The sequence below is a fragment of the Spirillospora sp. NPDC000708 genome (genome assembly GCF_040299565.1).
GTDB lineage: Bacteria > Actinomycetota > Actinomycetes > Streptosporangiales > Streptosporangiaceae > Spirillospora.
Genome location: NZ_JBEPCJ010000094.1, coordinates 1 through 42,381, shown reverse-complemented (window position 1 = coordinate 42,381; position 42,381 = coordinate 1). Strand labels below are relative to the sequence as shown.

Annotated in this window: 36 protein-coding genes; 14 read left to right on the top strand and 22 right to left on the bottom strand. The window is 69.6% G+C overall.

Going from position 1 to position 42,381, the window contains the following annotated elements; translation table 11 throughout:
- Nucleotides 1-197 precede the first annotated feature (197 nt).
- The 4 genes from clpX to tig form a co-directional block, all read right to left on the bottom strand.
- Nucleotides 198-1,472 carry an ATP-dependent Clp protease ATP-binding subunit ClpX gene (gene clpX, locus ABT299_RS42650; RefSeq protein WP_151545781.1) on the bottom strand — a complete coding sequence of 425 codons (1,275 nt, stop codon included), beginning with the start codon at nt 1,470-1,472 and terminating at the stop codon, nt 198-200.
- A 170-nt stretch (nt 1,473-1,642) separates the two neighbouring features.
- Entirely contained in the window at nt 1,643-2,305 is a 663-nt protein-coding gene (locus ABT299_RS42645) for an ATP-dependent Clp protease proteolytic subunit (protein WP_190868313.1), read from the bottom strand.
- 61 nt (nt 2,306-2,366) lie between these two features.
- Nucleotides 2,367-2,999, bottom strand: coding sequence for a ClpP family protease (locus ABT299_RS42640; RefSeq protein ID WP_241756548.1), 633 nt, complete (start codon nt 2,997-2,999; stop codon nt 2,367-2,369).
- Nucleotides 3,000-3,218: 219 nt separating this feature from the next.
- Nucleotides 3,219-4,703, bottom strand: coding sequence for a trigger factor (tig, locus tag ABT299_RS42635; protein ID WP_500254247.1), 1,485 nt, complete (start codon nt 4,701-4,703; stop codon nt 3,219-3,221).
- A gap of 305 nt (nt 4,704-5,008) precedes the next feature.
- Here tig and ABT299_RS42630 point away from each other — a divergent pair, with 305 nt between their 5' ends.
- Nucleotides 5,009-6,187: a DMT family transporter gene (locus ABT299_RS42630; RefSeq protein WP_500254246.1), complete on the top strand. Its 1,179-nt coding sequence runs from the start codon at nt 5,009-5,011 to the stop codon at nt 6,185-6,187.
- 134 nt (nt 6,188-6,321) lie between these two features.
- Here ABT299_RS42630 and ABT299_RS42625 read toward each other — a convergent pair whose 3' ends face one another.
- Nucleotides 6,322-8,865, bottom strand: a complete 2,544-nt coding sequence (locus ABT299_RS42625; protein WP_500254248.1) for a Tex family protein — start codon at nt 8,863-8,865, stop codon at nt 6,322-6,324.
- 257 nt (nt 8,866-9,122) lie between these two features.
- Between ABT299_RS42625 and ABT299_RS42620 the strand changes: the two genes are divergently transcribed.
- Nucleotides 9,123-10,448 carry a sensor histidine kinase gene (locus tag ABT299_RS42620; RefSeq protein ID WP_500254245.1) on the top strand — a complete coding sequence of 442 codons (1,326 nt, stop codon included), beginning with the start codon at nt 9,123-9,125 and terminating at the stop codon, nt 10,446-10,448.
- Nucleotides 10,412-11,056 (top strand): LuxR C-terminal-related transcriptional regulator, encoded by a 645-nt coding sequence (locus ABT299_RS42615; RefSeq protein WP_151546181.1) that lies wholly within the window; start codon nt 10,412-10,414, stop codon nt 11,054-11,056. Before ABT299_RS42620 ends, ABT299_RS42615 begins: the two co-directional genes overlap by 37 nt.
- 79 nt (nt 11,057-11,135) lie before the next feature.
- On the opposite strand, the gene ABT299_RS42610 is transcribed toward ABT299_RS42615, so the two are convergent.
- Nucleotides 11,136-11,552, bottom strand: coding sequence for a cupin domain-containing protein (locus tag ABT299_RS42610; protein ID WP_190868849.1), 417 nt, complete (start codon nt 11,550-11,552; stop codon nt 11,136-11,138).
- A 61-nt stretch (nt 11,553-11,613) separates the two neighbouring features.
- On the opposite strand from ABT299_RS42610, the gene ABT299_RS42605 reads away from it, so the two are divergent.
- Together ABT299_RS42605 and ABT299_RS42600 are read left to right on the top strand one after the other, a co-directional pair.
- The gene (locus ABT299_RS42605) at nt 11,614-12,093 is read left to right on the top strand and encodes a MarR family winged helix-turn-helix transcriptional regulator (protein WP_500254244.1); all 480 of its coding nucleotides are present in this window, start codon (nt 11,614-11,616) and stop codon (nt 12,091-12,093) included.
- Between the two features lie 205 nt (nt 12,094-12,298).
- Nucleotides 12,299-14,131 (top strand): glycosyl hydrolase family 18 protein, encoded by a 1,833-nt coding sequence (locus tag ABT299_RS42600; RefSeq protein ID WP_387031021.1) that lies wholly within the window; start codon nt 12,299-12,301, stop codon nt 14,129-14,131.
- A 149-nt stretch (nt 14,132-14,280) separates the two neighbouring features.
- On the opposite strand, the gene ABT299_RS42595 is transcribed toward ABT299_RS42600, so the two are convergent.
- From ABT299_RS42595 to ABT299_RS42585, 3 genes are all read right to left on the bottom strand, one after another.
- Nucleotides 14,281-15,168 carry a nucleotidyl transferase AbiEii/AbiGii toxin family protein gene (locus tag ABT299_RS42595; protein WP_500254243.1) on the bottom strand — a complete coding sequence of 296 codons (888 nt, stop codon included), beginning with the start codon at nt 15,166-15,168 and terminating at the stop codon, nt 14,281-14,283.
- Nucleotides 15,165-15,830 (bottom strand): hypothetical protein, encoded by a 666-nt coding sequence (locus ABT299_RS42590; RefSeq protein ID WP_500254242.1) that lies wholly within the window; start codon nt 15,828-15,830, stop codon nt 15,165-15,167. The genes ABT299_RS42595 and ABT299_RS42590 overlap by 4 nt, the downstream gene beginning before the upstream one ends.
- A gap of 88 nt (nt 15,831-15,918) precedes the next feature.
- Nucleotides 15,919-16,710, bottom strand: a complete 792-nt coding sequence (locus tag ABT299_RS42585; RefSeq protein WP_500254241.1) for an SDR family NAD(P)-dependent oxidoreductase — start codon at nt 16,708-16,710, stop codon at nt 15,919-15,921.
- An 85-nt stretch (nt 16,711-16,795) separates the two neighbouring features.
- On the opposite strand from ABT299_RS42585, the gene ABT299_RS42580 reads away from it, so the two are divergent.
- The gene (locus tag ABT299_RS42580) at nt 16,796-17,395 is read left to right on the top strand and encodes a TetR/AcrR family transcriptional regulator (RefSeq protein ID WP_500254240.1); all 600 of its coding nucleotides are present in this window, start codon (nt 16,796-16,798) and stop codon (nt 17,393-17,395) included.
- Nucleotides 17,392-18,111, top strand: coding sequence for an HAD family hydrolase (locus ABT299_RS42575; protein WP_500254239.1), 720 nt, complete (start codon nt 17,392-17,394; stop codon nt 18,109-18,111). Before ABT299_RS42580 ends, ABT299_RS42575 begins: the two co-directional genes overlap by 4 nt.
- On the opposite strand, the gene ABT299_RS42570 is transcribed toward ABT299_RS42575, so the two are convergent.
- From ABT299_RS42570 to ABT299_RS42555, 4 genes are all read right to left on the bottom strand, one after another.
- A complete protein-coding gene (locus ABT299_RS42570; protein ID WP_387031029.1) occupies nt 18,101-18,385 on the bottom strand; it encodes a YciI family protein in 285 nt (94 codons plus the stop codon). The two genes, ABT299_RS42575 and ABT299_RS42570, sit on opposite strands and share 11 nt — an antisense overlap.
- Nucleotides 18,386-18,453: 68 nt before the next feature.
- Nucleotides 18,454-19,311: a LysR family transcriptional regulator gene (locus tag ABT299_RS42565; protein WP_500254238.1), complete on the bottom strand. Its 858-nt coding sequence runs from the start codon at nt 19,309-19,311 to the stop codon at nt 18,454-18,456.
- Nucleotides 19,312-19,336: 25 nt separating this feature from the next.
- A complete protein-coding gene (locus ABT299_RS42560; RefSeq protein WP_500254237.1) occupies nt 19,337-21,994 on the bottom strand; it encodes an ATP-binding protein in 2,658 nt (885 codons plus the stop codon).
- 139 nt (nt 21,995-22,133) lie between these two features.
- The gene (locus ABT299_RS42555) at nt 22,134-22,712 is read right to left on the bottom strand and encodes a YceI family protein (RefSeq protein ID WP_190865151.1); all 579 of its coding nucleotides are present in this window, start codon (nt 22,710-22,712) and stop codon (nt 22,134-22,136) included.
- 121 nt (nt 22,713-22,833) lie between these two features.
- On the opposite strand from ABT299_RS42555, the gene ABT299_RS42550 reads away from it, so the two are divergent.
- The gene (locus ABT299_RS42550) at nt 22,834-23,220 is read left to right on the top strand and encodes a winged helix-turn-helix transcriptional regulator (protein WP_387031036.1); all 387 of its coding nucleotides are present in this window, start codon (nt 22,834-22,836) and stop codon (nt 23,218-23,220) included.
- Here the strand turns inward: ABT299_RS42550 and ABT299_RS42545 are convergent.
- Nucleotides 23,207-23,680, bottom strand: coding sequence for a hypothetical protein (locus tag ABT299_RS42545; protein WP_500254236.1), 474 nt, complete (start codon nt 23,678-23,680; stop codon nt 23,207-23,209). The genes ABT299_RS42550 and ABT299_RS42545 overlap by 14 nt on opposite strands.
- A 227-nt stretch (nt 23,681-23,907) precedes the next feature.
- Here ABT299_RS42545 and alaS point away from each other — a divergent pair, with 227 nt between their 5' ends.
- Entirely contained in the window at nt 23,908-26,526 is a 2,619-nt protein-coding gene (alaS, locus tag ABT299_RS42540; protein ID WP_500254235.1) for an alanine--tRNA ligase, read from the top strand.
- A 226-nt stretch (nt 26,527-26,752) separates the two neighbouring features.
- Here the strand turns inward: alaS and ABT299_RS42535 are convergent, their stop codons facing one another.
- The 3 genes from ABT299_RS42535 to ABT299_RS42525 all read right to left on the bottom strand — a co-directional run bounded on the left by ABT299_RS42535 (nt 26,753) and on the right by ABT299_RS42525 (nt 29,359).
- Nucleotides 26,753-27,451 carry a type 1 glutamine amidotransferase domain-containing protein gene (locus ABT299_RS42535; RefSeq protein WP_500254234.1) on the bottom strand — a complete coding sequence of 233 codons (699 nt, stop codon included), beginning with the start codon at nt 27,449-27,451 and terminating at the stop codon, nt 26,753-26,755.
- Between the two features lie 110 nt (nt 27,452-27,561).
- On the bottom strand, nt 27,562-28,485 hold the full coding sequence (locus tag ABT299_RS42530) for a LysR family transcriptional regulator (RefSeq protein ID WP_500254233.1): 924 nt from the start codon (nt 28,483-28,485) through the stop codon (nt 27,562-27,564).
- Nucleotides 28,486-29,074: 589 nt separating this feature from the next.
- The gene (locus ABT299_RS42525; protein ID WP_500254232.1) at nt 29,075-29,359 is read right to left on the bottom strand and encodes a hypothetical protein; all 285 of its coding nucleotides are present in this window, start codon (nt 29,357-29,359) and stop codon (nt 29,075-29,077) included.
- Between the two features lie 533 nt (nt 29,360-29,892).
- On the opposite strand from ABT299_RS42525, the gene ABT299_RS42520 reads away from it, so the two are divergent.
- Entirely contained in the window at nt 29,893-30,471 is a 579-nt protein-coding gene (locus ABT299_RS42520; RefSeq protein ID WP_500254231.1) for a hypothetical protein, read from the top strand.
- A gap of 64 nt (nt 30,472-30,535) precedes the next feature.
- On the opposite strand, the gene ABT299_RS42515 is transcribed toward ABT299_RS42520, so the two are convergent.
- Together ABT299_RS42515 and ABT299_RS42510 are read right to left on the bottom strand one after the other, a co-directional pair.
- Entirely contained in the window at nt 30,536-31,090 is a 555-nt protein-coding gene (locus ABT299_RS42515) for a flavoprotein (RefSeq protein ID WP_500254230.1), read from the bottom strand.
- Complete coding sequence (locus ABT299_RS42510) at nt 31,087-32,568, bottom strand: helix-turn-helix domain-containing protein (RefSeq protein WP_500254229.1); 1,482 nt, start codon at nt 32,566-32,568, stop codon at nt 31,087-31,089. The genes ABT299_RS42515 and ABT299_RS42510 overlap by 4 nt, the downstream gene beginning before the upstream one ends.
- A gap of 420 nt (nt 32,569-32,988) precedes the next feature.
- Here ABT299_RS42510 and ABT299_RS42505 point away from each other — a divergent pair, with 420 nt between their 5' ends.
- From ABT299_RS42505 to ABT299_RS42490, 4 genes are all read left to right on the top strand, one after another.
- Nucleotides 32,989-33,366 (top strand): hypothetical protein, encoded by a 378-nt coding sequence (locus ABT299_RS42505; protein WP_500254228.1) that lies wholly within the window; start codon nt 32,989-32,991, stop codon nt 33,364-33,366.
- A complete protein-coding gene (locus tag ABT299_RS42500) occupies nt 33,366-33,590 on the top strand; it encodes a hypothetical protein (protein WP_500254227.1) in 225 nt (74 codons plus the stop codon). Before ABT299_RS42505 ends, ABT299_RS42500 begins: the two co-directional genes overlap by 1 nt.
- A 32-nt stretch (nt 33,591-33,622) precedes the next feature.
- A complete protein-coding gene (locus ABT299_RS42495) occupies nt 33,623-33,988 on the top strand; it encodes a tyrosine-type recombinase/integrase (RefSeq protein WP_500254226.1) in 366 nt (121 codons plus the stop codon).
- A 243-nt stretch (nt 33,989-34,231) separates the two neighbouring features.
- Nucleotides 34,232-35,686: a tyrosine-type recombinase/integrase gene (locus ABT299_RS42490; RefSeq protein WP_500254225.1), complete on the top strand. Its 1,455-nt coding sequence runs from the start codon at nt 34,232-34,234 to the stop codon at nt 35,684-35,686.
- 1,311 nt (nt 35,687-36,997) lie between these two features.
- Here the strand turns inward: ABT299_RS42490 and ABT299_RS42485 are convergent.
- The 3 genes from ABT299_RS42485 to ABT299_RS42475 form a co-directional block, all read right to left on the bottom strand.
- Complete coding sequence (locus ABT299_RS42485; protein WP_500254224.1) at nt 36,998-40,636, bottom strand: hypothetical protein; 3,639 nt, start codon at nt 40,634-40,636, stop codon at nt 36,998-37,000.
- Nucleotides 40,637-40,837: 201 nt separating this feature from the next.
- Nucleotides 40,838-41,167 (bottom strand): hypothetical protein, encoded by a 330-nt coding sequence (locus ABT299_RS42480; RefSeq protein WP_500254223.1) that lies wholly within the window; start codon nt 41,165-41,167, stop codon nt 40,838-40,840.
- Nucleotides 41,168-42,057: 890 nt separating this feature from the next.
- On the bottom strand, nt 42,058-42,381 hold a 324-nt coding region (locus tag ABT299_RS42475; protein ID WP_500254222.1), incomplete at its 5' end, for an NUDIX domain-containing protein.

The window sequence follows — 42,381 nt, the reverse complement described above, 5'->3', positions numbered from 1 at the left end:
TGACCGTGCTTGGGCGAGCGCGAACTCGCTTCGCGAGCTTCCCGGTGGGGCTCGCCTTCGGCTTCGCCCCACCGGTCAGATAGCGCGCTCGCGTGACGGCTCAGGTCGCTGCGATGCGGCTGCTGCGGGCGGTTGTGAAAGACCTATGGAACGCGTGAACGCCCCTGGCCTGGTGGCCAGGGGCGTTCGCGGACGTGCTAGGCGCTCTTCTCCCTCGGCTCGCGCTTCGGGCGGTCGCGCGGGACGAGGGTCGGGTTGACGTGCTCCAGGACCGCCTCGCGGGTGATCACGACGCGCGCGACGTCCTGGCGGCTCGGGACCTCGTACATCACGGAGAGGAGGACCTCCTCCATGATGGCGCGCAGGCCGCGGGCGCCGGTGCCGCGCAGGATGGCCTGGTCGGCGATCGCCTCGAGGGCGTCGTCGGTGAACTCCAGGTCGACCCCGTCCAGCTCGAAGAGGCGGTGGTACTGGCGGACCAGCGCGTTCTTCGGCTCGGTCAGGATGTTGATCAGCGCTTCCCGGTCCAGGTTGTGCACCGAGGTGATCACCGGCAGGCGGCCGACGAACTCCGGGATCATGCCGAACTTCAGCAGGTCCTCCGGCATGACGTCGCCGAGCACCGCCGAGGACTCCTCGAAGTCCGACTTGGAGCGGATCTGGGCGCCGAAGCCCATCCCCTGCTTGCCCACCCGGGACTCGACGATCTTCTCCAGGCCGGCGAACGCGCCGCCGCAGATGAACAGCACGTTCGTGGTGTCGATCTGGATGAACTCCTGGTGGGGGTGCTTGCGGCCGCCCTGCGGCGGGACGCTCGCGGTGGTGCCCTCCAGGATCTTCAGCAGCGCCTGCTGGACGCCCTCGCCCGAGACGTCCCTGGTGATCGACGGGTTCTCGCTCTTGCGGGCGATCTTGTCGACCTCGTCGATGTAGATGATCCCGGTCTCGGCCTTCTTGACGTCGTAGTCGGCCGCCTGGATCAGTTTCAGGAGGATGTTCTCGACATCCTCGCCGACATATCCGGCCTCCGTCAGCGCCGTGGCGTCCGCGATGGCGAACGGGACGTTGAGGAGTTTGGCGAGCGTCTGCGCGAGCAGCGTCTTGCCGGATCCGGTCGGGCCGAGCAGCAGGATGTTGGACTTGCCCAGTTCCACCTGGTCGTCCCGGCCCACGTCACCCGACTGGATCCGCTTGTAGTGGTTGTAGACGGCGACGGAGAGCGCCTTCTTCGCCGTCTCCTGCCCGATGACGTAGGAGTCCAGGAACTCGTAGATCTCCCGCGGCTTGGGCAGGTTGTCCCACTTCAGGTCGGAGGTCTCGGAGAGCTCCTCCTCGATGATCTCGTTGCAGAGATCGATGCACTCGTCGCAGATGTACACGCCCGGACCCGCGATGAGCTTCTTGACCTGCTTCTGGCTCTTCCCGCAGAACGAGCACTTGAGCAGATCACCACCGTCGCCGATGCGTGCCACCCAACTGTCTCCTTTTCGTGGGGCCGCCCGTCTGAGAGGGTGCGGCGCGGCCGGCTGGCGTCCCGAGGGCTCTCGACGTTGGACTCGACGTTACCGCCTCCAACGGACTTGGTAAGCCCCTCGCCCGGAAGTATGACCACCGGGCTCGGGACCTCCCGCGTCCTACGTCCTCAGGACGACACTACCTCCGCCTTGCGCTTCCTGCTGGCGAAGACATCGTCGATGAGACCGTACTCCTTGGCCTCGTCGGCGGTGAGGATCTTGTCGCGCTCGATGTCGCGGCGGACCTCGTCGATCGGCTTGCCGCTGTGCTCGGCCAGGATCGTCTCGAGCAGCTCGCGGATCCGCATGATCTCGCGGGCCTGGATCTCGATGTCGCTGGACTGGCCGTAGGTGCCCTCGGTCGCGGGCTGGTGGATCAGGATCCGCGAGTTGGGCAGCGCCGCCCGCTTGCCGGGCGTGCCGGCGCCGAGCAGCACCGCGGCGGCCGAGGCGGCCTGGCCGATGCAGACCGTCTGGATGTCGGGCTTGACGAACTGCATCGTGTCGTAGATCGCCGTCATGGCGGTGAACGAGCCGCCGGGCGAGTTGATGTAGATGCTGATGTCGCGGTCGGGGTCGATCGACTCCAGCGTGATCAGCTGGGCCATCACGTCGTTGGCGGACGCGTCGTCGATCTGCACGCCGAGGAAGATGATGCGCTCCTCGAAGAGCTTGTTGTACGGGTTCATCTCCTTGACCCCGTACGTGGTGCGCTCGACGAAGGAGGGGATGATGTACCGGCTGTCGACCGGCGCCGGGGACCCGCCCGCCTGGACGCCGGGCCGGACCAGGTCGCTGAAGCCGGGTCGGATGAAGTCGCTCACTGTGTGCCTCCGATAGTGATTCAGGTCGTCAGGAGACCGTGCCCTCGGAGGGCACCTGGTTGGCGCTGAGGACCACGTGGTCGACGAACCCGTAGTCCTTGGCCTCGTCGGCGGTGAACCAGCGGTCCCGGTCGGAGTCGCGCTCGATCTGGTCGAGCGGCTGGCCGGTGTGCTGGGCGATCTTCTCGGCGAGCGTCTTCTTGACGTACAGCATCTGCTCGGCCTGGATCTTGATGTCGGAGGCGGTGCCGCCGATGCCGCCGGACGGCTGGTGCATCATGATCCGGGCGTGCGGCAGGGCGTAGCGCTTGCCCGTGGTGCCCGCGCACAGCAGGAACTGGCCCATCGAGGCGGCCAGCCCCATCCCGACCGTCACGATGTCGTTCGGGACGTACTGCATGATGTCGTAGATCGCCATGCCGGCGGTGACGGAGCCGCCTGGCGAGTTGATGTAGATCGTGATGTCGCGGCGGCCGTCCTCGGCCGACAGCAGCAGGAGCTCGGCGCAGATGCGGTTGGCGATGTCGTCGTCGACCTGCTGGCCGAGGAAGACGATGCGCTCGCGCAGCAGCCGCTGGAACAGCTGGTCGCCCAGGGGCAGCAGGGGCGCCTCGGCCACCCGCGCCTGGATCCGCGACGACTCGTCGAAAGTCGGAGGCATGCTCACCGGGTGTTCCTCCGGTCCTTTTAATCGGTTCGGATGATTGGACAGTAACGCGCTCACGACCCCGTTTACGCCCGGGGGGCCGCCTTTTCGCCAGGGGCGTACCCACGCCTCCGCGAGGTATGGACGATCTCCGCGAACGCGACACGCCCCGCACCCGGAGCGCGGGTGCGGGGCGTGTCGGGAACGCTCAGGGCGTCCTGGACGCGACGGGCCTTACTTCGCGTCTTCGTCCTTGGCCTCGGCGGCGGGGGCCTCCTCAGCGGCGGCCTCAGCCGTCTCCGCGGGGGTCTCCTCGGCGGCCTCGGCCTCGTCGGCGGCCGGCTCCCCGGCCGACTCGGCGGTCTCGCCCTCGGCCTCCGCCTCGGCGGTCTCGCCGTTCAGCTCGCGCTGCACGGCCTCCACGTCGATCACGTTGCCGGACTCGTCCTTGATCGTGACGTGCTCGACCACGAGGTTCAGCGCCTTGCTGCGCAGCACCTCCGACACGATCGCCGGGAGCTGGTTGTTCTGGGTGAGGTACTCGGCGAGCTGCTGCGGCGCCACGCCCATCTGCATGGCCTGCGTGACGACGTACTCGCTGAGCTCCTCGTTCTCGACGCCGAGCTCCTCCTGGACGGCGAGCTGGTCGAGGACGAAGCCGCCCTTGACGGCGAGCCGGGCCGCGTCGGCGACCTCGGTGTCGAACTCCTCCTCGGACTTCTCCTCGTCCTTGAGGTAGTCCTCCTTGGACATCCCCGCCATCTGGAGCTGCTGCTCCAGCTGCTGGTTGCGGCGGCCGATCTCCTCCTCCACCACCTTCTCGGGCAGCGGGATGTCGATCTTCTCCAGCAGCGCCTCGAGGGCCTTGTCACGGGCCTCGGACAACTGCTGCAGCCTGACCTGCCGGCCCAGCCGGGTCCGGACGTCCTCGCGCAGCTCCTCGATGGTGTCGAACTCGCTGGCGAGCTGGGCGAACTCGTCGTCCAGCTCGGGCAGGTTCTTCACCTTGACGCTCTGCACCGTGACGGTGATCTCGGCCTCCTCGCCGGCGTGCTCGCCGCCGACCAGGGTGCCGGTGAAGGTCTTGTCCTCGCCGGCGGACAGGCCGACGAGGGCCTCGTCCAGGCCCTCGATGGCGGACTTGCTGCCGACCTCGTAGGAGTAGCCGGTGGTGGAGGCGTCCTCCACCTCCTCGCCGTCGATCTTGGCGACCAGGTCGACGGTGGCGAAGTCGCCCTCCTCGACGGCGCGCTCGGCGGTGGTCAGAGACGCGAACCGCTCGCGCAGGTTGCCGACGGTCTCGTCGACCTGCTCGTCGGTCACCTCGGCGTCGTCGACGACGACCTCGATGCCGTCGTAGTCCGGCACCTCGAACTTCGGCCGGATGTCGACCTCGGCGGTGAAGGCGAACTGGGAGCCGTCGTCCAGCTCCGTCACCTCGACCTCCGGCTGGCCGAGAACGAAGATCTCGGTCTCCTCGACGGCGCGGCCGTACAGCTCGGGAAGCGCGTCGTTGACCGCCTCCTGCAGGACCGCACCCCGGCCGACGTACTTGTCGATCAGCGGGGCGGGGACCTTGCCGGGCCGGAAGCCCTTGATCCGCACCTGCTGCGAGATCTCCTTGTACGCCTTGTCGAGGTTCGGCTTGAGCTCGTCGAACGGAACCTCGACGGTGAGCTTGACCCGGGTGGGGGTCAGCTCCTCGACATCGGTCTTCACTGGGGTAGGTCTCCTTGATCGGGCGCTGTCTCGGCCGCGGCGTTCGACGCGTGCTCTTTCCTGCCTGCGAGCGCCCGGCCTCGGCGCACACGGCCGCGATGCCGCTGCCCGTCTGCGTCTTCTCAGCCGGTCGGTCTTCGCGGGCGCGGGCATGCCGAGATGCGGCTCCGCGCCCTCGCGCGCCAAGTCTATGGGGTCGCGGCGGCGTCTGCGGACATCGCGGGGGCGGTGGACCGGCGAATCGCTGTCAACAATCCCGTACAGGCAGTGACATTTGGCACCCGCACCCCCCATACTCGTCCGGGATGAACGGGATAGCCGCGGCCTTCAGCGCGACCGGTCTGTACTACCTGGGGTTCGCCGTCTTCAAGCTGGCGGCGGACCGGATGGCCCCTGTACGGGGCAACCGCATCCTGCACATGATCTGGACGATCGTGAGCAACTGGATCTTCCTCATCGCCCTCGCGATCGTGCTCGGCGGCCTCGGCCTGCAGATCGTCGCGCTCGGGAAGCTGCCGCTGTCCACCGCGGTGCCGATCTTCATGTCCGGGGTCGTCCCGCTGCTGCTCATCGCGATGGTGTTCTTCGGCGAGCGGCTCACCGCCCGCGAGTGGCTCAGCCTGCTGCTGATCGCCGCCGCGATCCTGCTGCTCACCGCGTCGATCAGCGGCCACGAGCCGATCCGGTCGGCCGCCGTGCCGCTGTGGAAGATCGCGGTGGTGGTGGCCCCGGCGGTGCTGGTGCCGGTGCTGATCCTCGTCCTCGGCGACCACCGGCCGGACGGCCGGCACGCCCGCCCCGTCACCGGCATCGCCTACGGGCTGAGCTCCGGGTTCCCGGTCGGCACCGCCGAGCTGGCCATCAAGGGCTGGAGCGACGACGCGCACGCCACCAGCCTGCGGATCGCCACGACGCCCTGGCCGTACCTGACGGTGCTGGCGGCGGCGATCGGCTTCGGGATCATGGTGATGGCGTTCCAGCGCTGCCGGGTGTCGATCGTGGCGACCGTCATGACGGTGAGCGCCAAGTCGTACCTGCTGACCATGGGCACCTTCATGTACGCGGAGGCGTGGCCGAAGGACATGGGGCACTCGGCGATGCGGTTCGGGGCGCTGCTGCTCGGCGCGGTCGCCGTCCTGCAGTTCCCCCGGCACCGGCCGGTTCAGGAGGACGAGCGCCCGCGCGAGGACGTCTCCGCCGCGCAGGACCCGTTCGGAGTTCCTTCGGTGGGCGGGCCCGTGCTCGGCGGGCCGCAGCTCGGGCAGCAGCCGGCCCCCGAGGCGGAGCCGGGGCGGTATTCGGTGCCGCCGCAGCGCAGCCCCTATGCGCAGGATCCGCTGGGCACGGGTCCGTACAACCTGCCGAACACGCCGCCACGAGGCGGGTCGCCGCGCAGGCCCGCGCAGGATCCGCGCCGCTCCCCCGCGCCCGAGCCCCACACCGAGACGGGCTCGGACGGACGCTGGCGCGGCACCGGCCGCTGACCGGAACGGGCCACCCCACCGCCGGGCGCCGCCTTGCCGCGGCGTAGCGCTTCCGAACCGCGAACGGCCGCCGTCACCGGACTTCCGATGACGGCGGCCATTCGCGTGTGAACGCTCGCCGGAGGCGGGTCGGCTCAGCGGGACTTGCGGTCGCCGCCCGGCAGACCCTTGTCGAGGCCGGCGCGGCGGAGCGCGTCCGCCATGGCGCCGCCGCCGGAGAAACCGCCCTGCCCGGAGCGGCCGCGCCCGCCGCCCTGGCCCTGCCCCTGGCCTTGCCGCTGGCCCTGTCGCTGGCCCTGGCCCTGGCCCTGTCGCTGGCCCTGGTTGCGCCCGGCCTGGCCGCGTCCGCCCTGGTTGCGTCCGCCGCCCTGGCCGCCGCGGCCTCCGCCCTGGCCCGCCTGGCCGCCCTGGCCGCCCTGGCCGCCCTGGCCGGCGCCGCGTCCGGGCCGGCGCTGGTCGCGGTCGCGCGGCTCGCCGCCGCGGCCGCCCCGCTGGTCGCGGCCCGGCTCGTCGTCCAGCCGCAAGGTCAGCGAGATCCGCTTGCGCTGCAGGTCGACGTCCAGCACCTTCACCCGGACGATGTCGCCGGGCTTGACGACCTCGCGCGGGTCCTCGACGTACCTGTCCGACATCGCGGAGATGTGGACGAGCCCGTCCTGGTGGACGCCGACGTCGACGAACGCGCCGAACGCGGCGACGTTGGTGACGACGCCCTCCAGGAGCATCCCGGGTTCGAGGTCGGAGATCTTGTCGACGCCCTCCTTGAACGTCGCCGTCCTGAACGCCGGGCGCGGGTCGCGGCCGGGCTTCTCCAGCTCGGCGAGGATGTCGGTGACGGTCGGCAGGCCGAAGGTGTCGTCGACGAACTCGGCGGGCTTCAGCGAGCGCAGCACGGCGGTGTTGCCGATGAGGCCCTTGATGTCGCTGCCGGCGGCCTCCAGGATGCGGCGGACGACCGGGTACGACTCGGGGTGCACGCTGGACGCGTCCAGCGGGTCGTCGCCGCCGGGGATCCGCAGGAAGCCCGCGCACTGCTCGAACGCCTTCGGGCCGAGCCGCGGGACGTCCTTGAGCCCGGAGCGGCTGCGGAACGGGCCGTTGGCGTCGCGGTGGGCGACGATGTTGTCCGCGAGGCCCTCGCCGATGCCGGACACGCGGGTGAGCAGCGGCGCGGACGCGGTGTTGACGTCCACGCCGACCGCGTTCACGCAGTCCTCGACGACGGCGTCGAGGGAGCGGGACAGCTTCACCTCGGACACGTCGTGCTGGTACTGCCCGACGCCGATCGACTTCGGGTCGATCTTGACGAGTTCGGCGAGCGGGTCCTGGAGGCGGCGGGCGATGGACACCGCGCCGCGCAGCGAGACGTCCATGCCGGGCAGCTCGCGGCCCGCGTACTCCGACGCCGAGTACACCGACGCGCCCGCCTCCGACACCATGATCTTGGTGAGCCCGAGGTCGGGGTACCGGGCGATCAGGTCGGCGGCGAGCTTGTCGGTCTCGCGGGACGCGGTGCCGTTGCCGATGGAGACCAGGTCCACCTTGTGCTCGCGGGCCAGCTTCGCCAGGGTCTCGATCGACTCGTCCCACTTCCGCCGCGGCTCGTGCGGGTAGATCGTGTCGGTGGCGACGACCTTCCCGGTGGCGTCGACGACCGCGACCTTCACGCCGGTGCGCAGGCCCGGGTCCAGGCCCATGGTGGCGCGGGTCCCGGCGGGCGCGGCGAGCAGCAGGTCGCGCAGGTTCGCGGCGAACACCCGGACCGCCTCGTCCTCGGCCTCCTGCCGCAGCCGGGTGCGCAGGTCGATGCCGAGGTGCACGAGGATGCGGGTGCGCCACGCCCAGCGGACGGCGTCGGCCAGCCACCGGTCGGCCGGGCGGCCCTGGTCGGCGATGCCGAAGCGGCGCGCGATCTCCGCCTCGTAGGAGCTGCGGGCGGACGGGTCCTCGGGTTCCTCCTCCGGCTCCAGGTCGAGGTCGAGGACCTCCTCCTTCTCGCCGCGGAACAGCGCGAGGACGCGGTGGGAGGGCAGCTTGGCGAACGGCTCGGCGAACTCGAAGTAGTCCGCGAACTTCGCGCCGGCCTCCTGCTTGCCGTCGCGGACCCGGGACACCATCCGGCCCCGGCTCCACATGCGCTCGCGCAGGGCGCCGATGAGGTCGGCGTCCTCGGCGAACCGCTCGACGAGGATGGCGCGCGCGCCCTCCAGCGCGGCGGCGGTGTCGGCGACGCCCTTCTCGCCGTCCACGTAGGCGGCGGCCTCGGCCTGCGGGTCGCGGGACGGGTCGTCCAGCAGCAGTTCGGCGAGCGGTTCGAGGCCGGCCTCGCGGGCGATCTGCGCCTTGGTGCGCCGCTTCGGCTTGTACGGGAGGTAGATGTCCTCCAGGCGGGCCTTGGAGTCGGCCGCCATGATCTGCGCGCGCAGCTCGCCGGTGAGCTTGCCCTGCGACTCGATCGACTCCAGGATCGCGGCGCGGCGCTCGTCCAGCTCGCGCAGGTAGCGCAGCCGCTCCTCCAGCGCGCGCAGCTGCGCGTCGTCGAGCGCGCCGGTCGCCTCCTTGCGGTAGCGGGCGATGAACGGGACGGTCGCCCCGCCGTCGAGCAGGTCCACCGCGACCCGCACCTGGCCCTCGCGGACGCCGATCTCCTCGGCGATGCGCTCGGTGATGGGCCGGATCGAGGGCTCGGCGCCCTCGTGGCCGGCGGACGTCTGGCTGATGGTCGCTGTCACAGCTTGGATTCGCTTTCTCCCCTGGGTGTCGCCTGTGCATTGTCCAGGGATCGGGGCCGCTTGTCTTGTCACCGCTCGTATGACGGTAGGCCCAGCACCACCCGACCGGCCGGGGAAGAGTGGGTCTAGCACCACCGAGCCCTGGACCGCGCTCGACCACAATGGTGGAGATCCACCGCTATGGCGATTCCTTGGAGGACCCGGTGAGCGAGCTACTGCGCGAGTACGGACGCCGGGCCCGGACCCGCCTGCTCCCCGGCCTGTTCCGGGCGGTCGTCCAGATCGTGGTGGCGTTCACGGTGAACCTGCCGCTGTTCATCCTGGCGGTGCTGTCGATCGCGTTCATCCCGCTGGGCGTCGGCGTCGTCCTGGCGCCGACGGTGTTCCAGGCGATCCGGGCGGTCGCCGACCAGCAGCGGACGTGGGCGGCCGAGTGGTCCGGGGTGCGGATCCCCGTCCCGTACCGGCCGGAGCCGGCGGGTCCGGTCGGGCCGTGGCGGCGGTTGAGGTGGCTGCTGGGCGATCCCGCGTCCTGGCGCGACCTGTTGTGGACGATCCTCAACGTGCCGGTCGCGCTCGTCCTCGGGGTGCTCGCGGGCGGCCTGGCGGTGTACGGGCTGGAGGGCGTGTTCCTCGCGCCGTGGTTCGCGATGGTCGGCGGCTACGGGTGGGGCCCGTTCTGGCCGCTGGACGACTGGGGCGCGGCCGGGATCGCCGGGTCGGTCGTGCTGGGCGCGGTGCTGTTCGCGGTGTCCTGGCCGGTGGGGCCTTTCTTCCTGAAGGCGCACGCGCTGTTCTCCCAGTCGCTGCTGGCGCCGACGCGCAACGCGCTGGCGGCCCGGGTCGAGCAGCTCGCCGAGACGCGGTCGGAGGCGGTGGACGCCTCCGCCGCGGAGCTGCGCCGCATCGAGCGTGACCTGCACGACGGCGCGCAGGCCCGGCTGGTGGCGCTGAGCATGAACATCGGGCTGGCCGAGGAGATGCTGAAGCACGATCCGGAGATGGCGCAGAAGCTGCTCGCCGAGGCGCGCGAGTCGAGCGGGACGGCGCTGACGGAGCTGCGCGACCTGGTCCGCGGGATCCACCCGCCGGTGCTGGCCGAACGCGGACTCGACGGCGCGGTGCGGGCGCTCGCGCTGACCCTGCCGCTGCCCGTGGACGTGCACATCGACCTGTCCGGGCGCCCGGGAGGCGGGCCAGGGGCGGCCGGTCCGGGAAGGCTCGAGGCGCCGGTGGAGTCGGCGGCGTACTTCGCGGTCGCGGAGATGCTGGCCAACGTGGTCAAGCACTCCGGGGCGCGGCGGGCGTGGCTCCAGATCGAGCACACCGGCGACCGGCTGATTATGATCATCGGGGACGACGGGACGGGCGGCGCGGACCCCGCGGCGGGGAGCGGCATGCGCGGGATCGAGCGCAGGCTCGCGGCCTTCGATGGGACGATGGCCGTGACGAGCCCGCCCGGCGGGCCGACCGTCGTGACCCTGGAGCTGCCGTGCGCGTTGTCATCGCCGAGGACCTCGCCCTCCTGAGAGACGGCCTGATCAGGCTGCTCGGGGCGTTCGGATTCGAGGTCGTGGAGGCGGTGGACAACGGGCCGTCGCTGCTGCGGGCGCTGACCGCGCACCGGCCGGACGTCGCGGTGGTGGACGTCCGGCTGCCGCCGACGTTCACCGACGAGGGGCTGCGGGCGGCGCTGGAGGCGCGCAAGCAGGTGCCGGGGCTGCCGGTGCTGGTGCTGTCGCAGCACGTGGAGCAGCTGTACGCGCGGGAGCTGCTGTCGGACAGCTCGGGCGGCATCGGCTACCTGCTGAAGGACCGGGTGTCGGACGTCAAGCAGTTCGTGGAGGCGGTGCGGCGGGTCGCGGACGGCGGCACCGCGCTCGATCCGGACGTGGTGGCGCAGCTGCTGACCCGGCACGCCCGCGAGGAGCCGCTGCAGCAGCTGACCCCCCGCGAGCGCGAGGTGCTCGGGCTGATGGCCGAGGGCCGCTCGAACGCGGCGATCGCCGCGAAGCTGTTCGTGACCGAGAAGGCGATCAGCAAGCACACGAACAACATCTTCGGCAAGCTCGGGCTGCCGCCGTCGGAGGACGACAACCGCCGCGTGCTCGCGGTCCTGGCCTATCTCGGCGGCTGAGCGTTCCTCGGCGGCGGAGTGCTCGCCGGCGGCGGAGCGTTCCTCGGCGGCGGAGCGTTCCTCGGCGGCCGGGCGCTCCTCACCGGGCCCACGGCGGGACGATCCGCTCGTCGCCCTGCGGCGCGAGCTCGCACTTGGCGTCGTCCACGACGGCGTCCGGGTCGTAGGCCAGGCAGCCTGCGTGCGCGGCGACGACGGCGGTGAAGCCCCCGGCGGACGCGGTCACCTGGCGGGGCAGGTCGGCGGGCAGGACGACGGTGTCGCCAGGGCCGACCTCCAGCTTGCGGCCGTCGAGGTCGACGGTGGCGGCGCCGTCGAGGAACGTCCACACCTGCTCGGTGTCGAAGGCGTGCAGCGGGCCGGTCCTGCCGGGCGTGGCGTCGACGCGCCAGACGGCGATGCCCTCGGTGCCGCCCTGGGTGGGCGTCGCGAAGGTGGTCATCACGCCGTTCGGCGTCTCGGTGCGGCGGTTGTCGGCGTCGCGAAGCAGTGTCATGGTCCCTCATCCCGTACATTGGTCAACGTGGTTGTCCATATAGTCAACGAGGTTGTCTTTTATGTCAAGCGCTCCCCCGGACCCGCCCGGCTTCGAGCTGCCGCTCCGGCTGTTCCTCGCGTTCCGCGTGATCATCGATGAGCTGCACGCCGAGCTGGCCCGCGAGGGCCATCCCGAGATGCGGCCGATGCACGGCTTCGTCTTCCAGGCGATCGGTCCGGACGGCACCACCGCCGTCGAGCTCGGCCGCCGGCTCGGCGTGTCCAAGCAGGCCGCGGGCAAGATGGTCGAGTCACTGGAGCGGATCGGGTACGTCGAGCGCACCGCCGATCCGGCCGACGCGCGGCGCAAGATCGTACGGCTGACCCGGTACGGCGTCGACGCGCTGGCCCGGTCCGCACAGATCTTCGACCGGATCCGCGACGACTGGGTGCGGCGGCTCGGCGTCGGCCAGGTGCGGGCTCTGGAGGGCACCCTCCGCGCGATGACGCCGGACGACCTGTGGCGCCTGGACATGCCGGGCTGGTTCGGGACGGCCTGAATCCTCGTTCCGGTCTTTCTCCGCGCGGCCGTCCCGTACGTCCCCAGGCAGGCGCCCAGACCAGCGCCGCCCGGCCGCCCCGGCCGCCCGGAAGGGCTTGAACGGCCCTGTCGGCGTGGTTACCATCGCCTCAATTTCTTAGGAAACTTTCCTAAGAGAAGAGCGGGGATTCCTGTTGGTTCGGGGGACGGACGAACGGAGAATCATGTCCAGACCGGGCGGAAGGCGAACCGTCGCGCTCGCCACCGCGGCCACCCTCGCACTCGCGACGGCCCTGCTCACGGCGCCACCCGCGCCGGCCGCCGGGACCGTCACCGCGACGTGCGCCAAGACCTCGGACTGGGGCACCGGCTTCGAGGGCAACTGCACGATCACCAACGGGACGGGCGCCGCGATCAGCGGCTGGAAGGTCGAGGGCGACCTGCCGTCCGGCACGTCCATCACCACGGTGTGGAACGCGACGAAGACCGTCTCCGGCAGCCACTACACGTTCACCAACGCCGGCTGGAACGGGACGGTCGCCGCCGGCGCGAGCACGAGCTTCGGCTTCGACGGCACCGGCGGCGGCTGGCTCACCGGCTGCACCGTCAACGGCGCCGCCTGCGACGGCTCGGGCACCCCGCAGCAGGACACGCAGGCTCCCACCGCTCCCGCGAACCTGCGCTCGACGTCCAAGACTGCCACGAGCGTCTCGCTGGCCTGGAACGCGTCGACCGACAACGTCGGCGTCACCGGCTACGACGTCTACAACGGCAGCGCCAAGGCGGCCACGGTCACCGGCACGAGCGCGACCGTCTCCGGCCTGTCCCCCAAGACCGCCTACAGCTTCACCGTCAAGGCGCGCGACGCCGCCGGCAACGTGTCCGCCGCGTCCGCCGCCGTGTCGGTCACCACCGACGACGGCGGGGGCGGCAACCCCGGCGGCGGGAACAAGGTCGTCGGCTACTTCACCGACTGGGGCGTCTACCAGCGCGCCTACTACGTGAAGAACATCGACACCAGCGGGTCCGCCGCCAAGCTCACCCACCTCAACTACGCGTTCGGCAACGTCACCAACGGCCAGTGCGCCATCGGCGACGCCTACGCCGACTACCAGCAGACCTACACTGCCGCCAACAGCGTCGACGGCGTCGCCGACACCTGGGACCAGCCCGTCGCCGGCAGCTTCAACCAGCTGCGCAAGCTGAAGAAGAAGTACCCGAACCTGAAGATCCTCTGGTCGTTCGGCGGCTGGACCTGGTCCGGCGGCTTCGGGCAGGCCGCCGCGAACCCCGCCGCGTTCGCCGACTCCTGCTACAACCTGGTGAAGGACCCGCGCTGGGCGGACGTCTTCGACGGCATCGACATCGACTGGGAGTACCCGAACGCCTGCGGGCTCTCGTGCGACACCAGCGGCCCGGACGCGTTCAAGAAGCTGATGGGCGCGCTGCGCGCGAAGTTCGGGTCGAGCAGCCTCGTCACGGCCGCGATCACCGCCGACGCCAGCGACGGCGGCAAGATGGACGTCACCGACTACGCGGGCGCCGCCCAGTACGTCGACTGGTTCAACCCGATGACCTACGACTACTTCGGCGCGTGGGACGCGCAAGGACCGACGGCGCCGCACTCCCCGCTGACGTCCTACCCCGGCATCCCGCACGCGGGCTTCAACACCAGCGACACCATCGCCAAGCTCAAGGCCAAGGGAGTGCCGGCGGGCAAGCTGCTGATCGGCATCGGCTTCTACGGGCGTGGCTGGACGGGCGTCACCCAGTCCGAACCGGGCGGCACCGCGACCGGCGCCGCGCCCGGCACCTACGAGGCGGGCATCGAGGACTACAAGGTCCTCAAGGGCAAGTGCCCCGCGACCGGCACCGTCGCCGGGACCGCCTACGCCAAGTGCGGCAGCGAATGGTGGAGCTACGACACCCCGTCCACCATCGGCGGGAAGATGGCCTACGCCAAGGGGCAGGGCCTCGGCGGCGCCTTCTTCTGGGAGCTGAGCGGCGACACGACGGGCGGCGAGCTGATCGCCGCCATCAAGAACGGCCTCGGCTGACGCGGCTCCCCGGGGCGCGCCCTCCCAGCGCCCCCTGAAGCGCGGCCGAGCCCGACGGGCCCCTGACCGAAACCGGACGCCGGTCAGGGGCCCTTCCATGCGCCCGGTGCCTCGCGCCGGGCGCACGCCCTCGCGCCGGGCGCACGCCGTCACGCCGGGCGTGCGGGCGGGGCCGGCGCCTCCCGGTCGAACAGGGGCCGCACCAGGTCGTCCTTCACGGCCTTCAGGTAGTCCCGCGCCGTACCGCGGACCATCGGGTGCTCGGCGCGGAACCCCTTCCAGTCGAGCCCGTCCCAGCGGGCGAGCTCGGCGTGGAGCCAGCGGGTGCCGATGATGGACGCCGCGTCGTCCAGCCCGGTCGTCCTGTCCAGCAGCGACGGCGAAGGCCGGACGTTCCTGAGCAGCCACACGTCGTACAGGTCCTTGGACAGCGGGCGCGAGTCGAGCCACAGCCAGTGCAGCTTCCAGCACAGCGACTGCTCAGGCGTGGCGGCCTTGAGGAGCAGCGGCGCGTCCCCCGACGGGCGGGGCACGGCGGTCCGGCACGGCGGGACGTGCAGCTTCTCGTCGAACGCGAAGTCGACCTGCACCTGCCCGCTCACGCCGCCGCAGTGCCAGGGCAGCGTGAGCCGGAAGCCCCAGCGGTCGTCGGGCCGGTCGCGGACCATGGTCTCCCGCGCGCCGTAGGCGTGGATCGACGACCGCTCGACGCGGCTCGGGACGAAGCGCAGGCCGTCCATCAGGTCGGTCCGGGGCGCGTATTCGACGTCGAGGAAGAGGTCCTCGAAGATCTCGTCGGTCTGGAACTCGTCGTCCCTCCACACCTCGGAGTCGACGATGAAGTCGAGGTCGTGCGGCATGCGGGCGTCCCGCCCGTACCAGGCGCGCATCAGCGCGCTGCCGCGCAGGACGAGATGCTCGCCCCACCTCGACCGGGAGATCGCGTCGAGGACGTGGTCCAGCGCGCCCTCGTGCGCGATCTCCTCCAGGGTGGGCTCGTGCGGCCCCATGCCCAGGAGCGGCGGGTCCTCCGTCATCGCGTCTCCTCCTCGACCCGCGCAAGCCCCTCTGACCGCTCGAACCGCGCGGGCTCCTCGATCCAGCCGTCGTCCAGCGACGCGTCACCGTCGTGGACGACGAACTCGCGCTCCACCGAGACGATCTCGTGGCCGCGCGCCCGCAGCGCGCCGACCAGCGCGTCCAGGCGGCGGGCCGCCGTGCGGGAGCCCACGCACCGGCAGCGCTGCGTGACGAACCGCTCCTGCCGCCCGTCGGCGCGGACGCGCCGGGCGTTGCGGGACAGGTGCGCGGCGTGCGGGCGCGCGGCGCCGGCCAGCGCGCCCGCGTCGAATCCGGGCTCCAGCAACAGCTTGAGATGGTGCTCGAAGTAGTACGCGGGGCCGAGCGCGTCGGCGTCGTCGGCGGGGACGCCCGCGTTCCACGGCGCCGCCTCGACCTTCACGCGCGCCACCTCGAACCTGTCCGCCCGCAGGTCGGCGGCGGTCCGGGCGGCGTCGGCGAGGGCGTCGTCCAGCGTGCCGCGGGTGCGCAGCGTCAGCATCGGCTGCGACGCCACCCGGCCGCGCTCCAGGACGATGTGGACGAACTTCAGGCCGCGCGCGACCGCCCACCCCGCGACCGCCCCGGCGGCCGCGGGGCGGACGGTCACGTGCGTCTCGAAGTCTCCGGCGAAGTCCACCCCCGGATGGTCGCAAACCGGCCATCGCGGGGCCCACCGGTTTTCCGGATCGCCGGTCTCCCGGCTCGCCGTGACGTTGGCGCCGGTCCTAGAGGTCCTGGCCGCCGTCGATCGTGAGGATCTCCCCCGTCATGTACGGGTTCGCCATGAGGAACAGCACGGCGGCCGCGGCCTCGTCCGCCGTCCCGAGGCGGCCGAGCGGGGTCTGCCGGCCCGCCTCCGTGACGACGTCGTCCCCGGCCCCGCCGGCGCCGGCGCCCATCACGCCGCGCGCCAGCGGGGTGTCGAACATCCCGTAGCGGACGGTGTTCGCGCGGAGCCGGCGCGGTGCCAGCTCCACGGCCAGGGCGCGGGTGAGCGTCTCGACGCCGCCGACGGCCGAGAGCAGCGTCATGCCGGGCCGCGGCCGGACCACCAGGCCGCCGGACGTCAGCGTGATCGACCCGCCCGGGTTCATCCTCGGCACCGCCGCCCGCGCGGCGGCGAGCGCGGTCCACAGCCGCCCCTCGAACGCCTGGCGGGCGCCGTCCCGGGTGACCTCGGTGATCGGCACGGGGCCGGCGATGCTGCCGGCGGTCAGCAGGACGTGGTCCACGGTGCCGGCGCGTTCGAAGGTCTCCTCGACCGCGGCGTCGTCGGCGGCGTCGCCGGCCACGCCCAGGACCTCGGCGTCCGGGCCCGCCGCGCGGGCGTGCTCGACGGCCGCGTCCAGCCGCGCCTTGTCGCGGCCCGTCAGCACGACCCGCGCGCCGAGCGAGGCCAGCATCGCGCCGGCGGCCAGGCCGATGCCGGAGCTGCCGCCGATGATGACGGCCGTCTGCCCGGCGAGGGCCTGCGGCAGCGGCGAGCGGACCGGGATCGGCGCCTCGCTGGTGGTCATCATGTTCTCCTCAAATAAAACATCTGGTTGGTTTACCCTGGCCCAGCCGAACCGCCGAAGTCAACCGGATGGTTTAATTCAGGGCATGACGTACGACGCGGAGGCCACCCGGCGGCGGATCTTCGACGCCGCCACGGCCGAGTTCGCCGCGCACGGGCTGGCGGGAGCCCGGATCGAGCGCATCGCGCTCAAGGCCCGCGCCAACAAGCAGGCCATCTACCTCTACTTCGGCGGCAAGGAGAAGCTGTTCGGCGAGGTCGTCCGGTGCAAGGTGGACGAGGTCTGCCACGGCGCCGACCTCCGCCCCGACGACTTCGCCGAAGGGATCGGCCGGCTGTTCGACTGGTACGGGCAGAACCCCGAGCTGGTCCGGCTGCTGCTGTGGGAGGCCCTGGAGGGCGGCGACGACGTCCAGGGCGAGCCGGAGCGCCGCGAGGACTACCGCGCCCGGCTCTGCGAGTTCCAGGCCGCCGGAGTCGTGCGGGCACCGGCCGGCGCGGAGGGCACGCGCGTCACGCAGGACCGGATCTTCACCATCATCGGTCTCGTCGTGTGGAACTTCGCCGTGCCGCAGCTGCGGCGGCTCATCCTGGACGAGGACGACGACGAGGCCGCGCTCGCGCGCCGGCGCGCGTCCGTCGTGGAGACCGCGCGCGCCCTCGCCGAAGCCGGGATCTTCGCATGACCGGCGGCCCGGCGCCGCGAGCGGTCCCGCCGTCGCCCCGGGCGGTCCTGTTCGATCTCGACGGGACGCTGCTCGACCACGCCGGCGCGGCGGCCGAGGCGATCACCGCGTCGTTCCCGGACGAGGACCCCGAGCGGCTCGTCCGGCGCTGGCTGGAGCTGGTCGACGCCTCGGTCGACCGGTACCTGGCGGGCGAGCTGACGTTCCCCGAGCAGCGGCGCATCCGGATCACCACGCTGGCCCGCGAGCTGGGGCGCGGCGACTGGGACGAAGCGCGCGCCGACGCGTGGATCCGCGGCTACGCGGCACGGTACGCCGCCGCGTGGCGCCCGTTCCCCGACGCGCCCGGTCCCGTGGCGGCGCTGGCGGAACGCGGCCTGCGGCTCGGCGTGATCACCAACGGGGACGCCGGGCAGCAGCGCGCGAAGATCGAGCGGATCGGGCTGGCGGAGCGGCTGGCGTACCTGGTGACCTCCGCCGAGACCGGCGCGGCCAAGCCGCATCCGGAGATCTTCCGCGTCGCCTGCGCCGGGCTCGGCCTGCCCGCCCGCGACGTCGTCTACGTCGGCGACCGGCTGGACGTGGACGCGCGGGGCGCGGCGTCCGCCGGGCTGGCGGGCGTCTGGCTCGACCGCTCCGCCGGGCCCGTCCCGGACGGCCTGGACGTCCCCCGCATCACGTCCCTGGAGGAGCTGCCCGGCCTGCTCACACCGTGATGCCGGCGAGCGCCGAGCGCGTCGGCTCGATCGCGATGACCTCGTAGTGAACGCGTCCGGTGCGCAGGAACGGATCCTCCGCGGTGATCTCCTCGATGCGGGCGCGGTCCGTGCCGGCCGCGAGGATCACCCCGCCGACGCGCGGGTCCCGGCGGGCGGTGAGCAGGAACGTCCCGGCCCTCATGTGCCGGTCGACGTACGCGTAGTGCTCGGGGATCAGCGCGTCCAGCTCGTCGAGGACACCGTCGTCGTAGTGCAGCAGCAACAGGAACATGCCGGCAGTGAACGCGGCGCGGCGCCGTCCCGTCCACGAGGCGCCGCCTAGGGCGGGTGAGGCCCCGCCTAACGCCGCAGACGGCGGGCGATCGCCTCGGCGTACGCGTGACCCGCGTCACGGCGCCAGGCGAGCGCGAACCTCAGGCGCGGCGCGTCCCCGGCGAGCGGCCGCCACACGAGCCCCGGTTCCGCCGCCCACGCGGGACGCAGCGCGACGACCGGCTCCCCCGACGTCAGCTCGGCGCGGGCCACCGCGCGCCGCGCCGTGGAGACGCGGACCTCCGGGTCCCAGCCCGCGGCGCGGCATGCGCCGAGCACCGCGTCGTGGTAGCCGGACGCGAGCCCGCGGTCGAACCACAGCAGCCGCTCCCCCTCCAGGTCGCGCCACGCGACCGCCTCCCGCGCGGCGAGCCGGTGGCCGTCCCCCATCAGGACGCCGAGCGGCTCGTCGTGGACGGTCTCGGACGCCAGCCCGGCGAGGTCGGCGGGCAGCGTCGCCACGGCGAGGTCCAGCTCGCGGCGGCGGAGCGCGGCGAGCTGGCGGTCGGTCGCGGCGTCCTCGTACACCGGCCGGACCCGGGCGTCCCGCGCCGCCGCGCCGAGCCGTCCGGGCAGGTCGGGCGGGACACCGGGCGGCACGCCGACGACCAGGGTCCGGGTGCCGGACGACGCGGCCGCCACGGCCCGCGCGCCCCGCTCGGCGGCGGCCAGCGCCGCCCGCGCCTCCGGCAGCAGCGCCGCCCCGGCCGGGGTGAGGTCCATCCCGGCGGCCGTCCGGTCGAACAGCGCGGCGCCGAGCTCCCGTTCGAGGCCGCGGATCTGCTGGCTGAGCGACGGCGAGCGCAGCCCGAGCCGTTCGGCGGCGCGGGTGAGGTTCGCCTCCTCCGCGACCGCGACGAAGTACCTGAGCCGCCGCAGTTCCACGGTCCCAGTCTCCCGGACGCCGGCGCTAGTCCCCCGGCGGCTCGCTCCGGGCGGGTCCCGGCTCCGCCGGCGCGGGCCCCGGCGGCCCGGCCCGCGGCGGTTCCGGCTCGTCCGGCGCGCGGCGCGGCGGCTCGGCCGTCCGGGGCTCCGGCGGCCCGGTGCGGGCGAGGACGGCGCGGGCCCGCTCCTCCCCCGCCGCGTTCCCCAGGCTGCGGTACAGGTCGAGGGCCTCGCGGGCGGGCCGCCGCGCCGCCGCGCGGTCGCCCGCGTCCAGCAGGATCTCGGCGAGCGTCCGTCTCCCGCGCGCCTGCCACCACCGGTCGCCCAGCCCGTCGAACTCCGCGACGGCCCGCCGGACCGTGTCGGCGGCCTCCCCGTACCGGTCGAGCCGGGCCAGCGCGCCGGCCTCCGACACGCGGGTGCGCGCGACGCCCCAGGTGTCGCCCAGGTCGGCGAGCACCCGTTCCGCGGTCCGCACGAACGCCAGCTCGCGCAGCCCGTTGCGCGGATCGCCGACCTCGCCCGCGGCGCGCAGGCAGCGCGCCTCCTCCCACTGCTCGCCGCGCAGCCGGAACGCCTCGGCCGCGCGCTCCAGCGCGGGCGCGGCCAGGCTGTACTTGACCTCGGCCGCCGCGTCGTCACCCGACCCGCGCAGGGCGCGGGCCTCGGACGCCAGCACCTCCCCGAGCGCGCGCAGCGTCTGCGCCTCCGAGTACCGGTTGCCGCTCCGCTGGAACACCGCGAGCGCGCTCTCCAGCAGCTCGCGGGCCTCCTCGTAGCGGCGCTGCGCGAGCCGCAGCTCGGCGAGGTTGCGGCGCGTCCGCGCCTGCCACCACGCGTCGCCTTCCGCCTCGAACGCGTCGATGGCCTCGGTGAGGTAACGCTGCCCCTCGTCGAGGTTGCCCGCGTCCCGCAGACACATGCCCGTGGACCTCAGCGCGCGCGCCCGCCACCACATCTCCCGGTTGCCGGTGAAGATGCGGAGCGCCTCGGCCGCGTCCTCCTGCGCCAGGTCGATCTGCCCCTGGTTGCCGCGCACCGACGACCGCTCCAGCAGCGCGATGCCGAGCGAACGGTCGTCCAGATGCCCGGCGGCCGTGCAGGTCAGATCGGCCGCCGCCTTCCACTCCGGCCAGAACACCCGCAGCGAATGGAACAGCGAGCACGCCGCCCGCCCCAGCCGCCACACCAGCGTCCACATCTCGCGCTCCGCACCCTGCCCGAGCAGCGCCAGCACCGCCGGACGCTCGCTCGTCAGCCAGTCGACCGCCGAGAACCCCAGATCGGGGACCTGCCCGAACCCCCGGTGCCAGTCCTGCGGCCACCGGCTCGCCGCGACCCGCTCCGCCCGCTCCCGGTACCCGTCCAGCAGCCGCTCGACCGCCGCGTCCCGCTCGTCCTCGGCGTCCTCCCGCTCGGCCCGCTCCAGCGCGTACAGCCGGACGAGGTCGTGCAGCCGGTACCGCATCCGGCCCGTCGCGTCCGTCCCCGAGCACTCCGCGAGCTGGGCGTCCACGAGGGCCTCCAGCAGGTCCTCGCCCTCCAGATCCGACACCCCGAGCAGCGCGCCCGCCGCCCACGCCTGCACGTCCGGAGCCGCCTGGACGCCGAGCGTGCGCAGCAGCCGCCGCTGCGTCGGGCTGCAGTCGTCGTAGCTCAGCGCCAGGCTCGCCCGGACGCCGTTGTCGATGCCGCGCTCCAGCTCGCCGAGCCGGCGCCGCTCGTCCCGCAGCCGGTCGGCCAGCACGCGCGGCGTCCACGACTCGCGCGCCGCGAGCCGTCCGCCGCAGATCCCGATCGCCAGCGGCAGCCGCCCGCACAGCTCGGCGATCTCGGCGGCGGCCTCCGGGTCCGCGGCGACCCGGTCCCGGCCGGCGAGCCGGCCGAGCAGCTCCACCGCGTGCCCGGCGGTGAACTCGGTCAGCCGCCGGTCGAGGTCGTTGAGCAGGCCGAGCGACTGCCGCGACGTCACCAGCACCGCGCAGCCGCCGCCCGGCGGCAGCAGCGCCCGCACCTGCGCGGCGTCGTGCGCGTTGTCCAGCAGCACCAGCAGCCGGCGCCCGCGCGTCCACGTCCACCACAGCTTCTGCAGCTCGGGCAGCCCGCCCGGGTCCGTCGCCAGCCGCACCCCGAGCGCCTGCAGGAACCCGAGCAGCACCTCCTCGGGAGGCACCGGCGCCCCGCCCGCGCCGCGCAGATCGAAGTACAGGGCGCCGTCCGGGTACCCGTCGGCGATCTCGTGCGCGAACCGGGCCGCGAGCACCGACTTGCCGACGCCCGCCGGCCCGTGCAGCGACACCACCAGCGGCGACGCCGGCGACCCGGACCCGGCGGCGACGGTCCGGCGCAGCTCGGCCAGCGACGCGTCCCGCCCGGTGAAGTGCGCGATCACCGGCGGCAGCTGCGCCGGCGTCACCCCGCCCGCGGCCCGCTCCGGCGGGGCGGCCCGCTCCGCCTGCTGCGCGCCCCACGCCGCGACGCCGGCCAGCACCGCGACCCCGGCCGTGACGGCCCCCTGCACCGGGGCGGGCAGGCTGAACGCGTCCAGCGACGTCGTCACCGCCGTGATCACCGCGGTCAGCCCGCCGACGATCCACGGCGCCGCCAGCCGCCCCCGCCGCTCCACCGGGGCGGCGCCGTCCGGGGCCGGCCGCGGGCGTGCCCCGGACGTCCCGTTCGGCATCCGCGCCCTCCGTCCTGTCCCCTCCGATCATGGGGCGCCGCGCCCGCGCGGCGGCGAACCGGCGGGGAACGGACGGTTAACAGCGCGTTCGGCGGGATCGCCCCGCTGGGATCGCTTCGTGGGGCTCGTTCCGGCCGGCTCAGTCCGTCCGGAGCACCGCCTCGATCTCCAGGACGATCTCGACCTTGTCGCTCAGCCCGAGCTTGCCGCCCGGCACGGTCGCGGCGTCGCCGACGCCGAACTCCAGCCGGCTGATCTCGCCGGTCGCGGTGAACCCGGCGCGGGCGCCCTTGAACGGGTCGTCCTGCCGGAACACGTCCGGCCCGAACCCCTCGACCACCAGGTCCAGCGTGACCGGCTTCGTCACGCCGTGCAGCGACAGCTCGCCGTCCAGCAGGAAGCCGTCGCCGTCGGCGCGCACCCCGGTGGACCGGAACGTCATCTCGGGGTACTTCTCGACGTCCAGGAAGTCGGCGGACCGGACGTGCTCGTCGCGCTGCGCGTTGCCGGTGTCGATCGACGCGAGGTCGATCGTCGCGGTCACCTCCGACCGCAGCGGGTCGTCCCCGGTCACGACCGTCCCCTCGAACGCGGCGAAGCGGCCCCGAACCTTGCTCACCATCAGGTGCCGGATCGTGAAGCCGACGCCGGAGTGCAGGGGATCGATCGTCCAGGTTCCGGCGACGTAGTCCGGGATCTCGACAAGTTCCGCGGTCATCGTGTCTCCTTGGTTATGACCAGTAAGGCGGTTCCTTTCAGGAACCGCCTCCATGGTGCGGACCACCGCGCCGGCCGCACAAGAAGGCACTTTTTTCTGCCTCGGTTCCCTGGAGATAACCATGAACCTCAACGAGCACACCGCCGCCGGCTGCCGGGGCCGCGAGATCCTGGAGCGGATCGGCGACAAGTGGTCGCTCCAGGTGATCGCCGTGCTCGGCGAGCGGACCCTGCGTTTCACCGAGCTCAAGCGCGAGATCGAGGGCATCAGCCAGCGCATGCTGACCGTCACGCTGCGCGGCCTGGAGCGGGACGGCATCGTCGCCCGCACCGTCTACCCGGTCGTGCCGCCCCGCGTCGACTACACCCTCACCCCGATGGGCGCGACGCTCCTGGACGCCGCCATCACCATGGTGTCCTGGGCCGAGACCCACCTCGGCGAGATCGACGCCGCCCGCGCCGCCTACGACGCCCGCACCGCCGAGACCGAAGCCCTCAAGGCCCGCTGAGCCCGCTGAGACCGCACCCGCAGAACACGCACACGTAGTCCTCGTCCTTGACCACGTTGAGCTCCCCGCAGCCGGGGCAGTGCCGGAAGACGAACGTCGCGGTGAAGCCGTCCGGACGCGCGATCCCCGCACGGTCCAGCGCTTCGGCGACCTCCCGCCACGAAGCCGGGTCGGGGCAGTAGCCGGTCGACTGGTTGCTGACCTCGGTGACGCACCACTCGCCGTGGACGCGCTCGAAAGCGATCTCACCGGCCGCGAGCACGGGACGTCCGCCCGCACAGGCGACGTGCTCGCTGCGGCGCGGCGCGATGCGGAGCGTCCCTTCAAGGTCGACGACGTAGGTGAACGGTTCGTCATCCGGCGTCAGGCCGTCGACGTCGGCGGACGACCCGATGGGCGCGCCCATCACCCCGGGGCGCACCTGAGCGAGGAGTTCGGGCGGGCCCGCGTACACGTACACGAGGAAACCGTAGGAGAGCCGCAGGCCGCGAAGCGAAGGAATTTGTTTCGCGGAGCGGGGGTCGCCTCGGTTAGCGTTGTAGGCAGGTATCCGCGAACGGAAGCGTCCGATGGTCTTTCACGAGGTGGGGCGGCGAGCTAGCCGCGCCGAGCTGGGGAACGAGCAGTCGTGCCCGGCCCGGCTCGGCGGTGTGCGCCGTCATCCCATCGACCTCGTGAGGCCGTCCCATGCGCTCTGCTGAGATCCGTTCCACCTTCCTGGACTTCTTCCGGGAACGCGACCACCGCGTCGTCCCGTCCGGCCCCCTGATCCCGCCGGATCCGACGCTACTGCTGACGAACGCGGGCATGAACCAGTTCAAGCCGTACTTCCTCGGCGAGACCGAGCCCGCGCATCCCCGCGCGATGTCCGTGCAGAAATGCGCGCGAACGTCCGACATCGAGAACGTCGGCCGGACGACCCGGCATTCGACGTTCTTCGAGATGCTCGGCAACTTCTCGTTCGGCGACTACTTCAAGGCGGAGGCCATCGCTTGGGCGTGGGAGCTGTTCACGCGCCACTACGGCCTCGACCCGGAACGGCTCTGGGTCACCGTCTACCTCGACGACGCGGAGGCGGAGGACCTCTGGCGGCGGGTCGGCGTCCCGTCCGAGCGCATCCAGCGGCTCGGAATGGCGGACAACTACTGGTCGATGGGGACGCCGGGCCCCTGCGGGCCGTCCTCCGAACTGCACTACGACCGCGGTCCCGCGTTCGGCCGCGAGGGCGGGCCCGCGGTGGACGGCGAGCGCTACCAGGAACTCTGGAACCTCGTGTTCATGCAGAACCTGCGCGGCGAAGGGACCGGTAAGGGCGATTACCCGATCCTCGGGGAACTGCCCGCGAAGAACATCGACACGGGGCTCGGCCTCGACCGCCTCGCGGCGGTCCTGCAGGACGTGGACACCGTCTGCGAGACCGACCTGCTCGCGCCGACGCTCCGGCTCGTCCAGGAACTCGCGGGACGCCCCTACCCCGGACGCGACGGCGGCGAGGACTCCCTGTCGTTCCGCGTCGTCACCGAGCACGCGCGGGCCATCGCGTTCCTCATCGCGGACGGCGTGCTGCCCGCGCGCGACGGCCGCGGCTACGTGCTGCGCCGCCTGATGCGCCGCGCGGTCCGGCACGCGCGCCGGCTCGGCATCGACGAGCCGGTCCTGGCGCCGGTGACGGGCAGCGTCGTCGGCAACCTCGGCGGGGCGTGGCCGGAGCTGGAGCGGCAGTCGGAACTGATCGAGCGGGTCGTCGCGGCCGAGGAGGACGGGTTCGAGCGGACGCTGCGGCAGGGCACCCGGCTGCTGGAGTCCGCGATCTCCCGGGCGGACACCACCCTCTCCGGGCAGACCGCGTTCGAACTGCACGACACCTACGGTTTCCCGATCGACCTGACCCTCGACGCGGCGCGGTCCGCGGGGCTCACCGTCGACGGGGACGCGTTCGCGGAGCTGCTGGAGAAGCAGCGGCGGCAGGCGCACCGCGCAGGCCAGGACCGCAAGGGCGACGCGGTCGCGCGGCGTGACCTGTACCGGCGGGTCGTCGCCGAGCACGGCCGCACCGACTTCGTCGGCTACTCCTCCACCACCGCCGAGACCCGGGTCGTCGCGCTCCTCGACGGGACCGGCACGACCTCGATCGCGTCCGAGGGCGACGAACTCGAGGTGGTCCTCGCACGCAGCCCGTTCTACGCGGAGGGCGGCGGCCAGGTCGGCGACACCGGCACGATCCGCACGCCCGGCGCCGTCCTGGAGGTCGTGGACACCCGCCCCGGCATCGACGGCCTGCACGTGCACACCGTCCGGATCGTGGACGGCGAGGTCCGTCCGGGCGACGAGGCGGAAGCGACCGTGGACGCGGACCGGCGCGCGGCGACCGCCCGCTCGCACAGCGCCACGCACGTCCTGCACGCGATGCTCCGCCGCGTCCTCGGCGACCACGCGGCACAGCGCGGATCCCGCGTCGAACCCGGCCGCCTGCGGTTCGACTTCGCGCACTTCTCCTCCGTGCCCGAGGCCGGCACCGTCCAGACGCTCGTCAACGAGTACCTGGCGGACGACCCCGACGTGCGCGTGTGGGAGGCGTCCCGCGCCGACGCGGAGGCGGCGGGCGCGGTCGCGCTGTTCGGCGAGAAGTACGGTGACGCCGTCCGCATCGTGGACATCGGCGACGCGTCCCGCGAACTGTGCGGCGGCACCCACGTCGGGCACGGATCCCAGGCGGGGCCGGTGCACATCGTCGGCGAGTCGTCCATCGGCACCGGCCTGCGCCGCATCGAGGCGCTCACCGGACCCGACGCGCTCCGCCACTTCGACCACGAACGGGCGCTGCTGACCGAGCTCGCCGCGCTGCTGAACGTCCCGCCCGACCAGGCGCCCGACCGGCTGCGGCAGCGCCTCGACCTGCTCGCCGAGACGCAACGCGAACTCGACGCCCTCCGCCGCGCCGAACTGGACGCGCTCGCCGAGCGCCTGGCGTCCCGTGCCGAACCGGTACCGTCCGGGTGGCTCGTCGCGCAGCGGATCGACGACGCGACCGCCGCGGACCTGCGCACCCTCGCGTCCGCCATCGTCGCCTCCGGCGACGGCCGCGGCCTGGCCGTCCTCGGCACCGCGTCCGGCGGCAAGGCGCAACTGGTCGCGGCAGCCGGCCCCCGCACCGGCGTCCAGGCCCGCGACCTGCTCACCGACGCGGCACGCGAGGTCGGCGGCGGCGCCGGCGGCAAGGGCGCCCTGGCCAACGCGGGCGGCCGCCGCCCGGAGAACCTCACCAAGGCGATAGCAACAGCAGCAGCCCAAGCCCGAACCCTCTGACCCCCACTACCCCCATCTGACGCGGCGGGGACGGAAACAGCGAGGCCCGGACACGAGAACGAGAACTGTTTCGTATGCCATCTCGCGCTCGTCGATGTCGCTCGGACTTCCATGGTCCAGTGACGAACGGGCGATTCGCCCGCGCCCGCATCCACGCGGCGCTCCCCGGAAAGCTCCACGGCGCGGGGTGTCCCGGTCGGCCGCGCCGACCGGGGCGCCCCTGCGGTCAGGAGGCCAGCCTCTTGAGCATCTCGGCCGCGAGAGGGGCGGCCGAGGCGGGGTTCTGCCCGGTGACCAGGTTGCGGTCGACGACCACGTTCGGCGCCCACGGTTCACCGGCCCGGACGTCCAGCCCGGCCTCGGTCAGGCGGGTCTCCAGGAGCCACGTGGCGCGGTCGGCGAACCCGGCCTGGGTCTCCTCGGCATCGGTGAACGCGGCGACCCGGTAACCGGAGAAGGCGTTGGTGCCGTCGGGCTTCCGGGCGGCCAGCAGCGCGGCGGGCGCGTGGCAGACCACCCCGAGCGGCCTGCCCGATTCCAGTGCTCGGATCAGCAGGTCGCCGGAGGCGGCGTCGACCGCGAGGTCCTCCATCGGGCCGTGGCCGCCGGGGTACAGGACGGCGGCGTAGTCGTCGACGTCGACGTCCTCCAGCCGGATCGGGCTGCGCAGCTCGGTCATCGCGGCGAGGGCCGCGGCGATCTCGTCGGCCCCGTCCTGCCCGCCGTTGGCGTCGGCGGACAGGCTGGCCTGGTCGACGGGAGGAGCGACACCGCCGGGGGTGGCGACGACGATCTCGTGCCCGGCGTCCTTGAACGCCCGGTACGGCACGACGGCCTCCTCCGCCCAGAAGCCCGTGGGGTGCTCGGTGCCGTCGGCGAGCGTCCAGTGGTCGGCGCCGGTCAACACAAAAAGGATCTTCGACATGTTTCTCCAAGGTGACGTGCCCTTAACAGCCCGTTCAACCTAGACACTCCGCCCACAAGCTTCCAATGATGTCGTCAATGACTCCCATCAGGATCCTGATGCCAGGTTCTTCACCAGGCGCGCGCCGCCTGGAAAAGGCGATCGCGCACGAGGCGGACGTGCGGCCCGGGTCGCGCACCCGCACGCTGGACGAGAAAGCCGGTGTTGATGGGCGGGTCCTCGGGATCCAGCAGGCGGACGAGCGTGCCCTCGGCCAGCTCCCGGACGCACAGATAACCGGGGAGGACGGTGACGCCCGCGCCCGCGACGGCGGCGGCCTTGACCGCCCGCAGGTCCGGCGCGACGATCGCCGCCTCCCCGTCCAGCCTGACGCCGAAGACGTGCCGCCAGTACCGGCGCAGAATCGGCAGGTCGCCGGCGTAGGAGATCAGCGGGACACCGGCGAGGGCGGCCGGTCCGTCCCGCGCGAGGAGCCGCGAGTCCAGGCGCCGGCTCCATTCCCGGGACGCGACCAGGACGAACTCCTCGTCCGCGAGCGGTTCGGCGATGAGCGTGCGGCCTCGGGGACGGATCGCGGAGACCACCAGGTCGAACCGGCCGGCTCGCAGCCCGGTGAGCAGGTCCTCCGCCAGGCCCATGACGATACGCAGCCGCACTCCCTGCGCGACCAGCGGCGCCAGCGCCGGGACGAACATCTCTGCCAGCATCTCGGCCGGTCCGCCGAGCAGGACGGGCGGCTCCGGAACCTCCCGCTCCAGCCGCCCGCCGCCCGCGACGACCTCCAGGGCGTCCATCGGACCGGCCAGGCGGGAGGCCAGGTCATCGGCCGCGGCCGTGGGCGCGACACCGCGGGGAAGCCGCTCGAACAGCTGCCGCCCCATGCGGGTCTCCAGCGAACGGAGCTGGGCCGTCACCGTGGGCTGGGAGAGGCCGAGGAGGCGGGCCGCCGCCGTCAGCGAGCCGGCCCGGTAGACCGCCAGGAACGTCCGCAACTGCGCCAGGTCCAACGGCCCACCGGGATTCCTGTCGCTCACAGCGCCCACACTATTCGTGACCGTGCTGATCCTCGCGAAGAGCAGGCCATCGCGGTCAATGGTTGCGCCTGCTCCGGGGGCCGATCATCCATCTCCATGTTCCTGATCGGAGGTAGACGATCAGCCCGCCGCCCCGGCCCTCTCCTTTCGGCTCTCTGCCACCCGCACCCCAGCCCTGGTCCCGAGCCGCCCCGCCCGCCCGGGGGGATCACCAGTTTCACCACACCGCGGTCGCCGTACGAGATCTATCCGGAAGACCAAGCCATCATGGTTCTACACGTCGGCCGGGTCGCCTAGCTTCCGCACCGCTGGGCCGTGCGGCGTAGCCGCTGTTCTGCCCCCACCTTCCTCCCCCCGGCCCCGACGAGACCTGCACTTAGCGGCGGACGGGTTCTGTCAAGGGTGGCGAAGCCATCACGCAGTGACGCCCGAAGGGCGCCCTTGACAGGTTCCGTCCGCCGCCATCCTCGACAGCTCGGGGTCCGGGGGGAGCCCCGCACCCTTCCAGCCCAGCTTGCAACGTCCCCGCACCGGCGAAGTCTCGTGCGCGAGACGTACTGAGGCGTATTCCTCCGCCCATCGGCGATGGCTAGGGCCAGCTCACGTCCGGGATGTCTGCGTGCGAGTGGGAGTCCAGCCCGGAAGGACGGTGCTCCTCCTCATGACGCCGGAGGAGTCGCTCCCAGGTGTTGATCTCGGGATACCAGCCGGTGAGGTAGTACGGAGCAACGCCGTGTACCTGTACGAGGTGGTCGTGCAGGGCCGCGATGCTTAGTGGATCGGTGCATCGGCTGGGCGTATGGAAGGGCCACTTGGGCCGTTCGCCGATACAGCGCTTCCAGTGCGCCATGCGCGCCTCGGGGGTGGTGGGCATGGTCATACGCTACGGCGGCGGCGCGCTCCCGCTGCGACCGGTCGGGGCGGGGCCGGCGGACGCGTCGCGATGCGCGGCCCGGCGCGGCCGTCCGGTGACCGGCGCCCACGCCGCACGCTCCGGGCGGCCAGGCGCGGGGCCGCGCAGCGGCCCGAGCGCCGCCGCCCCTTGATCCCAAACAGCCCAATTCGGCAGCGAACTCGAGCATCATCAGGGCCAGAGCCCTGTTCACTACAAGTCTCGGGAGCGGCTCTACACCCGTTCTGGGATCGCCTTGCCCTCCGACCCGAAGGGGTGTTCGCTGCATGTCCGGATGGCCTGGCCAGTTGCGGCAAGGTGCGCAAACCGGACCGTCTGATATATATCAGTCACATGCACGGCGAGTCGCACGGGACGTTCTACAAGCAAGTACATCGATCGAGGATTGGATCCTCCGAAACTGAAATCCACTCAAGAGGGTTTTTTATGGGTTTGCTTCCCTGTCGCGAGAAGCGAGTTGACTTCATTCAAGCGTTCACTGGCGGTTATCGATCATGGATGATGTTAAGGCAAGCCGTATCCGACTTGGTCGCAGTTCGGGATCGGACACGAAACTGTTCATCGGAGTGGCTGGCGCTACAGGATTCGCACTACTCATAGCGGTCAGCCTGGGAATACTGATTGATGGGTCCCTTGCTGGTCTGCCGATGCTGATTCTGGCGGCCGGGCTGGAGCCTTTGTATCTGACCTATGTCGTTCGGGGTTTTAAGGGGCGTGCTGCCGCGGGGTCACCGGCCACACTGGACAGTGAAGGCTTCACCCTTGCCCTGGATGGCCAGCGATTGGACGTCCCTTGGGGAGAAGTATACAAGGTAGTAATATTTCGTCAGCAAGTCGGCTTTAGGGGAAAGCGACTTGTGGTCACATCGCTGGCGGCGATACTCTATGCTGATTCACCTTATCGGTCGGAGCCGTTGCTTGAACGCTTCGGGCAGGTTCTCGGCATGAAGAGGGGCGTTTGGCTTGGCGAAATCACCACCGCGATGTGGAGCGTTGACGTAGTACTCGCCGCTACGCGTAAGTGGCTCGGAGAGCGATTCGATGCCAAGATTAGGGAGCTCGGCTACCGTTAACCGTCACGCATCGAGCGATCATATGATTCGAGCCAGAAAAGCATAGATCATATGGACTGCATTCCTATAGAGAAGGAAGTGCGTGCTCGGCCTCGTCTAGAGCTGTCTGCCATGGGTAGGTTTCGATTTTGCTGCCGCCTGTTCCGGGAGCGTGCGGCTCGAATCCTCCGGAGCCGAGTAGGACCTTAGCGCCTTCGTTCCTTAGGTCTTTGACACTCTGCTGGAATGGGTGACGTGCTGCTAGTGCCGTGTTCACGAAGGGGAGGACTGCTACGGGGATGTCTAGGCCAGGGGCTTCGGCGAGGACGCCTAGGGCGTAGGTGTCGCTGATGCCTGCGGCCCATTTGTTGATGGTGTTGTAGGTGGCGGGGGCGACGATGATGGCGTCTGCTTTGGGTGAGCGGGATTCGCCTGGTTTGCGGTATTGGCTGCGGATGGGGCGGCCGGTTTGCTTTTCGAGGGCCTCGGCGTCGATGAAGTCCAGGGCTGAGGGTGTGGCGATGATCTGGACGTCCCAGCCTCGTTGGTGGGCGAGCGTGACGAGTTTTCCGACGTCGCCGGCGGGGCCTGCTGCGCAGACGATGATGTAGAGGACGCGGCGGCGCTCGTCGTCGGTCACAGGCGCACCCCGATTTCTGTCGTGAACTCCTTGAGTTGCCGCTTGATGCTGGGCGGGGCGGTGGCCATGAGGTCGCCGAGCATGCGGTGGACGGCGGGGCGGGCTGAGATCTCCTCGGGCGCGAACTGGTGGGCGTAGCGCAGGACCTCGTATGCCTTCTCGTGCTTGCTCCATTGGGTGAGGGCGCCGGAGGTGTCGACGAGGAGTTTTGCTTTGCGTTCGGTGAGGGGGATGCGGCCCAGGTCGACGGCGCGGGCGTGCTGGATGGCGGCTCCGGCGTCGCCGAGCTTAAGGGCGATATTGACGCGGTGGAGTTGGACGTTGGTGGGGCCGAACGCGGTCCATCGGTGGTTGTAGTCGCCTCCGAGTTCGCGGCCTGCGGCTTCGGCCTCGTCCAGGAGGGTGGCGGCGGTGTGACGGTCGGAGCGTTGGCCGGCGGCGACCGCGCCGCGTAGGAGGAGTGCGCCGTAGACGGACAGGAAGTCGGGGGTGCGCTGGTCGATGTCGTGGTCGATGCGTTCGGCGTAGGTGCTGGCGGTCTTGGTGGCGGCGCCGTGGTGGCCGTCGTTCATCAGGGCATGGGTGATGATGCGGGCGCTTGACCCGATGGTCGTGAGGTCCTGGCTGCGGCGGGCGGCCTGCATGCTGCGGTCGGCTGCGAGCCAGGCGAGCCCTTCGTGGTCGAGTTTGAGCAGGATGCTCGCGGCGACGTGGTGGGCCTCGGCCGAGAGCGCTTCGGCCCGGAGTCGGGCGTCTCCGTCGTAGATGGCGCAGGCGTTGCGCAGGTCTGCCAGCAGGGCGGGCAGGGAGTTGATGACGGTGGAGTACTTGCAGTCCTGGTAGCTGCGTTTGGCTGCGGCTACGGCGGCGTCCAGGCGGGCGATGCTGAGGGCGGCCGGGGCCGGGTCGTCGTTGCTGGCGGGGTATCCGGCCAGGGCGGCGGCGAATGCATCGACGCCTTCCAGCGTTGCGCCGTCGGACGGTAGGTCGGCGAGGATGGCGCTGAACACGCTGGCTCCGGCGAGCTTGCCGAAGGTTCTGCGGTGCACGGGGTCCCCTTCCTCGACATCGGCATCTATGTCCAGGGAACCCAGGAATGCGGGCGGAACCAAGTCCGCGGGGGCATCCCGTGATGTGATGATCGTCGCCTTCGTGGTGGTCGGCAAGGTGAACGTGGGGAGGGTGCGCGGGGCCAGGCCCAGGGTCATGCGGGCGGGGTCGGGCATCTGGAGGCCGTCGGCGATGCGCTCGAAGACCTCCAGGGTGGTGACCTGGCGGCCGCCCTTCTTCATGGTCTCGCTGACCTTGCCCTGCGACATGCCGCAGGCGATCGCGATTTGGGTTTGGCTGGCGCCTGCGTACTGGCGCAACAGGTGGAAGACGGTTCGGATGTCGCGGGTGGTCAGGGCTTCAATCATCTGCGGGCGCTGCCACAGTGAGTCCGGGATGACGATCGGGTCTGACACCCGTCCCGACATCGAGTCTCCCTCCGCGTAACCGGTCTTCGCTGAGCGTATATCCCGTCGCGGGATATCGCCCGGGAATGGGTGCCGTTCTGAATTTGGTGGACCTTGGTCGGCATGACGCAGCAGCAGGGAACCGGCAAGCCGGGGCGCCGCTCATGCGGCGGCCGTCGCTGGAAGTTCGTCTCTCCTCTCCGTGTGGGGTTCGTAGGGACGCTGGGTGACTCCGGTCCGCCGGTGCGGCGCACGCCGTGCCGCTGGTGCGCGCCGACGCGCAAGACGCGTGCGGCGTAGGTGAAGCCGCGGGGCCGGCGGGTGTTGCGGGCGACTGGTGGTGCGGTCGCTTCGCCCCCGTGGCGGCTGCGCTTGGCCGGGTGGGGTTCTGGCCGTCCGCTCGTCCGCCGGTCCCGCTTCAACCCCTGGGAGTTCTCAGTCATGGACGTGGTGAGCAGGCAGCCTCTCAAGGACACGGCGTGGCGTCCGGCGGCTCTGGCGCTGGTCGACGCATTGAAGCTGCGGGGCCTGGATGCGCAGGTGTACGGGCATGGTGCGGTGCGGGCGAGCAACCCGGCCGGTGAACCCGTCCCCGATGACCCCTGTGGGGCATTGATGCATCCGGGGATGCGGCAGGAGGTGCTGTGCCGTCGGCATGAGGGGGTGTTGTGGTGGCTGTGGGTGTGGGCCGGGCCGACCCGCCAGTCTCCGCCAGAGCTGGAGCCGTTGTGCCCGCTGCTGGAGACCGATACGGCGGCGAACCTGATCGCGCGGGTCTTGGCGGTGCCTTTCGCCAGCCCGCCGGACGGCGGGTCGTGATGGGTGCGGTTCCCGTGGTGCTGTCGGACGAGATGAGCGGGCGACCGGTCGCCGCGCAGATCGAACGCGAGTTCTCCGGGGTGTGGGCCTGGTACGGGGAGGCCACCGGTTCGTGGTGGGCGATGGTCCGGCTCGGGGATGGCGCTCGTCTCGTAGAGGCGCTCAACCCTGACGAGTTGCGGGACGCGATCGTCCACGCACGGGGCTGGCCCTGGCCTCGGTGACTGTCTGGGGTGTCGGCTAGCGGCCGAGTGCAGTGATTCAAGCTGTGCGACTGGGAGATGGGGCGTCAAGGTCATGGGTCGTCTCGTCGATTGCTGGTCCGCAATCGGCTGGCAGATGCAGCGGCTCAGGTTCTGATCTGCACTTCCACGATCTTCGGCACGTCGGCAACACCCTGGCGGCCACCACGGGCGCGAGCCTCAAGGAGCTGATGTCCCGCATGGGGCACGCGTCGTCCAGGGCGGCGCTGATCTACCAGCACGCCAGCCAGGATCGGGACAAGGCGATCGCGGCGGCGCTCGGGGAGGCGTTCAAGGTCGCTCGGGCCAGTGACAAGAGTGACAAGGGCACCCCGAAACGATCGGGCACGCAACGGGCACGGAAGCCGAAGAGAGCTTGAGGAAAAGCGAGGCCCAGGTGGGAAAACAGGGCTCCTACCTGGGCCTTCTCAGTGGGAGCGGGCGACGGGAATCGAACCCGCGTAGCCAGTTTGGAAGCGGCTGGATCACCTTCGCCGAAGATCGCCTCTGACCCACTAAACTGCAGGTCAGAGGCTGTTTCGTATGCCATCCCGTGCTCGTCGATGTCGCTCGGATTTCCATGATCCAGTGACAAATGAGTGACAAATGATCTTCGGGGGATCATGGGTTTCACACGCAAGCGCAAGGGTCCGAACGGAACCCGATACCAAGCGCTCTACGACGACGCCCGGGGCGTCCGCCAGACGGCCGGCACCTTCGCGACACGCAAGGAAGCCGACCGAGCCTGGCAACGAGCCGAGGCCCGCATCGCCGAGGGCAAGGCGGGCGACCCCCGCCGCGCCCGGCAGACCTTCCGCACCTACGTAGAGGAGCGCTGGTTCCCGAACCACCGCATCGAGGCATCGACCCGCCAGGACTACGCCTACGCGCTCGCCGCCCACGTCATGCCGTACTTCGGCGACATGAAGCTGCAGGACATCACCTCAGAGACCGTCCGCGAGTGGATCACCCACCGCAAGAAGCAGGGCGCCTCGGCCTACAGCATCAAGTACTGCAAGACCGCGATCCTCAACGCCATCTTCACGACAGCGGTCAACGACGGCGTGCTCGTCTACCACCCCAGCCGCGGGGTGAAGACCGACCCCGTCCCCGAGAAGCCGCGCCAGATCATCACCGCCGAACAGTTCGCTCGCATCTACGAGGCCCTCCCAGACGCGACAGCCCAACTCCTGGTCGAGACCGATATAGAGAGCGGCCTCCGCTGGGGCGAGCTGAGCGAACTGCGCGTCAAGGACCTCGACTTCGCCACCGGCATCCTCACCGTCAGCCGCTCCGTGGTCGAACTGGTCCCTAAGTTCCACCCCGAAGGCCGCCGCTTCCTGGTGAAGGACTACCCCAAGGGCAAGCGCTGGCGCCGCTTCAAGCTCAGCCCCCAGATCGTCGCCAAGCTGAAAGCCCACGCAGAAGCTAACAACCTCGCCCCCGACGACCTCTTCTTCAGCCGTCGCAGAAACGAGCCACCCAAGCTTGAACTCCTGGACCCCGACACCCTCACCTTCACAGCACCGAACGGCCGCACCTACACCCACGGCACGACCACGGGCTACAACATCGGCAAGTGCAAGTGCCGCCACTGTCGAGCCGCCTACGCCGCGTACCGCGCCAAGCGCCGCGCCCAAGGCAAAGACAACCCCCGCAAGCCCCGCGTCATCGACGACGACCCGCACATCTCCGCCAACTGGTTCCGCGTCCGCTGCTGGTATCCGGCCCGAGCTGCAGCCAACCTCGGCTGGTCACCCCGCATCCACGACCTACGCCACGCCCACGCCTCCTGGCTCCTTGCCGGTGGCGCCGACCTCCAAGTCGTCAAGGAACGCCTCGGCCACCGCAAGATCTCCACGACCGAGCGCTACCTCCACACCCTCCCTACTGCCGACGAAACCGCCCTAGAAGCCCTAGCCAAGATCCGCACAACCCCAACCGGCCCACCACCCACCCCAGACGCAGAGAAGGAACTGGCCGAGGCCAAAGCCAAGATCGCCGAACTCCAGGCAGTAATCACCGACCACCTCATCGCCCAGAGAACAACCGACACCCCGAACCTCCGCCCCGCCTAGAGCAGAGTTCAGCGGGGGTCCCTCTGCCGCGTACGCGTTCCTTCGCATCGAGGGGGTCAGGGGTTCAAAGCCCCTCAGCTTCACCGAGAACAACTAGGTCAGAGGCCGGTTCTGGAGAGATCCTAGATCGGCCTCTGATCATTTGCCACCAAGACCGACCGACACCAGATGGCGCGCTCCGGCCACCCAAGCCTCACCCCTACGCCACACCACCCACTCACGACCCCGTGGCGCAGCCTTCATCCCGTCGACGGCAAGATCAACGCCTGCGGATGCATCTGCCCCCGGTCATCCCCGGCCCGCCGACCACCGAGCAACTCAGCCGCCGACACGGGCCGGTACGCCCGTACACGTGACCCGTGCGTCTACCGCATAGGCGGTGCCTGCCTCCAAGCCGACAACCTTAAGAGGCCGCTGGAAGCACCAAAGGACGTCCGCTGTCGTCAGGTAGGACAACGGTGGCAAGGCGCTAAACGCCTTACCGCACTAGCGCAATGGAAGTCGGCTTTCTGCCGATGGTGGCCAGCGACGACAGTTGTGATGGTAGGTGTTGCTTACCGGCCAAGGCAGCCTGCCCGGCGCCGCCAAGGCCGCGCAGACGCGTGGGCGGAGGCCCGCGAACCAGCGATGACGATGAACCGGGAGTACTCATAGTCGCCGTTGGCGGATTGACCTTGCGGCCATCGGCACAGACGTCGGCACCGATATCGTTCTGCCGAACTGCATCAGCGCGTCGCGTTCCCACGGCTGATTCGGCGCCCCCTGCACGGGGCTGTTCACCGCAGCTAGGCCGCTGCGGGTCTGCGTCCGAGATAGCGTCACAGTCACCGGAAGCGGGTCCACGCCCTGACGGGCGAGTTCGTGCGGCAGCCAAAATTCACACAGCAGTGCCTGCACCTGCGGGGCGATCCGATGCGGCCCGTCTGTCAGCCCCGCCAGCTCGGCAGTAGCCCCAGCCGGGCGTGTACGGCTGCTGCGACGCTCCAGCCCGCGCTGTGGCCGCGGTCGCCGGCACTGCAGTGCTGCCCGATACCGCTGCTCAACAACCGACAACTCCACCAGGGCCAATCCTGGCCTCCCTGAAACGCGACGCCCGCAAACGAACACGCGACAGCCAAGCCGAACAGGTATCCGTCAGGCATGTGATGGGACAGAGGTGGCAAGCATCTCGCGGGACAGGAAACATGAACATCCAACAACTCTGATTAGAGCTATCTCTAACTTCAAAGAAGCCCGCTACGCGGTCGCCGCCGGTCGGCCCGGGCCTGGGCATGTTGCCTCTCCGGACGGACCAGCCCCCAACAACGGCTACTACGCGGGCGGCGCACTCTGGGCAATCGCAGTAACTGCGGCTGGATCAATCTTTGCCAAGGTAGACAATAGTGTTGTGTAGTTAGGAGTTTGAGCGAAAGCTGAGGCCAGGAGTTCTCGAGCACGTCTAGAACTACTCGCCTCCGCCAACAGCGCCAATCCGTTTGCACGCGCAAACGGATTAGCAAAGGAAGCAATTATCGATTCCGCCTTGGCTAGTTCGTTGGATTCGATCATTTTTTCGACCAACTGCCTCAATGTTTGGTCTTCCGCAAACGAGTTGATAGTAGAACTGGCTATGGCCATAGCTTTATCGAGATCTCCGATCTTTATCAGAGTCTTTGCAATTGCCGAAAATGCCCAAGATCGCAGATTTGGATCATGGATTGAAGGTGCCAAGTTCTCGGCTTGACGAACGAGGGGGCCAGCCCTATCGGGCCTACCTGAGTCCACGTACGCAGCCGCCACGGAAGAAAGTACTTGTGCTTGCGCGGAGGCGGCTGTCGGCAACAGTGCAATTCTTTCAAGGGTAGAGTGATCGCAGGTACCCGAAAGAGCTTCCACGAGGGATGTAAGCACCGAAGCCTGCGTAAACGGATCTCGGATATGTCGCGCAACTTCCTCAACTGTACTGGACAAGCGCTGAAGTTGTTCCAGATTGCCAAATGCCCTTAGAGCCTGTATAAGATCAGTTAGCACTCTCGCTTTCACGCTATCATAGGAAATTGACATTGCCACGGTCTCGGCCTTTAGTGCAATCCCGCATGCTCTTACCGGTTCACCGGCATTCACCAGAATCTGCACCAATGCACTCAGTGCTTTAGCGCTGGCCAATGGGGTGGGGGCATTCATCGCCGTATCTTCAGCCCGCTCGAAAAGCCCTCTTTCTGCCAGAGAGCTCACTAGAGCAACCAGGGCGCGAGCTTGCTCAAATAATCCAGAAATAGAACTAGCTAGGGAATCGCCATCGTGCCACCTACCCGCTGCTAGGAGCGCCTCTACGGCTTCAGCCAGAGCCCCTTCCCGCCAGTATGGATCAGAGATAGAGCGGGAAATATCTTCTGCTCTCTTGGCCAGAATGCAAGCGTTCTCCAAGTCGCCAGCTATCGTCAATGCTTGCACAAAGCTAGCCAACTCGGACACTTGCCTTCCAGGGTAAACATCGGCTCGTGCGGCGGTCTCAGCTTGGTAAGCGTAATGCCTGGCCTGCTCGAAATCTCCGCTCTCCGCGAATGCCTTAGCAAGGGAAGCCAGCGCAGCTGCGCGCCCTGATGGGGCAATGATGGACGAAGCAATGCCATGGGCTCTCTCGAACTGCCCAAGTTGCGCAAGTGTGGTGGCCAATGCAACTAGCCCGTGTGTTTGCACCCAGGCTTCACGAACGGATTTAATGATCTCCTCTGCTTTATCGATCTTTCTCGCGCAGGTTAGCCCATTCACCAAGGTACTCAATGCAGATGCCTGGTCATAAGGGTTTGCGATGGATAAGGTCACCTCTTCACTTCGAGCGAAGTCCCCAGCTTCTACCCACGCTTCCACGACTCCAATCGCACTTGCGCTTCGAGAAAGAGATGTCAGGACTGGATTTATTGTTGGCCTCTCCTTGTCAAGATCGCCCGTTTGAGTCAGCGCTTTTGCGGCTATTCTCAAGGCCCCTTCTTGTGCGAACGGAAGGGTAATGGAATGAGCCATTGACTCTGCTTCCATTGGACGACCAACGCGTACAAGCTTCTCTATTAGAGCAATAAGCGCCTGGGCTTGCGCAGATTGATTGGTGATTGAACGCGCTGTCGCCTCGGCTGTGTCGAAATCGCCAATTGCTAAATAAGCTTTGACTGCCCCCAGTAATACCCATGCTTGCCTCGCTGGGTCAGACTCTGAATCAGCTAGGGTCATAGCCTCGCGGACAGAATGACGGGCCTCCTCGGCAAGGCCGACTTCTGCGTAGGCTTCCGCTACTGCGGACAACACTTGGGCGCGTGTAGACAAGTCAACAGCCGAACGGGCGAGGTCTTGGGCTTTAGCAGCATTTTCGGTCTTAATATACGCCTTTGCTGTAGTTGCTAGGGCTTGCGCTTGTGCAGACGAGCCGGTAGCCGATTCCGCTAGCCCAAGTGCTTCGTCAAGCGCACCCGTTTCCACAAGGAATTCCACTACTGAGGGCAGGGCCCACTCCCGTTCATGTGGGAAAAATGTCGAGCATGCTATAGCCTCTGCGGCGTCAATTCGGCCAACATCTATAAAGGCATCTACCAATGCCGCAAAGGCCCGTGCTTGTGCGAAGGAACTTCCGGTATTGCGTATAAACCTATCCGCTTGATCTAGCCTACCTATTTTTTGGAGGGACTGAATTAGAGTCGTGAGCGCTCGCGCTTGCGCAAAAGGGTCAGTAATCGAGTTAATAAGAGCCTGGGAACGTGCCTCATTTCCAATTTCTGCCCAGAGTGCAGGCAACTCGGTTGGCATACTTTCATTTCGTTGCGTGAGGCGATCCTGCGTAATGGAAATCCTTGCCATTGCGACCAGATCGATCTTTTGCTGGTTACCTATAAGCTGCTTGGTTGTGGCAATTTCAGAGAATGCTGCAGCATCGCCTCCGCTAAGATCCAACATCCGGTCGTGGCGTCCCGAATCCAGACAGCACTCGATCATGCGAGGTAGGTCACCGGCCGCCCGCAGCATTGGAAAATATCCTCGCAGTAGGTATTCCGGGGTCTCCGGCGGCCATCCTTCGTCCCGATAACCCTGCGCCCAAATGTAGAGCCGCTGCCGGTATGCCTCCATCCGCCGCGCGCCCAGCCGTTCAGCGGCCATCATCTGCAGTTCTTCATGGGCCAGCCCATATAATTCCGGCCGGCGCTGCGCAGCCCACCGGCTGGCACGGGAGGTGAACGTCCGCCCGGACACCGCCGATAGGTGCTCGGCCACCTCCCAGGTGCCCCACCCAGTCAGCTCCGCCAGATCTGCATCAGACAGGCCACCACCGGCCGCAGTGACCAGACCAAGCAAATCTTGCTCAGCTGGGGAGCCCTGCAAAAGATGCTTCAGCTCACGCACGGCAAGGTTCTGGATTACCTTTGCTGCGGGCGAGGCACTCAACCGCCGGATAATGTGGCGCTCTCTTAGCGGATGCCCGTTCGGCACATCGGAGGGCACCGGCGGGTTGGGACGCCCGGAGACCACCACCCGGACGCCCGATGGAAGACTCTCCGGTAACAATGCGGCGATACTGTGCGCCTCCGGTCCTGTCGTCACTCCGCGATCCTCGTCCAACCCATCGATCACCAGGACCAGTCGCTGCCCCTGCTCGCGGCAGGCGTCGGCCGCCCGGCCCAATAGCCCCAGCAGATGCGCCTCACGCGTATTCTCCGCCAGGAACACCGGCGCAGGCTCACCGGCGACCTCGGCCAACTGCTCCGACACCACCTCTACAAACGCCGCCCGAGTGTTGTGACCGGCAAAGCGCGCGGTGATAAAGAACGACACCACTCGCACCGCCTCAGGGGGATGCAGCACAAACCAAGCCAGCAATGCAGATTTACCCGACCACGCTGGCGCTTGCCACCAAGCCCAGCATCGCCCCTCCGCTCGAGTGCAGAACTCGGTCAGCTCGGCCAGCTCAGCCTCCCGTCCTTCCAACTCGCCCGGGAAGACGCGCTCTACCTGTCTGTGGTACTCCGACCGGGCCACCGGCAACGACGCCACGTGTACATCACCGATGTGCACACCCGAATTGGCGTATGAACCCGGCCCCGCAGTCGCCGGGCCCGACTCCTTAACCGAACCGCGCACGCTTTTCATTGTGCTGCCACCAGCCTTGTTCCTCCCTGGTTCAGGCTGTCAGGTCAGATTCACTCCCGTGGACGCCTCTCCGGCGTCGGAGGCCTTAGCATTGCCACTGTCCTCCACCACTGCCTCACCCATCGCATCGGCAGGCCCACGCACGCCGGTCGAGGCCTTACCGCCCCGGGTCGCCGTCGCATCACCGGAGTTGTGGATCCGCACCCTAGTGCCGCTTTCCCTGGCTAGTACCGTCCACACCGCAATCCCCACCGCAGCGACGCTCGCCAGCGCTGATACCGACGCTGCAACCTTGTTAGCCCAGTCCCAGCTCAGCACGCACAACAACACAGCCAGCACTGCGACCACCACACACGTGATCACCAGCACCCAGCGCCCTTTGCTCATAACCAGCCATTCTTCCCGAGAAGTAGGATCCCGTGCCGGGAACAACGCAATCATGTCACAACTGGGCATCGGCGCGCCTGCAGCGACGTGATCAGTGGCCTCCTATGACTCTGCCCACCGGTCACGGCACCATCCTGGCTTATTGATCACCAGAGCGGAATGGAGGGCTCCAATGGCTGGGGACGATCGCTGCGGCACGGCTTTCGATGCTCAGGCCGTTGCCAGTCTTGCGGCTCCGGGTCCGCCTGCCCTCAAACTACCCGTCTACTCACCCCAGCCCAACAAGATCCGCCATACAGCACATGAGTACAGCAACAGCCTCCGCAACCGCTTTGACGAACCGCTACGGCCCACACCTCAATGCGTGGTCGGGGACGTGAGCGTCGGAGCGCTGATAGTGCGGGCCTAAGAAGCGTGCCGGGCACCGTCGTCTTCCTCTGTGCGGCCAGTGTTCGCCTCCATGGGGTGCGCCTAGGACGCCTGGGGCGTCGTTGACACGATCGGCTTCGCCGACCCTTAACCCGCTCTGCTCTGGTCTGACCAGGGTTCTGGTGATGGCGGGTGTGGAGTTGAGGGTGAGGTCTGTGGAGGCGAGGTAGCCGTTGATGACGCCGGGGTGGTGCTGGATCACCTTAACCTGGTGCTTGATCATGTCAAAGAGATAGTCAGATCCGTGGCCAAGAAGTTGACCATGGAGCGTTTCAGCAGGGACCACGCTCCCTCGGTTGGCCGCCGGCTAGCGAGCCCGCCCGAGTCTGATCGCCCAGCGCGTGCGCCTCATCAAGACCGGCCCGGGTTGACAGCAGCAGTGGGCGCCAGCGCTAGCGACGGGCCAGTCACACTCGGTCGATGCTCGTGCGGCAGGGGCGTTGTCAGAGATGCCCGTCCTGCAGATATGGGGTTGTGCCCGCTCGTAGAGCGTCGAGTGCTGCGTGTGTGCGGCGCCAGATGTATGGGCGGAGGCGTTTGGCGGCTTCTTCCTCGGTGCAGAATTTGAAGCCTCTTAGCTCGTTGTCGTGCAGGCTGAGGTCGGCGATCTGGTGCTCGTTCAGGATGCCGCCGTCGAAGATGAACATGAGTGAGTCGTCCCAGGGGCCGTGTGGGGACACCCAGTCGATGCACAGGAGCTGTCCGGGGTGCAGGTCGAGGCCCAGTTCTTCTTTCAGTTCGCGGCGGACGGTCTCGGTCGGCGGCTC

Coding starts and splice junctions, on each gene's coding strand:
- ABT299_RS42575 (WP_500254239.1), top strand. CDS start 17,392: ATGACCGGCGGCCCGGCGCCGCGAGCGGTCCCGCCGTCGCCCCGGGCG.
- ABT299_RS42535 (WP_500254234.1), bottom strand. CDS start 27,451: ATGTCGAAGATCCTTTTTGTGTTGACCGGCGCCGACCACTGGACGCTC.
- ABT299_RS42555 (WP_190865151.1), bottom strand. CDS start 22,712: ATGACCGCGGAACTTGTCGAGATCCCGGACTACGTCGCCGGAACCTGG.
- ABT299_RS42505 (WP_500254228.1), top strand. CDS start 32,989: ATGGACGTGGTGAGCAGGCAGCCTCTCAAGGACACGGCGTGGCGTCCG.
- ABT299_RS42580 (WP_500254240.1), top strand. CDS start 16,796: ATGACGTACGACGCGGAGGCCACCCGGCGGCGGATCTTCGACGCCGCC.
- ABT299_RS42560 (WP_500254237.1), bottom strand. CDS start 21,994: ATGCCGAACGGGACGTCCGGGGCACGCCCGCGGCCGGCCCCGGACGGC.
- ABT299_RS42600 (WP_387031021.1), top strand. CDS start 12,299: ATGTCCAGACCGGGCGGAAGGCGAACCGTCGCGCTCGCCACCGCGGCC.
- ABT299_RS42610 (WP_190868849.1), bottom strand. CDS start 11,552: ATGACACTGCTTCGCGACGCCGACAACCGCCGCACCGAGACGCCGAAC.
- ABT299_RS42520 (WP_500254231.1), top strand. CDS start 29,893: ATGGATGATGTTAAGGCAAGCCGTATCCGACTTGGTCGCAGTTCGGGA.
- ABT299_RS42570 (WP_387031029.1), bottom strand. CDS start 18,385: ATGTTCCTGTTGCTGCTGCACTACGACGACGGTGTCCTCGACGAGCTG.
- ABT299_RS42490 (WP_500254225.1), top strand. CDS start 34,232: ATGGGTTTCACACGCAAGCGCAAGGGTCCGAACGGAACCCGATACCAA.
- ABT299_RS42640 (WP_241756548.1), bottom strand. CDS start 2,999: ATGCCTCCGACTTTCGACGAGTCGTCGCGGATCCAGGCGCGGGTGGCC.
- ABT299_RS42500 (WP_500254227.1), top strand. CDS start 33,366: ATGGGTGCGGTTCCCGTGGTGCTGTCGGACGAGATGAGCGGGCGACCG.
- ABT299_RS42510 (WP_500254229.1), bottom strand. CDS start 32,568: ATGTCGGGACGGGTGTCAGACCCGATCGTCATCCCGGACTCACTGTGG.
- ABT299_RS42595 (WP_500254243.1), bottom strand. CDS start 15,168: ATGACGGAGGACCCGCCGCTCCTGGGCATGGGGCCGCACGAGCCCACC.
- ABT299_RS42605 (WP_500254244.1), top strand. CDS start 11,614: ATGTCAAGCGCTCCCCCGGACCCGCCCGGCTTCGAGCTGCCGCTCCGG.
- ABT299_RS42525 (WP_500254232.1), bottom strand. CDS start 29,359: ATGCCCACCACCCCCGAGGCGCGCATGGCGCACTGGAAGCGCTGTATC.
- ABT299_RS42630 (WP_500254246.1), top strand. CDS start 5,009: ATGAACGGGATAGCCGCGGCCTTCAGCGCGACCGGTCTGTACTACCTG.
- ABT299_RS42550 (WP_387031036.1), top strand. CDS start 22,834: ATGAACCTCAACGAGCACACCGCCGCCGGCTGCCGGGGCCGCGAGATC.
- ABT299_RS42585 (WP_500254241.1), bottom strand. CDS start 16,710: ATGACCACCAGCGAGGCGCCGATCCCGGTCCGCTCGCCGCTGCCGCAG.
- alaS (WP_500254235.1), top strand. CDS start 23,908: ATGCGCTCTGCTGAGATCCGTTCCACCTTCCTGGACTTCTTCCGGGAA.